Source organism: Ruegeria alba, from assembly GCF_022321465.1.
GTDB lineage: Bacteria > Pseudomonadota > Alphaproteobacteria > Rhodobacterales > Rhodobacteraceae > Ruegeria_B > Ruegeria_B alba.
Genome location: NZ_JAKOEM010000001.1, coordinates 619533 through 675496, shown reverse-complemented (window position 1 = coordinate 675496; position 55964 = coordinate 619533). Strand labels below are relative to the sequence as shown.

Genomic DNA, 55964 nt, shown 5'->3' with positions numbered 1-55964 from the left:
TACGCCCGAGGCAAGCCTCGTCACCTATGGCGCCGGTCAGCTGGCGCGGCGTCTGGGCCTGCCGTTCCGCTCGGCGGGGTCGTTCTGCGGCTCGAAACTTCCCGATGCACAGGCGGCCTATGAAACCGCCAACTCGCTCAACATGGGGTTGCTCTCGGGCGTGAACTTCATGCTGCATGCCTGCGGCTGGCTCGAAGGTGGCCTGGTGGCGGATTTCGAGAAATTCGTCATGGATGCCGATCAGTTGGGCGCATTGCACGGGTTGGCCAAGGGCGTTCCCGTCGATGCCGAGCATCAGGCGATGGGCGCAATCCGCGAGGTGGGGCCGGGCGGCCACTACCTTGGCTGTGCCCATACCCAGGCCAATTTCAAATCCGCCTTCTGGAAATCCGAACTGCTCGACTACAAGCCGTTCGAAACCTGGGAGGAAGAGGGCGCGCGCGACACCTATGCGCTGGCCTCGGGCCGGGTTGAGAAACTGCTGGGGGCTTATCAGCAGCCCGCACTCGACCCCGAGATCGCCGGTGCGCTGGCGGCCTATGTGGCCGAGAAGAAGGCCTCGATGCCCGACGCCTTCATGTAAGTTACGCGTCTTGCGGGGCGTGGCTGGTCTGCACCAGCTGCGCCTCGCCCATCATGGCGATCAGCAGGTCCACGTGCCGGGGCAGCGAATATCCCGCATCCTCTGCGCGCCGCTGCTCGTCCAGAACCCTTTCCAGCTCCAACAGCCGCATCAGCGCCGCCGCCGGGCGCGGCAGCTTGCCGTATCCAAGGATACGTTGCAGGTGGCGGTCGCGGTTGTATTCCGCCTGGCCAAAGCGTGCGGCGCGGATCAGCAGGCGCGGGCGGCGCAGTTGCGATACCATGGACATCAGGTCCTGCATGACATTTCCTTTCCCTAACGATGTTCGCCACATTTCTGCCACAACCAATGCGGGTGTTGCTTTGATTTGGAAACTACCGTGCGCTGACTTCAGAACTGTTTATTCTTTCGAAACAATGATGGGCTGGTCAGCAGATATCTTAACGAACAAGTAACCAATGCAACCATAAGGTGTGTGCGCAACTCGGGGGATAACTGCTGGATAAAAGGGTCAGTCAATTTGCCTTTGAGGGTAGGACACGATGGGTAACTGGGCAGAAAACGCCGTCCCCGGCTGGGTTCCCGAAAGCGCGCAGCGCTATCTGGCACATACCGAGGCGGGGTTCTCGATCCGGGATCTGGCACGCGGGGCGGGGTGTCATGCCTCGACCGTGCTGCGCCAGATCCGGCGGGTTGAAATGCGGCGGGACGATCCCCTGGTGGACGCGGCGCTCGAAGCATTGGCGGCCACTCATTTCCCGCCGCTGAAACTCAGCAGATCGCCGGTTTCGCGCGGTGGCGACAAGCCAGAGGATACCGCCCCGATGACGAAGCCCGCCCAACAGATCGAGGAGACCCCCGACGCCGCCACCTTTGACCTCGAGGCCACGCGTATCCTGAGGCGGCTATGCGAAAGCGGCGCGGTGCTGGCGGTGGCCGAGGATATGGACAAGGCCGTGGTGGTGCGCGACGATGGCAAGGGCGGCAATACCCGCACCGCCGTGGTCAGCTGCGCCATGGCGCAGGCGCTGGCGCTCAAGGACTGGATCGCCTGCGACAAGCCGGGCCGGATCAGCCGGTATTACCTGACCACCGCCGGGCGTGGCGCCCTGGGCCGGCTGCTGGCCGAGGCCGAGAACCGCGCCCGCGCCGCGCAGGACGGGTTCGCCGAGGCGCAAAGCCCCTTTGCGGCGCAACACCGGGTGATGGGGGAAAAAACCGTGGCGGGTGAGGCCGGTGAACGGCCGCGCCGGGTGCGCTACAACATGGCGGAAAGTCCCCTGATCGCGCTGGCCCGGCGCAAGGATCGTGATGGTCAGCCCTTTCTGGACGACATGCTGGTGCGCGCGGGCGAGCGGCTGCGCGAGGATTTCGAACTGGCGCAGATGGGTCCCAACATCGCGCAGAACTGGGACCGGTTCCTGACCGGCGGCGCGCGGGGCGGCTTTCAGCCCGACAGCGGTGTCGGTCACGGCCCCGAGGCTGCCCGCGACCGCGTGGCGCGCGCGCTATCCGAGCTTGGGCCGGGGCTGAGCGACGTGGCGCTGCGCTGCTGTTGCTACCTCGAAGGGCTGGAACTGGCCGAAAAACGCATGGGCTGGTCGGCGCGGTCCGGCAAGATCGTGCTGCGCATCGCCCTGCAACGGCTCAAGCGGCATTACGAGGAACAGAGCGGGCGCGACCGGCTGATCGGATAATCTCGGGTTGTTGCCGGGGGTGATTGCGATATGCTTCGCCTATGAGCTTCACCCTCCGGCAACTCCATTATTTCAAGGCCCTGGTCGAGCAGCGCAACTTTGGCCGTGCGGCCGAGGCCTGCCATGTCTCGCAGCCCGCGCTGTCGGTTCAGATCCGCGCCCTCGAAGAGGTTCTGGGCGGACCGCTGGTCGAGCGGCGCGCGCGTGACGTGGTGCTGACGCCGCTGGGGCGCAGCGTGCTGCCACTTGTCGATCAGGCGCTGGCCAGCGCCGACCGGCTTGACCGGTTCGCGCGGGATCAGGCGGGCGCGGCAAGCCTGTCTCTGGGCCTCATTCCCACCATGGCGCCCTATCTGCTGCCCGGCGTGTTGGCGGAACTCAGGGCGCAGAACCTGTCCTTGCGGGTGCATGTGCGCGAGGCGCGCACCGAACAACTGTTGCAGGCGCTGCACAAGGGAGAGCTGGACGCGGCGGTACTGGCCCTGCCGGTGTCGCAGGCGGGGCTGACATCGGTCGAGCTGTTTCGCGACCGGTTCCTGCTGGCCGGGTCCGAGGCCCGTCTGGCGCGTCTGGCTCAGGGGGCCGAGGCGCCGCGCCCCACCGATCTGCAACCCGCGCAGTTGATGCTGCTTGAGGATGGCCATTGCCTGACCGATCAGGCGCTCGAGGTCTGTGGCCATGACCGGGCGGCGGCCGGGATCAACATGGGCGCCTCGTCGTTGGCCACGCTGTCAAGACTGGTGGCCGAGGGATTCGGTCTCACCCTGATGCCGGAGCTGGCAGCGCGCTCGGAACTGGCCGCCGTGTCGGGGCTGAGGCTGCATCGGTTCCCGGCGCCGGAACCGGCCCGTACCGTTGGGCTGGTGCGGCGCAGCTCGACCTATCGGGCGCGCTGGTTCGACGATCTGGAGCGGATCATCAGGCAGGTGGGCGAGGGTATCGTTTCGGAAACGCGCAAGGCCCCTCCGCCGCAACCGTCGGAAGGGCTGGGTGCCGCGGGCTAGGCGCGTGTCAGCCCGTTCTTGTGCAGGATGCCAGCCAGAGCACCACCCGCCAGGGGCGCCACCAGGAACAGCCACAGCTGCGCCAATGCCGCGCCGTCGAACAGGTTGCTGGCAATGGACCGGGCCGGATTGACCGAGACACCGGTGATGGCGATGCCCGCGATATGGATCAATGTCAGGGTCAGGCCGATGGCCAGCCCGGCCACCGGGGTCGCATGCCCGTCCTGGGTCGCGCCAAGGATCACGGTCACAAAGAGGAAGGTCGCCACCACCTCGAAAATCAGTGCCGCCGCCAGGCCCTGCGGGCCGATCATGTTCTTGGCCATGGCCGGATCGCCGCTCATCGCGAGAATGACAAAGGCCGCCGCCAGCCCGCCCACGACCTGCGCCACCCAGTAGCCGATCATCTCGGGCATCGACATCCGCCCGGCCATGAAGGCGCCGATGCTGACCGCCGGGTTCAGATGCGCGCCCGAGATCGGGCCGATCCCATAGGCCATGGCCACCACCGCCAGACCAAAGGACAGGCTGATGCCCAGCGCGCCTACCTGATCGGCCATGAAGGTGATGGTCGAAAAACTCATGAAGACCAGCGTGAACGTGCCGATCACTTCTGCAATATTCTTTTTCATGTTCCCTCCCGTGGGGGTATTCCCCTGAATTGATATGCCGGCAGTTGCCGTGTCTTTTTGCCTTATGAAAAAAATCTAACTCACCAGACGGGAAAAAAGTCAAAAAAATACCCGCGCAAGTCGCGCGGGTATCGAAAAATGTGTCGGGCCAGGGGTCAGGCGGCGATTTCGCTGTTTGTCGCGACAAGCCAATTCAGCACCGTTTCAGGCGACGAGACGCCATAGGGGTCCTCGGGGCAGTTGTCCATCAGACCGGGTTCTTCGAACCAGGCCTCGATCTTGCCGTCATTGACAATGGCCGCATAGCGCCACGAGCGCATGCCGAAACCCAGATTGTCCTTGTCCACCAGCATGCCCATCTTGCGGGTGAACTCGCCCGAGCCATCGGGGATCACGGCGACGTTCTTCAGGCCCTGCGCTTCGGCCCATTTGTTCATGACAAAGCTGTCATTCACCGACATGCAATAGATCGCGTCGATGCCCTGGGCCTGGAAATCGCCAAAGCCGTTTTCGAAACCGGGCAGCTGGTAGGTCGAGCAGGTGGGGGTGAAGGCGCCGGGCAGCGAAAAGAGCACCACGCGCTTGCTCGCGAAATAGTCGGCGGTGGTCATGTCCTGCCAGCGATAGGGGTTCGGGCCGCCGACGGCCTCGTCGCGCACGCGGGTGCGGAAGGTGACATTGGGAAGGGATGCTCCGGTCTTCATCAGACGATCTCCTTGGAATTTCAATAGGTCGGGCGACGGTTAGAGCGATTCCAAACTGGCTTCAACCGGGGAAATGCTGCGTGTGCAGCATCGCGCCGCCCCGAGAATGCATGGCGGTCATGCAGCAGTGGCCTTACTTGTGACGCCGCGTTATGTTAGAGGGTGCCGCAACCGTTCCAGCCAAGGGAAACCGACCCGTGCGTGACCTGAAGATCCCCGAGCAGCGCCACCCTGAAAAGGCGCATCGCCCCGATCAGTCGCAACCCAAGAAACCGGACTGGATCCGGGTCAAGGCGCCGGGGGGCAAGGGCTATGCCGATACACGCCGGATCATGCGCGACAACAACCTGGTCACCGTGTGTGAAGAGGCCGGATGCCCCAATGTCGGCGAATGCTGGAGCCAGGGCCACGCCACCATGATGATCATGGGCGAGATCTGTACGCGCGGCTGCACCTTTTGCAACATCGCCACCGGGCGCCCCGATGCGCTGGACGCGTTCGAACCGGGCCGGGTGGCGCATGCGGTCGAGAAACTGGGCCTGAACCATGTGGTGATCACCAGCGTCGACCGCGACGACCTGGACGATGGCGGGGCCGAGCATTTTGCCCAGACCATTCGCGCCATCCGGCATCGCAGCCCCTCGACCACGATCGAGATTCTGACACCCGATTTCCTGAAATGCGCGCCCGAAGTGCTGGAGGTTGTGGTTGCGGCGAAACCGGATGTGTTCAACCACAATCTGGAAACCGTGCCGGGCCTCTACCCCGAGGTACGTCCCGGCGCGCGCTATTTCCATTCGCTGCGCCTACTCCAGCGGGTCAAGGAACTGGATCCGTCGATCTTTACCAAATCCGGCATCATGGTCGGCCTGGGAGAGACCGAACAGCAGGTGCGCCAGGTGATGGACGACATGCGCGCCGCCGATATCGATTTCCTGACCATCGGCCAGTATCTGCAACCGACGCCGAAACACCACCGGGTCGACCGTTTCGTCACGCCCGAAGAATTCGCCTCTTATGAAAAGGCCGCCTATGGCAAGGGCTTCCTGATGGTTTCGGCAACGCCGCTGACGCGCTCGTCCTATCATGCGGGTGACGATTTTGCGCGGCTGCGGGATGCGCGGCAGAAAAAGCTCGGCCTGGCCTGACATCCGATGCGCCAGTCCTGACCGGCGCGGGCGCGGTCAGTTTGCGGGTAGCGCCTTGAGATAGGCGGCAATGGCCGCACGGTCCTCGGGCGGCAGTTGTGCGGTGTTCTGGATCACATCCGCCATGGCGCCGCCGGCGCTGTCGTAATCGGGGGTAAACCCGGTTTCCAGGTAATAGGCGATGTCCTCGGCGCTCCACTTCAGCGTCCCCGGCGTCAGGTCGGGAAACCGGCCCTTGCTGCCGGGGATCGGACCGCCGGACAGCCATTTGTCGCGCTGCAATCCGCCCAGCGCATCGCGCGGGGTGTGGCATTCGCCGCAATGTCCCAGCGCCTCGACCAGATAGCGCCCGCGTGCGATCTGGTCGTCGGCGGGGTCGGTCATCACCCAGCCTTTGCCCGTGTTGAGCTGTTTCCACATCCCCAGGCCCCGCCGGATGTTGAAGGGAAAGCCCACGTCATGCGCCCGGCTGGGCGTATCCGAGACGGGCAGGGTGATCAGATAGGCATAGAGATCGGCGATATCGCCCAGTTCCGCGTTGGCGTAGGAGACGAAAGGAAAGGCGGGGTAATAATGCTGCCCCTCGGGCGAGGTGCCGTGCTTCATGGCATTGACCAGGTCCAGCAGGCTCCAGCCGCCGATCCCGTGTTCGGGTGAGGGCGAGATATTGGGTGCGTAGAACGTGCCGAAGGGGCTGGCAAAGCCTTCTCCCCCGGCCAGAACCAGCTTGGTTTCACCCTCGGCACCCGGCGCCGCATGGCACGAGGCGCAACCGGCAGCGGCAAAGACCAGCGCGCCACGCTGTGCATCGCCCGCGACACCTTCCAAACCGCCCTGAACCAGGCGTTCGGGCCGGGTGAGCAGCCAGAACACCGCAAGGCCGGCAAGCGCCAGCACCGCACCGATGCGCAAGAGCTTCATCCGCGCCTCCGTCAGAAACAAGGAACCGGTCCCAGTCTAGCCGGGACCGGCGCGCGCGTCACTCTTCGGCGCGGAAGGGCTTGTGACACCCGCCGCAAGAGGCGCCAACCGGGCCGATGGCCCCGCGCAGCGCCTCGAGGTCGGTCCCGGCGGCGGCCTGCAGGGCCGCGACCGCTTCACCCATCGCCTGCGACTTGGCGCCGATATCCGAATCGGCGGCCCAGATTGCGGGAAGGGCGCGGGTCCCCTCGACCGAGGCATTGTCAGACCCGGCGGGCCAGGCGGTGGGCATCCAGATCGACTTGGCGGCGGCCAGGTTGTTGGCGGCCTGCGCGGCGGCTTCGGCGTCGTATTCGGCTTCGCCCTTGGCCATGGCGCCAAGAATGCCCAGGTTGAAGGCATAGAGCGTCATCTGCGCCTGGCGGGCCTTGATTTCACGCGCGAATTCGCCCTGTGCGTGGCTACCGGCCAGGGCCAGCCCCCCCACGGCACACAGCGTGGCGGCGGCGATGGCGGTCTTGGTCTTTGCAAACATGTCCCGTCTCCGTTGCGAAAAAGATAATGACAACATCTCCAAGTGTACTTGTGTTAATCTTAGCGGATAGTCTGCATTTCTGGTTAAAGGGTCTTAAATCTTGCACAGATTGAACTGGGACGACCTGCAATTTGTCTTGGCGGTGGTCGAGGCGGGCAGTGTGGCGGGGGCGTCCCGGCAGATGGGGGTCAATCACGCCACCGTTCTGCGCCGGATCGCCGCCTTTGAGGAGAGTGTCGGCACCCAGGTGTTCGACCGGACCCCGCGTGGCTATGTTCTTAGACCCGATCGGTTGCGCCTGATCGCGGCAGCGCGCGAGGTAGGGCAGGCGGTGCAGTCGGTGCACCAGCTGGCGCAGGGGCTGGACGCGCCCCTGGCCGGTCACGTGCGGGTGACCTCGACCGATACGCTGTGCCAGAGCCTGCTGCCCGAGATCCTGGCCGATCTGCGCCAAAGCGCGGGGGAATTGCGGCTGTCGCTTATCTCGACCAACAGCCATCTGAACCTGTCGCGGCTCGAGGCCGAATTGACCCTGCGCCCCGCGCCGGTGCTGCCCGAGGGTTTGGTTGGCGAAAGCCCGGTCAGCATGGCCTTTGCAGCCTATGTGGCACCGGGTTGCAATAACGCGGGCTGGCTCGGCTTTGACGGAGCGATGCGGAGGTCGCGACCCTGGGCCTGGCTGGAACCGCAACTGGAACCTGGCGCGGCAATCGGATCGGCCGACAGTTTCCTGGTGCTGCGCGAGATGGTGGCGCAGGGGCTGGGCCGGGCCTTGCTGCCCTGTTTCATCGCCCGCAACGATCCCCGATTGGTACGGCTTGATGTCGGACTGCCACCCGAGACCGCAACCCCGATCTGGGTCGCCTGTCACGAGGAACTGGCCGATGTGCCGCGCCTGATCCGGGTCCGTGGCCTGCTCTGCCAGGCGCTGCGTGACCGGGCGGCGCAACTCGGCCCGTGAGCCGGGACCAAGAAAATTCGACGAATTTTCTTGGCCTGCGCCGCGCCTGATGCGCGCGGCCTCAGGCTTCGGTAAAGCGCACCTTGCCGATGAAGGGCAGGTTGCGGTTGCGTTGGGCAAAGTCGATGCCATAGCCGACGACGAATTCATCGGGTATCTCGAAGCCGATCCAGTCGGAGCGGAAATCCACCTCGCGCCGGCTGGGTTTGTCCAGCAGGGCGATGGATTTCAGGCGTTTGGGCTGACGGCTGAGCAACAGATGCGTGACATGGTTCAGCGTGTGGCCGGTATCGACGATATCCTCGACCACCAGCACGTCGCGCCCCTCGATCGGGCTGCGCAGATCCTTGAGGATGCGCACCTCGCGGCTCGATTCCATCGCGTCGCCATAAGAGGAGGCTTCGAGGAAATCGACCTCGATCGGCAGGTCCAGTTCGCGTACCAGATCGGCGATGAACACGAAACTGCCGCGCAACAGGCCCACCACGACCAGCTTGTCGGTATCGGCGAACTCGGTCTGGATCTCACGGCACAGCGCCTCGATCCGCGCCGCGATGGCCTTGGCCGAGATCATCTCGTCAATCACATAAGCGCGGTCAGTCATCGCAGCCCCCTTGATCTTTGGCGCGCAACATACGAAATCACGCGCCATTGTCACCAACAAATACCCAAGGACAGATGCCCACACATTCGGAAACACGTCGCCTGCCCTATACCGCCCAGCAGATGTACGATCTGGTTGCCGATGTGGCGAAATATCCGCAATTCCTGCCCTGGTGCGCCGCGGCCCGGATCCGAAGCATTACGCCGCAGGGTGCGGCGCAGGTGATGGAGGCCGATCTGGTGATCTCGTTCAAGGTGTTCCGCGAACGGTTCGGCAGCCGGGTGACCCTGTTTCCAAAGGATATGCGGATCGACACCGAATACCTGGACGGGCCGTTCAAATACCTGAAATCCGACTGGGCCTTTGCCGATGCACCCGAGGGGAGCTGCGACGTCTCCTTTCACGTGGATTTCGAGTTCAGGAACGCCATCCTGCAAGGGGTGATCGGTCTCGTGTTCAACGAGGCGATGCACCGGATCGTGCGCGCGTTCGAGGAACGGGCACGGGCGCTTTACGGCTGAGCGATGCCCTCTTTACGCGGGTCCGTCCGGCGCTAGACTGCGCGTCATGCCAGATTTGACACGCGCCTTTGCCGATTTCGCTACCGGTTCCATCACCACGACGCCCGCCGCCCGGCTGGTCACGTCGCTATCCGCGCTTGACTGGATCGCGGTCGGTCGGGCCGGGGTCGAGGAGCCGGTCTCGCGCATCCTGCGCGAGATGGTGCTGGATGAGGGCGGAACCGGGCGCGCGCATCTGTTCGGTGGCGGCGCGGCCCCCCTGCGCGGCGCGGCGCTGGTCAACGGCACCGTGTCCCATGCGCTGGATTACGACGACACTCATTTCGCCCATATCGGCCACCCTTCGGTGGCGGTGTTTCCCGCCGTGCTGGCCATGGCAGAGGCGCGCGATGCCGCGATCGTCGAACTGTTGGAGGCGGCGCTGGTGGGTATGGAGCTCTCGGTGCGCGTGGGACTCTGGCTGGGGCGCGGGCATTATCAGGCGGGGTTTCATCAGACCGCCACGGCGGGCGCCTTTGGTGCCGCCGCCGCCGCCGGGCGGCTGGCTGGGCTGACGCCGGAGCGGATGGCGCTGGCGCTGGGGCTGACCGCCACCCGCGCCGCCGGTCTCAAGGCGCAGTTCGGCACCATGGGTAAACCCTATAACGCGGGTCTGGCCGCCGCCGCCGGGATCGAGGCAGTGGAACTGGTGCGGCGCGGCTTTGTCGCCAATCCGCTGGCGATGGAGGGCGAATACGGCTTTGGCGCCACCCATCACGGCGCGGATGAGATGTCGGCGCTGGAGGGCCTGGGTGAAAGCTGGCTGTTCGAACAGGTCAGCCACAAGTTCCATGCTTGCTGCCACGGGCTGCATGCGGCGCTGGAAGCGGCGCGCAGCCTGGATATCGCCGCGCCCGAGGTGGCCACATTGACGGTTCGCACCCATCCGCGCTGGCTGAGCGTGTGCAACCAGCCCGCGCCCACCACCGGGCTGGGGGCCAAGTTCTCGTATGGCACGGTGCTGGCAATGCGGGCGCTGGGGCATGATACCGCGCGGCTTGACAGTTATAGCGATGCCATTTGCGCCGATCCCCGGCTGATCCAGCTGCGCGACCGGGTGGAGGTCATCGGTGACGAAAGCCTGAGCGAGACCCAGGCGCATCTGTCGCTCTTGCGCCGCGACGGTCAGCGACAGGAGGTGAGCCATGACCTGATGGCGCCACTGACGCTTGCCGAGCGCGAGGAACGCGTGCGCGCCAAGGCGGCCAAGCTGATCGGGGGCGGGGCCGCCGACGAGATCTGGGCCTTGCTGCGCACCGGCGGCGGGGCGGCTGATCTGGCGTCGCGTTTGACCGCTGGCTGAAGCGGTATCGCGCGTGCCGCGCGATGCCTCCGGCGGGGATATTTACAGCAAGAGGAAAAAGGGGGTCTTCAAGGGGAGAGGCTGAGCTACCGACCAGAGAAAAGGCGGACCCCTTCTCAGAGATCCGCCTGAGCCCTTGAAGGGCGTCGGAACAGCCGAGGTGGGCTCAGCTGCTCATGTCATAGGCCCGTTCCCCATGCACGGAGAGGTCGAGCCCGTTTGTTTCGGTCTCGGCATCTACGCGAAGCGGGGTGATGAGTGCAACCACCTTGACCAACACGATGGTGACAACTGCCGTGAAAACACCCACGATGACCAGCCCGCCCAGCTGCGCGGCCCAGCTGCCGGCGCCAAGAACGGCGATCATGAGCGTGCCAAAGATGCCGCCGACCCCGTGCACGGCAAAGACGTCGAGCGTATCGTCGATCTTGAGCGTGTTGCGCACCAGATTGACCGCCTCCTGACACAGGATCCCGGCGATGGCGCCAATGAGCAGTGCTGCGGCGGGGCCGACGAAGCCGCTGGCGGGGGTGATCGAGGCAAGACCTGCGATGGTGCCGGTGACGAGGCCGACCAGCGAGGCCTTGCCGTATTTGATCCGCTCCCACAGCGCCCAGCTGAGCGAGGCGGTGGCGGCCGAGATATGGGTGACGGTCAGCGCCATGGCGGCACCACCATCGGCGGCCAGCTGCGAACCGCCGTTGAAGCCGAACCAGCCCACCCACAGCATCGCCGCACCGATCATCACGAAACCGGGATTATGCGGCGGGGTGGTGCGGTTCCGGCGCGGCCCCAGCACGACGGCGATGATCAGGGCCGCCAGACCAGCAGTTTCGTGCACCACGATGCCGCCGGCGAAATCCTTGACGCCCGTCTCGCCAAAGATGCCGCCATCGGCCAGCATGCCGCCGCCCCAGATCCAATGCACCACCGGCGCATAACAAAGCAGCATCCAGAGGCCCGAGAAGGTGAGGACAAAGCCGAAGCCCACGCGCTCGACATAGGCGCCGACGATCAGGGCGGGGGTGATGATGGCGAATGTCATCTGGAAGGCAAAGAACAGGATCTCGGGCAGGGTGCCGCTGAGGCTGTCGGCGGTGACACCGGCCAGCATCACCTTGTCCAGCCCGCCCCAGAACCCCGATGAACCGCCGCCAAAGGCGATGGAGTAGCCCGCCACCAGCCAGAGCACGCTCATCAGACAGGCAATGGCGAAACAGTGCATGAAGACGCTCAGCACGTTGCGGGCGCGCACGAGGCCGCCATAGAACAGGGCCAGCCCCGGCAATGTCATGAAGAGGACCAGGGCCGTGGCCACGATGATCCAGGCGGTATCGGCTCCGTTCATGGGCCGCTCTCCTTTGCTGCGAATGCGAGTGGTGAGAGCGGTTGTGCGGATTTCAGGCGCGGGAAAAAGAGGCGGCCTGCCGGAAACCTGCCTGTTTTTGCCGCTTTTTTTCAAGTGATGAAAAAAGTGGCGCTTTGGCTCCGGCTTTGCCGGTTCAGGCGGCGATCATGGAAAGGCCGCGATCCAGCAACGCCAGGGCATGGTCGCGGGCGGCTGCGCGCACCTGGGCACGGCCCAACGCGCCGAACTCGACCGTTTCGCTGCTGGTGGCGATGCCATCGCCCGCCAGCGCGAAACAGACCCGACCCTCGGGCTTGAACTCGGACCCGCCGGGCCCTGCGATGCCGGTGATCGACACCGCCAGCGTGGCGCGGGAATGATCCAGCGCGCCCTCGGCCATTTCGCGCGCGACCTGTTCGGACACCGCTCCATGCGCGTCGAGCGTGGCCTTGCGCACGCCCAGCATTTCTTGCTTGGCGCTGTTGGAATAGGTGACGAACCCGCGTTCGACCACGTCGGAACTGCCGGGAATGTCGGTCAGGGCGGCGATCACCATTCCGCCGGTGCAGCTTTCGGCGGTGGCGATTCTGGTCTCCTGTTTTCGGGCACGCTCCAACAGGTCGGCAACAGTCATAGGCCCAGTACTCCATGGAAAAGCCCCGCCAGCAGCGCGGTGCCGATGGCGGCGAAAAGACCGGCGATGATATCGTCCAGCATCACCCCCGTCGGGTCGCCCCGGCGGTCGGCCCAGCCGACCGGGCCGGGTTTGGTGATGTCGAACAGGCGAAACAGGATAAAGGCCGCGATCCAGCCGGGCCAGAGCGCCGAGATGTCGAGCCCGTGCAACCACGCGGGCAGGGACAGCGCCCAAAGCGCCAGGAACTGGCCCGCCACTTCGTCGATGACGATTTCCGAGGGGTCGTGATCTGCCTGACCCTCGGTCATCACCCGCGTTGCCCAGAGCCCGGCGAAATAAGTGCCCGCGGTGGCCAGCGCCAGCAGGGGAAAGCCGCCCATCTGATGCAGGACCCAGGCCAGCGGCAGCGCGGCAAGCGACCCCCAGGTGCCCGGCGCGGGGCGCAGATAGCCGACCCCGCCGACGGTACCGATCAGCGATGCAACGCTCATGGTTTCACCAGACAGGCGGTGGCCAGCGCGGCGATCCCTTCTCCCCGGCCGGTGAAACCCAGCCGTTCGGATGTGGTGGCCTTGACCGAGATACGGGTTGCCTCCAGCCCCATGATGCGGGCCATTTCCTTTTGCATTGCAATAGCATGCGGACCGATCTTGGGGTATTCACAAACCAGCGTGCAGTCGATGTTCGAGACAGTGAAACCGCGCGCGCGCACCAGATCGACCGCGTGACGCAGAAAGATCTCGCTGGCCGCGCCCTTCCATTGCGGGTCCGAAGGCGGAAAATGGCGGCCGATATCGCCCTCGGCCAGCGCGCCATAGAGGGCGTCGGTGACCGCATGCATGCCCACATCGGCATCGGAATGGCCCTGCAAACCCCGGTCGTGCGGCACCTTGATCCCGCAAAGGATCACGTGATCGCCCGGTCCGAACCGGTGCACGTCATATCCATTGCCAAGCCTTACATCCATGTCCTGCCTCAATATCCGTTCGGCGCGGGCGAAATCCTCGGCCCGCGTGATTTTCAGGTTGTCTGGGTCGCCCGGCACGATGGCCACGGTCAACCCGGCGGCGCGCGCCACCTCGACGTCATCCGCCGCAGCGCCCGGGTGGGCGGCATGGGCCGCGACGATCGCGTCATAGCGAAAGCCCTGCGGCGTCTGCGCGGCAAACAGCCCGTCACGGTCGCGGGTGCCGGTCACCAAGCCCTCGGCCCCGGTCCAGAGCGCATCGGTCACCGCCAGTCCCGGCGCCGCGCCGGGATGGCTGTCGAGCGCGTCCAGTACGGCGCGAATGGTGTCCTTTGAAACGCAGGGCCGCGCCACGTCATGGATCAGCACTTTGGTTATGCCCAGACCGTCCAGCGCCGCCAGCCCGTTCTGAACCGAGCCCGCACGATCGTCTCCGCCCGGCGCCAGGATCAGCGGGGTCTGCGCGAATTCCTTCCACGCATCGCGGTCCTCGGGATTCAGCACCAGAACCACGTAACCGATCTGCGGGGTGGCAAAGCGTTCCAGCGTCCAGTCGGCCACCCGGCGCCCGGCCAGCGGGCGCCATTGTTTCGGCACGCCACCGCCCGCGCGGGTGCCGCGCCCGGCGGCAACGATGATGGCGGCTGTGGTCATGGCGGTCCTCGGGGCGCGGGTAGGCGGGTATTGCCCGATCTTTATGGGGTGACGCCTTCGCTGGCAATGACCCGTGGTGAAGCGATTAAAAATTAGGCAGATGCGTAATTGATGACCCTTGATTGGGTGCGATTCATTGTGCAATGGCCGTGGCTTCATTACCAAGACCTCAATTGCACAAGGATTAGGCACAGGTGACGCTGCATCTCGGAGACAAGACCCTGACCCCGCCGGTGATCCTGGCGCCGATGGCCGGAATCACCGACCGGCCCTTTCGTGACCTGGTGATGGAATTCGGCGCCGGCATGGTGGTGAGCGAGATGGTTGCCAGCCAGGAGATGGTTCAGGCCAAACCGGGCGTGCGCGAGCGGGCGGAACTGTCGGCGGATGTGGAAAACACCGCCGTGCAGCTGGCCGGGCGCGACACCCACTGGATCGCCGAGGCCGCCCGTCAGGTTGCCGACCGGGGCGCGCGGGTGATCGACATCAACATGGGGTGTCCGGCCAAGAAGGTGACCAACGGCTATTCCGGCTCGGCCCTGCTCAAGACCCCCGATCACGCATTGCGCCTGATCGAGGCGGTCGTGGGGGCCGTCGAGGTGCCGGTGACGCTCAAGACCCGGCTGGGCTGGGACGATACGCTGATGAACGCGCCTGATGTGGCGCGGCGCGCGGCGGATGCGGGGGTGCGCATGGTGACGATCCATGGCCGAACCCGCTGCCAGTTCTACAAGGGGCGCGCCGATTGGGCGGCGATTGCGGCAGTGCGCGCGACGGTCGATGTGCCGCTGATCGCCAATGGCGACATCACCTGCGCCGACACCGCCCGGCAGGCGCTGGAGCGGTCTGGCGCCGACGGGGTCATGGTGGGGCGCGGTGCGCAGGGGCGACCCTGGCTGCTGGCGCAGATTTCCCATGCGCTCTATGGCACGCCCGCGCCCGAGGTGCCGCAGGGTGCGGCGCTCGCCGACATGGTGGCGCGCCACTATCAGGCGATGCTGGATTTCTATGGGCGTGACCTGGGCCTGCGCGTGGCGCGCAAGCATCTGGGATGGTACATGGACGAGGCCGCCACCCCGGCGCCGCTGCGCAAACAGGTGCTGACGGCGCGCGATCCCGAAGCGGTTCTGCGCCTGCTGCCCGAGGCGCTGAGCGGCACGGCGGAGGCGGCGGCATGAGCGCTGAAAACGCCATCTGGGCCTCGCTGCCGGTGCCCGCCTTCCTGATCGACGCCGGCGACCGGATCGTCGACGTGAACTCTGCCGCCGAAGGGTTCCTGAACCTGTCGCGCAAGGCGGTGCTGGGCCAACCGGTCTGGGATCAGCTGGCCATTGACGCGCCGATCGAACCTGCGTTCGAGCGCGCCCGAGCCCAGGGTACACCGCTGTTCGTCAACGATATCGATGTCGGCTCGGGCAATCGGGCTCCGTTGCAATGCGCCATCCAGATCGCCCCCCTGATCGGCAGTCCCGGTGTGATGATGATGCTGCTCAGCCCGCGCGAACTGGCCGGGCGGATGACGCAGAGCCATTCGGTGAAATCGGCAGCGCAATCAGCCATCGGCATGGCCGAGATGCTGGCGCACGAGATCAAGAACCCGCTGGCGGGCATCACCGGCGCGGCGCAGCTTCTGAGCATGAACCTCGCGGCTGAAGACCTTGAACTTACGGATCTTATCGTGGCCGAAAGTCGCCGTATCGTAAAACTGCTGGAGCAGGTCGAACAATTCGGCAATCTCAGCGTGCCCGATTTCAAGCCGGTCAATATTCACGACGTGCTGGACCGGGCCCGCCGTTCAGCGCTGCTTGGCTTTGGCGCGCATATGAAGATCATCGAGGATTACGACCCCTCGCTGCCGCTGGCCTATGGCGACCCCGATCAGCTTTTGCAGGTGGTGTTGAACCTGCTGAAAAACGCCTCCGAGGCGGCGCCGGGTGGCGGCACCATCCGGCTGCATACCTATTTCGAACATTCCTTCCGTCTGCGCCGCAATGACGGCTCGGGCCATTCCCTGCCGCTCCAGGTCGAGGTGATCGACGACGGTCCGGGCCTGCCCGAAGAGATTCGCGCCGATATCTTCGATCCCTTTGTCTCTGGGCGCGAGAACGGCACCGGGCTGGGCCTGGCGCTGGTGAGCAAGATCATTTCCGACCATGACGGCTGGATCGCCGTCGATTCGGTCCCGGGCCGCACGGTGTTCCGCCTGTCGCTGCCTCGGGTGCCGAAGCAAAGCGGCGAAAAGGAGAGCAACTGATGGATGGCACGGTTCTGGTGGCCGACGACGACCGCACGATCCGCACGGTGCTGACCCAGGCGCTGACGCGGGCGGGGTGCAAGGTGCATGCGACCTCAAGCCTGACCACGCTGATGCGCTGGGTGGCCGAGGGCAAGGGCGATGTGGTGATCTCGGATGTGATCATGCCCGATGGCAACGGGCTGGAGATGCTCCCCAAGATCTCGCAGGACAGGCCCGGCCTGCCGGTGATCGTGATCTCGGCCCAGAACACGATCATGACCGCGATCCAGGCCGCCGAGGCCGAGGCCTATGACTATCTGCCCAAACCCTTTGACCTGCCCGACCTGATGAAACGCACCGCGCGTGCGCTGGAGCAGAAGCGGCGCAGCGCGCCCTCTGAGCCGCGCGACGAGGTCGCCGAGCGGCCCGACGAGTTGCCGCTGGTGGGGCGCACCCCGGCGATGCAGGCGCTCTATCGACTGGTGGCCAAGGTGATGAACACCGATCTGCCGGTTATGATCTCGGGCGAGAGCGGCACAGGCAAGTCGCTGATCGCGCGCACAATCCACGATTTCTCGGACCGCCGCACCTTGCCCTTTGTCTCGGTCACCGCCGCAGACCTGATGGAACTCGAAGGGCCGGCGCGGGTGCTAGCGCGGGTCAAGGGCGGTACGCTGCTGATCGACGAGATTGCCGATATCAGTGACGAGATTCAGGGCCGGATCGTACGGATGATGGATGCGCCCGGCGATTACGTGCCGCGGTTCATGGCCACCAGCCAGGGCGATCCGGCCCGCGCGATGGAGGCGGGCAAGCTGCGGCGCGACCTTTACTACCGGCTGTGCGGGGCGCCCATACATGTGCCCGCCCTGCGCGAGCGGGTGGACGATATTCCGCTGTTGACCGAGTATTTCATGGCCAAGGCCGAACGCGAAGGGGCGCCAAAGCGCTGGTTGGGCACTGGCGCGGCCGAACTGTTCCGCCTCTATTCCTGGCCGGGCAATGTGCGGCAGTTGGAGAACGCGGTGCGCCGCTTGTCGCTGATCAGCCGGGCCGAGGAAATCTCGCGCACCGAGGTCGAGCAGGTGCTGGGCAATCAGCCCGAACTGGAACCCGCGCTTGGCGGACGCGGCGATGCCGAAAAGCTTTCTGCCTCGGTCGCGCGGCATCTGCGGCGCTATTTTGACCTGCACGGCAGTGTTCTGCCGCCGCCGGGCCTGTACCAACGCATCCTGCGCGAAGTCGAGGCGCCGCTGATCGAAATCGCGCTCGAAGCATCGGGCGGCAATCAGGCCAAATGCGCCGATCTTCTGGGGATCAACCGGAATACGCTGCGCAAGAAGATCACCGACCTCGATATAGAGGTGACACGGCGCCGTAAGCTGATGTAATATCGCCACACAAAGCGTGGCATCCGGGCCTCAACCCGGCAGAGACCACGAGATATGGCGGTAAGCCGCTTTGGCGGCACATCAGGATGAGGCAGCAGGTGACAACCCGGTCACAGAACGGGCCGTTCATTTCGCTCAGCGAATGGCGCAAGACACGAAAAGCGCGCAATATCGGGACCTTGGGGCTGGTTGTTCTGGGCCCGGTTTTGACCGTTGCGACCTATCTGGTGACCGGACCCTTCGATCTGGGGGCTGGCTCCACCACGTTGCGACTCATCCTGCTTGCAGACCTTGTCTATATTCTGGTTCTGGCGGCGCTGGTGCTGTCGCAGGTGGGGCGGCTGGTGGCCGCCCGGCGCGAGAAATCGGCGGGATCCCGCCTGCACCTGCGCCTGATCGGGGTGTTTACCCTGTTGGCGCTTATCCCGACGATCACGGTGGCGATCTTTGCCGGGCTGACGCTCAATATCGGGCTCGAAGGCTGGTTCTCGGACCGGGTGCGCAACGTCGTGGGCAGCTCGCTCGCGGCGGCCGAGGCCTATGAGCTGGAACACCGCGAGGGGCTGACCCAGGATGCCCGCGCATTGGCCCGCTATCTGGATCAGGCGCGGACGCTGAATTTCTTCATTTCCGATGCCGAACTGCGGGGGGTATTGGCCCAGGGGCAGGGCCAGATTCAGCGCGGCCTACGCGAAGCTTACGTGGTGGACGGCGGCGGCGAGATCAGGGCGCGCGGCGACCGGTCCTATCAGTTCGATTACGAACAACCCGCGCCTGACCAGTTCCGTGCCGCCCAGACCAACGGTCATGTGATCATCCAGGATTGGGACAACAGCGAATTTCGGGCTCTGGTGATGCTTCAGGCCTATCCTGACCGGTATCTCTATGTCAGCCGAGAGGTTGATGGCGAGATCCTCAACCTGCTCGACGATACCAAGGAAACGGTGCATCTGTATCAGCAGCTCGAGAACGAGCGCGGGCGGGTATTGTTCGAATTCGGCCTGCTTTATTTGGGCTTTGCGGTGATCCTGATCCTGGCTGCGGTCTGGTTGGGCCTTTGGTTTGCCGAACGTCTGTCGCGCCCTGTCGGGCGGCTGACAACCGCGGCTCAGCGCGTCGGTGGCGGTGATCTGGGCGTGCAGGTGCCCGAGGAACAGGGCGATGACGAGATCGCCATGCTGGGGCGCTATTTCAACCAGATGACCCGCCAGTTGAAGGGGCAGCGCGACACGCTATTGGAAAACACCCATCAGATCGAACGCCGCCGACGGCTGTTCGATTCGGTGCTCAGCTCGGTCACCTCGGGTGTGGTGGGGTTGGATGCACAGGGGCGGGTGACATTCGTCAACCGCTCGGCCGAACGGCTGCTGGACTGGTCAGGCGACGAGCAGAGCCTCGATCTGGCGGTGGCCGTGCCGGAGTTCGTGCCCTTGTTCGAGAGCCTTGTCGGGACCGCGCAGGAAACCGTGCAGGCCGAGATCAAGGTGACCCGCAAGGGGCAGCTGGAAAACCTGCTGGTCCGCATGTCCACCCGGCGCGGCGAGGATGACGCGTTGGAGGGTTACGTGATTGCCTTTGACGATGTCACCGACCTGGTCAGCGCCCAGCGAATGGCGGCCTGGGGCGATGTGGCCCGGCGCATCGCACATGAGATCAAGAACCCGCTGACCCCCATCCAGCTGAGCGCCGAGCGCATCAAGCGCAAGTTCTCGCGCAAGCTGGACGAGGCCGATTGCGACAGCCTGGAATCGATGACCGATGTGATCGTGCGTCAGACCAACGACCTGCGCCGCATCGTCGACGAATTCTCGAAATTCGCCCGCATGCCCGAACCCGACCGGCATGAGGAGGATCTGACCCGCCTGGTGCGCGACGCGGTGCTGCTGCAACAAACGGGCCAGCCAGACGTGGCGGTCCAGGCGGATCTGCCCGACGCGCCTCTGATGGGCAATGTGGATGCTACCATGCTTAGTCAGGCGCTGATAAACCTGATCAAGAACGCGGGCGAAGCGATTGAAACATTGGTGAAAAAGGGTGCGCCTGAAGGGCTGAAACCGGAAATCCGGGTGACCCTGACCGGCGACGCCGAGGGCAGCCAGATCACCATTGCGGACAACGGGATCGGCCTGCCCGAGGACCGGGCGCGCCTCTTTGAACCCTATGTCACCACCCGCGACGAGGGCACCGGCCTGGGCTTGCCCATCGTCAAGAAGATCATCGAGGAACATGGCGGGACGCTGCATCTGGAGGATGCGCCCGTCTTCGACGGCCAGGACCATTTCGGCGCCATGGCTGTCATCCGACTGCCGGGCTACGACCCGGCCTCCAGATCCGCCATGCAGAGACAGGCGGCCAGAAACAAGGCGAAAGCAGGACCGACATGAGTGATATTTTGATCGTTGACGACGAGCGCGACATTCGGGAACTGGTCTCGGATATTCTTGAGGACGAAGGCTATACCACCCGTCTAGCGGGCACGTCCGACGAATGCATGGCCGAAATCAATGCCGAACCACCGGGGCTTCTTATCCTCGATATCTGGCTGAAGGACAGCCGGATGGACGGGATCGACATCCTCAAGACGGTGAAGCGTGACAACCCGGATGTGCCGGTGGTGATCATCTCTGGGCACGGCAATATCGAGATCGCGGTAGCCGCGATCAAGCAGGGCGCATACGATTTCATCGAGAAACCGTTCAACATCGACCAGTTGATGGTGGTGATCCGCCGCGCGATGGAAACCTCGCGCCTGCGTCGCGAGAATGCGCAACTGAAGCGCCGCGAAGTGACCAGCGCAGAGATGATCGGCCAGTCGACGGCATTCCGCGCCATGATCGGCCAGCTCGACAAGGTAACCAAGTCCAATGGCCGCGTGATGCTGCGCGGACCGGCAGGAGCGGGTAAGGAGATTGCCGCGCGTTATATCCATGCCCATTCCAACCGTGCCAACGCGCCTTTTGTGACCGTCAACTGTGCCGGGGTCGAGCCGGAGCGGATGGAAGAGATGCTGTTCGGTCGTGAAAGCCAGGAGCGTGGTGTCGAACCCGGTCTGCTGGAACAGGCCCATGGTGGTGTGGTGTTCTTTGACGAGGTGGCGGACATGCCGTCCGGAACCCAGTCGAAAATCCTGCGGGTGCTGGTGGATCAGCAATTCCAGCGGGTCGGCGGCACCGACAAGGTGCGGGTTGATCTGCGGGTAATCTCCTCCACCAACCGCGATCTCGAGGCCGAGATCCAGGCCGAACGCTTCCGCCAGGAGCTGTATCACCGTCTGAACGTGGTGCCGATCGCGGTGCCCTCGCTCGAGGATCGGCGCGAGGATATTCCGGTTCTGGCCGGCTATTTCATCGAACAGTGTCATCAGAGCCAGGGCCTGCCGCTGCGCGAGTTGAGTGACGAGGCGGTCGCGCTGATGCAGACCATGTCCTGGCCGGGCAATGTGCGCCAGCTCAAGAACCTGATCGAGCGGGTGCTGATCCTGGGCGAGGGTACCGGTTCAATCGAGGCGCGCGAACTGCCCAGCGACGAGGGCAAGGCCGCCGAAGAGGGCCGGGTGGTGCTGTCGGGCGCGCTGGCGACCCTGCCGTTGCGCGAGGCGCGCGAGGCGTTCGAACGCGAATACCTGCTGACCCAGATCAACCGGTTTGGCGGCAATATCAGCCGCACCGCCAGCTTTGTCGGGATGGAGCGCAGCGCGCTGCACCGCAAGCTGAAATCGCTGGGTGTGGTCACCTCCAGCAAGTCGGGTGCCCGCGTGGCGCATATGGACGAAGAGGTGGAGGCCGCCGAGTAAGGGGAGCTGTCGCGCCCCTAGCCCGCGGGCCGGGGCGTGACCACCTGATACGAGCCGTCCTGATAGGTCACCACGCAGGAATTCGGCCCCAGCGCCGGTAATTTGGCGCCGCGCACCGGCTGTACCTGGGCAGCCACCGCCTCGCTGCATCGGGGCAGTTCGACCGGAGCATAGCCCTTGGCGGCCATGCATTGCTGTTCGACACGGGCGCGCAGGCCGGAATTGGCGTCAACGGTGTAGACATTGCCCGGCACCCAGTTGCCCGGCGTGGTGTAACACTGACCGGCAGAGTTGCAGACCGTCCTTCCGGGATAGAAGATCGGCGGGCTTTGCCGGACCTGATTGGCCACCGGCGCATCGCGCAGCGCCTTGACCTCGCAATCAAGCGTATCCGACTGTTGCCGTGTAACGCTGACGCCCTCGCGGTAATAGATCGAGAGCGGGCCGCAACCCGTTAGAATCACTGTGGCGGCAAGGGGCAGGGTCCAGAGTTTCATGCATGGCAGAGTGGCACTGAATTCGGCGTCTGACAATTGAATTGACCCTGTCCCGGCCTTCTGTCATTCAAAAACCCTCAGGCAAAAGGGGCCAGGGAATGAAGGTCATCATCTGTGGGGCCGGGCAGGTCGGATGGCAGATCGCGCGGCATCTGTCGGGCGAACTGAACGACGTGACCGTGGTGGACAACAACCCCGATCTGGTGCGCCGCGCGACCGAAACGCTGGACGTGCAGGGCATTGCCGGTTTCGCCTCGTATCCCGATGTGCTGGAACGCGCGGGCGCGCGCGACGCGGACATGATCATCGCGGCCACCTATTCGGACGAGGTCAACATGGTCACCTGCCAGGTGGCCCATTCGGTGTTCGGCATCCAGCGCAAGATCGCCCGCCTGCGCTCGAAATCCTATCTCAACGCCATTTATTCCGACCTCTATCGGCGTGAGCATCTGCCCATCGACGTGGTGATCAGCCCCGAACGCGAGGTGGCCGCCGCCGCCATGCGGCGCCTGTCGGCGCCCTCGGCATTTGATACCGAAACCTTCATGGACGGTCAGGCTCAGTTGGTCGGCCTGTCGGTGGACGAGGAAAGCCCGGTCATCAATACGCCGCTGCGCCAGCTGACCGACCTGTTTTCAACCCTGCGCGCCATCGTTGTCGGGATCCGGCGCGAAGGCACGCTGTTTGCCCCCGAACCCGGAGACCAGATCTTCGCAGGCGACGAATGCTATGTCTTCTGTCATGTGGATGACGTGAACAGAACGATGGAAGTCTTTGGTAAGACATATAAAAAGCAGGATCGTGTTGTGATTGTAGGCGGCGGGAACGTGGGCCTCGAAGTGGCCCGCGCGCTGGAGGAGCACAAGACGCGCATTCATGCCAAGGTGATCGAGCGCGACCGCCGCAATGCCGAGCGCGCCGCCGAGGCGCTGGAGCGTACCATCGTGCTGCATGGCGACGGGCTGGATGCGGGCCTGTTGGCCGAGGCCGGGATCGCGCGCGCCGATGCGATGCTGGCGGTGACCGACGATGACCGCACCAACATGCTGGCCGCCGTGCGGGCCAAGGCCGAGGGCTGCCGGCTGGCGATTGCGCTGATCAACGACCCGACCCTGGTGGCGCTGATGCCGCCCCTGGGCATCGACGCCTATATCAACCCACGCGCCACCACCGTCAGCTCGATCCTGCGTCATATCCGGCACGGGCGGGTGCGGCAGGTCTATTCCATTGGTGATGCCGAGGCCGAGGTGATCGAGGCCGAGGTGCTGTCGACTTCGCCCATGGCCGGCCAACGGCTGCGTGACATCGACTTTCCCGAGGGCGTTCTGGTGGGTGCGGTGCGCAAACAGGGCAAGGTGGTGCGCCCGACCGGCGAATTGCGCATCGAAGAGGGCGATGTGATCGCCATCTTCGCCATGGCAGACGACGTCCCTGAGGTCGAGCGGCTGATGCAGGTCTCGATCGACTTCTTCTGATGACGCGCCGTAGAAAAACAGAAGAGTCGGGCCTGTTGCGGCAACTTCCGCTGGCATTGCTGATTTGGGGTCTGTTCTCGGTGATGATGTGGGTACCGGCGGCCTATGCGTTGACGTTGAACGATCACCCCACCTCGCGCTCGTTTTTCTATTCCGGCATTCTGGGGCTGGTGACCGTCACCACCATCGTGCTGGCACGGGCCGGGCGGCCGTCGCGCCATGGGGTGCTGGGGCAGTTGGCGGCATTGTTGTCCACCTTTGCGTTGTTGCCGTTGTTTCTGGCGGTGCCGTTTCACGACGCGCTGAAGACCACGAGCTTCCTGAACTCTTATTTCGAGATGGTCAGCGCGATCACCACAACCGGGGCCGAGATGTTCCCCGACCCCGGTCGCCTGAGCGCGCCGCTGCATCTGTGGCGGGCGCAGGTGGGTTGGCTTGGCGGGCTGGTGATGTGGATCGCAGCCTCTGCCATCTTGGCGCCGTTGTCGCTGGGCGGTTTCGAAGTGACGGCCCAGGGACAGCCGGGCCGGGTGCTGGTCGGGCAGGGGGAAAGCGTCGATCCCCGTGGACGGCTGATCCGCATCGCGGCGACGCTGGCGCCGGTCTATGCGGGCCTGACGCTGGTTGTTGCGCTCCTGCTGCTGGCGGCGGGCGATCCAGGTCTGGTGGCGATCTGTCATGCGATGTCGGTGATGGCGACTTCGGGCATCTCGCCGGTGGGCGGACTGTCGGGCAGCGCTTCGGGCCTGACGGGCGAAGCGATCCTGTTCCTGTTCATGTTCTTTGCGCTGTCGCGGCTCACCTTCTCATCGGACACCGCCATGCGCGGCCATGCCCGGCTGGATGAGGATCCCGAGTTTCGCATTGGCCTGCTGATCCTGCTAGGGGTTCCCGCGCTGCTCTTCCTGCGCCACTGGTCGGGCGCGTTCGAGATCGCCTCGGGCGAGAACGTGACACTGGCGCTCAGGGCCCTGTGGGGCAGCCTGTTCACGGTGATGTCCTTTCTGACCACGACAGGGTTCGAATCCACTGATTGGGCCGAGGCGCGGCAATGGTCGGGGCTGGGTACACCGGGGATGATCCTGCTGGGCCTTTCGGTGATCGGCGGCGGCGTTGCCACCACTGCCGGTGGGGTCAAGCTGTTGCGGGTTTACGCGCTTTACCTGAACGGTATGCGGGAAATGCAGCGGTTGGTTCACCCGTCGTCGGTCAGTTCCGCCACCGGGCGCAACCTTCGTATCCAACGTGACGGGGCGTTCATTGCCTGGGTGTTCTTCATGCTGTTTGCCATTTCACTGGCGGCGATTGCACTGGCGTTAGCGGCGGCGGGATCGGATTTCGAAACCGCCATGGTGCTTAGCATTGCCACGCTCAGCACCACCGGTCCGCTGATCGAGGTTGGCGCTGAGTTGCCGATCCGCCTGATCGAGATGCCAGCCGCCGCCAAGCTGATCCTGAGCGGCGCGATGATCATCGGACGGCTGGAAACGCTGGCCTTTATCGCCCTGATTACCCCCGCGCTCTGGCGGAACTGAGCGCCGGGCGCAGCCGGTGCTTTCGCAGATAACCTATATTTTCGGCTGGCATATCCCAAATTCGCGCGACATACTCCGCCTGAGGGAGCGCGCTGGTCCGCGGTGCGTTGCAAGAACAAAGGCGAGATTGAACAAAAATGGCTTCGGACAGACAAAATCTGCAGGACGCATTCCTGAATCACGTCAGAAAGACCAAGGTTCCGGTCACGATTTTCCTGATCAACGGTGTGAAATTGCAGGGTGTGATCACCTGGTTCGACAATTTCTGCGTGCTGCTGCGCCGCGACGGACAGTCGCAGCTGGTTTACAAGCATGCGATCTCGACGATCATGCCTGCCCAGCCGATCAGCCTGTATGAGGGCGAAGACGCCAATTGATGGAACATGATCGGGCGCGCACCCGGGCCTGGGTGCTGCACCCCGAACTCAAATCCGATCTTGATCGCCGTGACCCGGTTCCGGCGCTGGAAGAAGCCGTGGCTTTGGCCGCGGCCTTGCCGGATCTCGAGGTTGTCGGATCTGGCATCGTGCGATTGGCCAAGCCGCAGCCCGGACACCTGTTCGGATCGGGCAAGGTCGAGGAACTGGCCACGCTGTTGCATGACAACGAGGTCGAGCTGGTGCTGATCGACGGGCCCCTGTCGCCGGTGCAGCAGCGCAATCTGGAAAAGGCATGGAAGGTCAAGATACTCGACCGGACCGGCCTGATCCTGGAAATCTTCAGCGACCGCGCCCGCACCCGCGAAGGCGTTTTGCAGGTCGAGATGGCGGCACTCAGCTATCAGCGGACCCGGCTGGTGCGCGCCTGGACCCACCTGGAGCGTCAGCGCGGCGGTCTGGGCTTTGTCGGCGGTCCGGGGGAAACCCAGATCGAGGCCGACCGGCGCGCCATTGACGAACAGCTGGTGCGGCTCAAGCGGCAGCTCGACAAGGTGGTCAAGACCCGCGAGCTGCACCGCAAGGCGCGCGCCAAGGTGCCCTATCCGATCGTGGCGCTGGTGGGATACACCAACGCGGGCAAATCGACCCTGTTCAACCGGCTGACCGGGGCCGAGGTGATGGCCAAGGACATGCTGTTTGCCACGCTCGACCCGACCATGCGGCGGGTGGTTCTGCCCGACGGGCCCGAGGTTATCCTGAGTGACACCGTGGGGTTCATCTCGGATCTGCCGACCGAGCTGGTGGCCGCCTTCCGTGCCACGCTCGAAGAGGTTCTGGCCGCCGATCTCATTGTTCACGTGCGCGATATCAGTCATGCCGCGACCGAGGAACAGGCCCGCGATGTCGAGGCCATTCTGGCCTCGCTCGGGGTGGACGAGGGGCGGCCGAAATTCGAGGTCTGGAACAAGGTCGATCTGCTCGACCCCGACAAGCGTGCGGCGCTGCGCGAGCGGACCGCGCGCGATGCGTCGCTCTTTTCGGTGTCTGCGGTGACGGGCGAGGGGTTGGAGCCGCTGTTGTCGGCGATTGCCAGGGCCTTGGCCGAGACCCGCAGCGAGGAAGTGCTTACGCTCGGTTTTGCCGAGGGCAAGCGACGTGCCTGGTTGTTCGAGCAGGATGTGGTGCAGGCCGAGGAACAGACCGAGGACGGGTTCCGCCTGACCGTTCTTTGGACGCCCCGTCAGGCGGCGCGCTACGCTGCGCTCTGATCCCGGCTGTTGTCGACCCGGCGCAAGGCATAGGCGGCGGCCAGCGGTCCGGCCAGCTCGAACACCACCGTGGCGCCGATGGCGAGCGCGGTGATCATGTCCGCAAATTGCGGGAACAGATCGCCCGCGATCAGCGCCATGCCGATGGCAACCCCGGCCTGTGGCAACAGGGCCGGGCCATACCACGGGCGTTCGGCTTGCGCGGTTCCAGCCAGCTTCGCTCCGGCCCAGCCGCCCATTACCCGGCCCAGCACGCGCAGCGCCACATAGCCCATCAGCAGGGGACCGACCGCCCAGAGCGCGCCGAGATCCAGCGTGGCGCCTGCCAGGATGAAGAACACGATCATGAAGGGCCATTCAAAATGTTCGATCTCGCGAAAGGCCCGCTTGTGATGATGGGCGAGGTTGACGATCACCGCCCCCGCCGTCATCCCCGCGATCAGATAGGAGAGATCCAGCCAGAGCGACAGGCCCGCGGTCAGGAACACCAGCCCCAGCGCCTCGATCCTGAGCGGCTCGCCGCCTGACAGGCGCCCGGTCAGATAGGCGCCGGGCAGACCGACGGCCAGGCCCAGGGCAACCGATCCCGCGATCTCGACCAGCGCCCCACCCAACAGGCCGGGGCCGGACCCGTTCCCTTCGACCGCTCCGGCCAGTACCGCCACCAGTGCAAAGAGCAACACGCCCCAGGCGTCGTCGATGGCAACGATACCCTTGAGCCTGCGGGGGAAATCTCCGGTGGCTTGGCCCTGCCGGATCACGTCGAGCGTCGCCGCCGGATCGGTGGCGGTGGCCAACGCCCCCACGATCAGCGCCGCCGCCAGCGGCATGCCGATCAGCGCCAGCCCGGCCGAAACGGTCAGCTGCGTCACCACCACCACCATCAGCGAGATCACCACGATGGCGCGGCCATGGGCGCTGAGCGTGCGCAGCGACAGTTCTCCCCCCAAGAGGAACGCGACCATGCTGAGCGCGATGACCGACACGATGGGATAGACGGCGGCGAGGCTCTCGGGGATCAGGTCAAACCCCGCCGAACCGGCCATCAGCCCGCAGAACAACAGCAGCGTGACCCGCGGCAACCGGCTGCGCGCGCCCAGTTGATCGGCGGCCAGACCCGCCAGGAACAACAGCCCCAGCGCGATCAGATCGGCGGCATAGCCCTCCATCCTCATTCGGGCGCGGGCAGCAGCACGGTCACCCCCACTGCCGCCGCGCGTGCCAGATCGGCATCCAGCGACATCGGGATATATTCGCCGCGCCGCCACAACTGTGCCTGATCGTCATAATAGCGGGACAGGAAATGCCCCGATTGCCCGGTTGAGATGACAAAGACCGAGCTGTCGGGATCGGCGAAATCGTAGACCCCGCGATAGCCCGCGCCATGCACGTTGCGGAACGGGTCCGGGTCCTCGCCCGAAGTGCGTCCCCGTTGCAGCGTGTGGTCGCCGCCGCTGGTCGATTGCCGGATATTCACGAAATAGCGCAGCACCGGCACCTCGCCTAGGACCGGGTGATCATGGGTGGCCTGATGCGCGTCGCCCCAGCGCAGGCTTTCCAGCGCGGTGCCATACCGCTCGCCGATCCAGACCAGCGCATCGTCCAGCGCCAGCCGGGCGATCTCGGTGCAGCTTTCCCTGGGCGCGCTCTGGCGGATGTCGCACCAGACCGCTGCACCGTCGATGTCGCGGAACACCCGCTCGATGAACAGCGGCTCGACATGTTTGAATTCAGTGGCCAGCGGCCCCAGCTCGTCGGTGATCAGCCGCTTTTGCAGGGCGCGCAGCCAGGCGGCATAGATCAACGGCTCGGGCAGGTGTTCGTTCATCTCGCCGTTCCATTCGGCAAGAATGGTCAGGGCGATCTGGCGCTGGCGCTCGGGTGTGCCCTCGGGCGCGGCCTCGCCGGTGAACCACAGATCGGCGCCAATGAGCGGCAGCAGGGTGCGCGCCGCCGGGCTGACCGGGTCCTGTTGCGCCTCGATGAAACTGTCGCGGGTATGCACCTCGCGCGATTGCATGAGCCTCTGCCAGCGGGTCACCCGCTGGGTATCGCCCCACACAAACGAGACATGGTTGGGAAAGGGACGTTCCAGCAGCTTGTTGTTCGTATTGCCCAGAATGCCGCCCACTGGGCCGACGAATTCCGGGTTCGAGGCATAGGGCATCCGGCCCTGCCAGCGGTTCTCGGCCCGCCAGCCTTGTGCAGGCAGGCGGCCCTGGCTTTGATGGCGCGAGTCACGGCGCGGCACCGCGCCCACCATCTTGAGCGCCACGGTCTCGCGGTCGGCCAGCGTCAGGTTCTGCGAGGGACCGATATAGGTCTCGGTCGCGCGGATCGCCTCGTGCACCGTGCCGGCATTGACCAGCGCCAGCGCTGCCGACATTGAGGTATCGCGGGGGTTCAGCACGGTCCAGCCCAGGGACATCACATGGCCGGGCGGCGTGATGGTGTCCAGGTCGTAGACGCTGCCGGGAAGGACCGGCCCGTTTTCGGTCCAGCGCAGGGTCAGCGTGATCGGGGCGGCGCCCTTGATCTCGATGATCGAGGGACGGCTTTCAAAGGCCTTGTAGCCGTCCGGGGTCAGGTATTCCTCGGGGTTCTCGGGGTTCAGCTTTTCCACGAACAGGTCCTGATCGTCCATGTAGGACGAGGTCAGGCCCCAGCCCAACCGTTCGCTGCGTCCCAGCAGCACCGCGGGCATGCCGGGAATGGTGCCGCCGATGACGCCGCCATTGGCCAGCTCCAGCCGCGCAAGGTACCAGGTCGAGGGCGCGGCAAAGCCCAGATGCGGGTCGTTGGCCAGCAGGGTGCCACCGCTGGCTGAGCGCGAGGGCGCTGCGGCCCAGGCATTCGACGCCCCGGCCAGACCCCGGCGCGGCAAGGGCGACAGCGGATCGCGCGGCGTTTCGCGCCCGGCGGCATAGCGGGGCAGGTCCGGGAACAGTTCGGCATATTCCGGCAGCGCGGCAGTGCCGGTACCCGGTGCGTCGGGCAGGATATCAAGCAGCCGCGCGGGATCGCTCAACATCAGCGAGGTGCGCGCGCGCAGCACCTCTTCCTCCAGATGGCCCGAGAGTTGCAGACCCATCAGCTTGATGATGGCGAGGCTGTCGGCAGGTTGCCAGGGGGCGACCGGAGCGTTGAACAGGAACATCTCGGGCGCGCCACGGCCCAGCGCCTCGTCGTTGATCTCGGCCAGGCGGGCGTTGACGCCCGCCGCATAGGCCTTGAGCGCGGCTGTGGCATAGGCGTCCTGCGCGCCGACCGACTGCTGCGCCAGCCGGTAGAGGTCGAGCCGCCGCAAGAGGCGGTCGATGCCGACGGTGCGCGGGCCGAACACCTCGGACAGACGGCCCTGCACGGTGCGGCGCAGCATGGTCATCTGCCACAACCGGTCCTGCGCGTGGGCGTAGCCGAGACCAAAGAACACGTCCGGGTCGGAACTGCCAAAGATATGCGGCACATTATGGGTGTCGCGCACGATCTCGACCGGCGCGGTCAGCCCGGCAACCTCTTGGGTCTGGTTGTATTCAGGCAACGATTGACCAGCCAGATAATAGACCAGCACCACAGCCGCGACAGCAAGTGCGATCAGACCGGCGGCAAGGCGAAGTAGCCAGCGAAAGAGCAGACCCATGAGCGACCCGTGATTTCCCCGAACTCGGATTTCCCGAGCGACACTAGGGGATTGGCAGAGAAAACGAAAGGGCGGCTCGGTGGCCGCCCCTGCGATGGATCAGAGCCCGGTCGTGACCACGTCGCGCCGGTGTGAGTGCGCCGATCAGGGAATGATGCGGGTATATTTGGTGCCTTCCAAGGTCGCGCCCACGCGCAGGCCGGCCCGGCCGAACACTGCCGCCAGAATCGGCGAGCGCAGCGTATTGGTATCGGCGGCCAGAGAGTCGCCCTGGTCGCTGACCACATATTCCAGATCGGCCCCTGCCGCCCAGCCACTCGACCGCCGGAACTCGCTGAGCGCGGCCTGTGTCATGAAGAACAGGACATGGGCATATTGCTGTGCGCCCACCTGCAAGCCGGCGCTGCCCTTGACTGCCGAGTAGTAATCCACCGTCACACCGTCGATGCGCAGGGCGCCACGTCCATAGCCGCCGCCAAAGACGAAACCGGCCTCGGTCAGCAGCGGCATCACCAGCATGCCTGCCGACTTTTGCGAGATCTCGACCGTGTTGGGAAACTGGGCATACATCTCGGTCAGGGTGGCGTTGACGCGCGCGTCGATCTGCGAGGCATTGGAATTGCCGACGCCATTGCCGCAGGCGGCGGTCACGGACAAACCGGCCATGCCAAGGGCAAAGCCACGACGGGTCAGTCGGGGAGGGTGGATACTGCTCATATCTCTCGATCTCTGTATTGTTGCCTGACAAGCCGGATTTTCCCGGTCTTGGTCGCGACATTACGCCGAACCGACCCGGCTGTCACCAAACAACTGCCCTGTTTGCGCGGGATATCGCCCGTCGGGCCGGTTGCCCGCGCGGTCAGCCTTGCAGGATGCGGGCCACTTCGGGGGCGAAATAGGTCAGGATGCCGTCGCAACCGGCGCGCTTGAACGCCAACAGGCTTTCCAGCATCACCTTTTCGCCGTCGATCCAGCCGTTCTGCGCCGCCGCCCGGATCATCGCGTATTCGCCCGAGACCTGATAGGCATAGGTGGGCGCGCCAAAGCTCTGTTTCACCCGGTGGCAGATGTCCAGATAAGCCAGCCCCGGCTTGATCATCACCATATCCGCGCCCTCGGTCAGGTCGCGCTGGATCAGGCGCAGCGCCTCGTCCGTGTTACCCGGATCCATCTGATAGGTCTTCTTGTCGCCGGTCAGCGCGCCCGAGGCGCCGACCGCGTCGCGGAACGGCCCGTAAAAGGCGCTGGCATATTTGGCGGCATAGCTCAGGATCAGCACATTGCGATGCCCGGCCGACTCGAGCGCCTGCCGCATGGCGCCGATGCGCCCGTCCATCATGTCCGAGGGGCCGATGATATCGGCGCCCGCCTCGGCCTGGGCAAGCGTCATCCTGACCAGTGCCTCGACGGTTTCGTCATTGAGAATCTCACCCTCGACCACATAGCCGTCATGGCCATTGATGTTGTAGGGGTCGAGCGCCACATCGGTCATCACAGCAATGTCGGGGGCGGCGGCCTTGATCGCGCGGATGGCGCGGTTCGACAGGTTGTCGGGGCTCCAGGCCTCGGCGCAATCCTCGGTCTTCAGCGCGGCATCGGTATAGGGGAACAGGCAGATGGCCGGAATGCCCAGCGCCTGCGCCTCGGCCGCGGCCTCGGCGATCTTGTCGACCGAACGGCGCATCACCCCGGGCATCGAGGGCACCGGTTCCTCGATCCCTTCGCCCTCGCGCACGAAGACCGGCCAGATCAGATCGTCGACACCAAGGGTATTCTCGCGCACCAGCGCACGCAGCGCGGGCGATTTGCGGGCACGCCGGAAACGGGCGGCGGGAAAGGTGGCGACGGTCGGGGTCATGCATGGCTCTCCTTGCACATTTGTGCATTGGGTGGCATGGAATTGATCCGGTCACAAGGGTACCAATGGCCGCGCAGGCGGGATAGAAGGCCGCGATGACGGCCAGAGGGAAGGGCAGAGCGTTTGGATTGGTATTCCTCGATCTTCGAACTTATCGACATGCGCAGCTTTTCGAACCTGTGGTTCTGGATCGCGCTGGCGGTGGTCTGGTCCTCGGCCAGCCACTGGGTTCTGGGCGTGCCATATGACATGGTGACCCGCGCCCGTCGGGTCGGCGGGCAGGCGGCGCAGGATCTGGACGATATCGCACGGGTCAACGTGAATCGCATGCTCTATATCGTCGACACCGCCGGATTGTGGATCTTTGCCTTTTGCTGTTTCACGCTGTCGGCGCTGGCGATGCTTGGGTTCTTCTATGGAATGGAATTCGCGCAGGCAGTGTTCCTACTGGCCTTTCCCATGTCGCTGGTGGCGCTGTTGAACCTGTCGACGGCGCGACGGGTGCGGGGGCTGGCGCTGACGGGTGAGGATCTGGCGCGCGCCATCGGTCGCTGCCGGATCTATACCCAGGTCATCGGCATGGTATCGATCTTCTTCACCTCGCTCTGGGGGATGTATCAGAACCTGTCGATCGGGGTTCTGGGCTAGACAGACGGAAACGGACAGGGACACGTCACGATGAAGGCACCGAACCATGTGCTGGTGGGCGGCGCGCCCGAGGGCTTTGACGCCCGGCTTATCCTGAACGAGGTCGCCCGCGCGGGCGGCCCGGTGCTGCATGTGGCCCGCGACGACAAGCGGCTGGAGGCGATGCGGGCGGCGCTGGCCTTTTTCGCGCCCGATCTACCGGTTTTCGTGTTCCCAAGCTGGGATTGCCTGCCTTACGACCGGGTCTCGCCCAATGCCGATGTTTCGGCCGCGCGGATGGCGACGCTGGCGGCGCTGGTGCACCAGATGCCGGACCGTTTCGTGTTACTGACCACGCTCAACGCCGCGACCCAGCGGGTGCCCGCGCGCGACCTGCTGCGCGAGGCGGCGTTCAGCGCCCAGGTCGGGCGGCGGGTGGATGAACAGGCGCTGAGACAGTTCCTTGTCCGCATGGGGTTCAGCCAGAGCCCCACGGTTATGGAACCCGGCGATTACGCGATCCGGGGCGGTATCATCGACATCTATCCGCCCGGTGACAGCGGGCCGGTGCGGCTCGACTTCTTTGGCGACGTGCTGGATGGCGCCCGCCGCTTCGACCCCGCCACCCAGCGCACCACCGAGAAGCTGGACCTGATCGAACTGGCCCCGGTCAGCGAGGTCATTCTGGACGAGGCGGCGATCACCCGGTTCCGCCAGAACTATCGCATCGAGTTCGGCGCCGCCGGCAGCGACGATCCGCTCTACGAGGCGGTGAGCGCCGGGCGCAAGCATCAGGGCGTCGAACACTGGCTGCCCTTCTTTCATGAGCAGCTTGAAACCCTGTTCGACTATCTGCCCGGTGCCACGGTGACGCTGGACGATCAGGTGACGCCCACCCGTCTGGCGCGTTGGGAGAGTATCCAGGACCAGTACGAGACCCGCCGCCTGGCCATGTCGGACCGGTCCCGGATGGACAGTGTCTATAAACCCCTGCCGCCGGGGCTGCTGTATCTTGACGATGGCGATTGGTCGGCGCTCCTGGCGGATCGGCGGGTGATGCAGTTCAACCCGTTGCCGCAGGCCAGCGGCCCCGGTGTGATCGACGCGGGCGGCCGGATCGGGCGCAATTTCTCGCCCGAGCGCGCACTGGAAAACGTCAGCCTGTTCGGGGCCTTGGCCGATCACCTTAAGGCCCGTCTGGCGGATGGTCCGGTGCTGATCGCCTCCTACTCCGAAGGCGCGCGCGAGCGCCTCACCGGCCTGATCGAGGATGAGGGCCTGGCCGAGGCGATCCCGGTGGCAAACGGCACCCGCATCGGCAAGCGCGGCCTGCACCTGGCCGTCTGGGCGCTGGAACACGGGTTCGAGGCGCCCGGCCTGACCGTGATCTCGGAACAGGATGTGCTGGGCGACCGGTTGATCCGCCAGCCCAAGAAGCGCCGCAAGGCCGAGAATTTCTTGACCGAAACCCAATCGCTGACCCCCGGCGATCTGGTGGTGCATGTGGATCACGGCATCGGGCGCTATCGCGGGCTTGAGGTGATCACCGCCGCCGGTGCCGCGCATGAGTGCATCGCGCTCGACTATGCCGAGGAGGCGCGGCTGTACCTGCCGGTTGAAAATATCGAGCTCTTGTCGAAATACGGCCATGAAGAAGGGTTGCTCGACCGTCTTGGTGGCGGCGCCTGGCAGGCCAAGAAGGCCAAGCTGAAGGAACGCATTCGCGAGATGGCCGACCGGCTGATCCGGGTGGCCGCCGAACGCGCCTTGCGCAAGGCGCCGGTGATGGACCCGCCGCCGCATGCCTGGGAGGATTTCAGCGCCCGCTTTCCCTATCAGGAGACCGACGACCAGTTGCGTGCCATTGGTGACGTGATGGACGATCTGCATTCGGGCATGCCGATGGACCGTCTGATCTGCGGTGATGTCGGCTTTGGCAAGACCGAGGTGGCGATGCGCGCGGCCTTTGTCGCGGCCATGTCCGGGCTGCAAGTGGCGGTGATTGCACCCACCACGCTGCTCGCGCGCCAGCACGCGGCCAGCTTCCGCGACCGGTTCCGGGGCTTTCCGCTGGAGGTGCGGCAACTCAGTCGCTTTGTCTCGGCCAAGGAGGCGCAGCAGACCCGCGAGGGGTTGGCGCGCGGCACGGTGGATATCGTGATCGGCACCCATGCGCTGTTGGCCAAGGGCATCCGGTTCCAGAATCTCGGCCTGCTCATCATCGACGAGGAACAGCATTTCGGCGTCGGTCACAAGGAGCGGCTGAAACAGCTGCGCTCGGACGTGCATGTGCTGACGCTGACGGCAACGCCCATCCCGCGCACCCTGCAATTGAGCCTGACCGGCGTGCGGGATCTGTCGATCATCGGCACGCCGCCGATCGACCGGCTGGCGATCCGCACCTATGTCAGCGAATTCGACGCGGTCACCATCCGCGAGGCGCTGTTGCGCGAGCATTACAGGGGCGGGCAGAGCTTTTACGTGGTGCCGCGCATCACCGATCTGCCGGATATCGAGACCTTCCTGAAGGAACAGCTGCCCGAACTGAGCTATGTGGTGGCGCATGGCCAGATGGCGGCGGGTGAGCTCGACGACCGGATGAACGCGTTCTACGACGGCAAATACGATGTGCTGCTGGCGACGACCATCGTCGAAAGCGGGCTGGACATCCCCACTGCCAACACGATGGTGGTGCATCGGGCCGATATGTTCGGACTGGCGCAGCTTTACCAGATCCGGGGCCGCGTGGGACGATCCAAGGCGCGCGCCTATGCCTATCTGACCACCAAACCGAGGGTGCGCCTGACCCCTGCCGCAGAAAAGCGGCTGCGGGTGCTGGCCTCGCTGGATACGCTGGGGGCGGGGTTCTCGCTGGCGAGCCAGGATCTGGATATTCGCGGCGCGGGCAACCTGTTGGGCGAGGAACAGTCGGGCCAGATGCCCGATGTGGGCTATGAGCTTTACCAGTCGATGCTGGAAGAGGCGATCGCCAAGATCCGCAGCGGCCAGATGGAGGGGCTGAGCGAGGCCGACGACCAATGGGCGCCCCAGATCAACCTGGGCGTACCGGTGCTGATCCCCGAAGACTATGTGCCCGATCTGGACGTGCGGCTGGGCCTTTATCGGCGGCTCTCGTCGCTCACCACCAAGGTTGAACTGGAAGGGTTCGCGGCCGAACTGATCGACCGCTTCGGCAAGCTGCCCAAAGAGGTGAACACGCTGCTTCTGGTGGTGCGGATCAAGGCCATGTGCAAACGCGCTGGCATCGCAAAACTGGATGGCGGGCCAAAAGGCGCGACCATCCAGTTCCACAACGACAAGTTCGCCTCGCCAGCGGGGCTGGTCGAGTTCATTCAGGCGCAAAAGGGTCTGGCCAAGATCAAGGACAACAAGATCGTGGTGCGGCGGGACTGGCGATCGGATGCAGACAAGATCAAGGGTGCTTTTGCCGTGGCCCGGGATCTGGCCGAAAAGGTCGCGGCGGAGAAGAAGAGCAAGGCGTAGTGCGCAGATTTTCAGTTGAAAATCTGCTTACAAAATCTTCGTCGAAGATTTTGCCCCCCGCGATCAACGCCCGGTGGTGAATGTGCAAAGTTGCCAGATGCCCTCTGGTGACCGGACCAGAGCCGCGCGGGCTCCCGACATCGGTGTCAGGTAATCGCGATGCAGATAGCCGCGTGTGCTGTCTGACAGGATCACCGCGCGATACTCGGCCTCGGGGTCGAACCCGGCGGCAAGTACCACCTCGAAACTGACCCGCGTCAGGATATCCCCGCTCCGGTCCGGGGCTTGGCGCAGGTTCACGTTCTCGCCATTGACGAAAAACGCCTGTGTCGGATCGATCCTGGCGGGCAACTGGATGCGCCAGTGATAGGGCATCCAGAACTCGCCCTCGGCATCGAAATATCCCGGCGAGGCCAGTGTTTCGGCCAGCACCTGCCAGCGGTTGTCGACCGCGCTTTGGGGATTGGTGCCCGATGGGGTCAGCATCTGGCGCAATTCGTCAGGGCCGCCCGGGCCGTCGTCGCTGAGGCTGAGATCGGGGCAGGCGGCGGCGGCCAGCCCGTCCAGATCGCGTGCGGCGACTGCCGCGCGAAGCCTGTCACGCAGGGCAAGAACATCGGTATTTGCCAAGGCCTCGTCACGGGGGACAAAGCTCTGCCGCTGGGCCAGTGCGGGTTGGGCGAGAAACAGGACCAGCGGCAGGATCAGTGCTCTCATCGTCACTCGGCCGCCCGCATCGCCGCCTGGGCGCAGAAGCACGACGCGCCGACCGCCCGGTCGGCGCGTGCCAGCGCCAGATCCAGACGCTGGCGGATCTGCACGATCTCGACCGTTTCGCCACGGGCTTTCAGACAGTCGTGCAAGCCCTTGAGGCTCCACACATTGTCTGGATGTACGGCGGCGCGGCTCAACTGGCCGCCCAGGCCCAGATCAGCGCGATAGACTGCCTCGGCCTCGTCGCTATGGCCTTGCTCGAACAGCAGCGCGCCCAGGGCGTGGCGCGTGGGCTGCATCCAGCCCCAGGGCTCGTCATAAGGCAGATTGTCGTCCAATTCGACCGAGCGACGCAGATGGGCATAGGCCAGATCATAGTTACCCTTCCGGTATTCGATCTCGCCACGTAGCATTTCCTTTGCGATCTCAAGAAGATCAACGACGCGGTTATTGTGCAGCAGCCGGCTTTCGGGCACCCGTGCGGCGGCGCTCAGGAACACCTGTTCCTCGGCTTCTGCCTCGGGCACGCGCCCGGTGGCGGCAAAGGCCACGGCACGGGCGTAATGCACGGTCGCGGTCAGGCAGCGGTACAGGTCGGGATCGGCGGGCGGCTCCAGCGCGATGGCCTCGTCCCAGCGGCCGAAGCGGATCAGGATATGTGGCCCCATCGTCATGTAGCTTTCGAAATAATCCGCCATGGGCGGGCTTTCGACGCGAAGCATGTCCTCGGGCGTGGTATCCCACAGACCCTGGTTCGCCTCCAGCGCAGGTTGCATCTGGCCCAGGAACAGCGCCCCGTAGATTACGAAATGGTAATCGTGGATACGGTACCCGGTATAGATGTTGAATGCGCCTTCGCGTTCGAAGTACTTCAGATCTGCCTCGGCGGCCTTCTGGTTCCAATGGACGACATCATGATAATGTCCGCACAGGACGTCGATATGGGTCGGCATATGGACCAGGTGACCGGCATCCGGGACCAGGGTGCGCAGGGCATCACCGGCCTTGAGCGCCTTTTCAGGAAAGGGCGACATTTCCATCAGGTGCACATAAAGGTGCAAAAGCCCCGGATGCGACATGGCGGCCGGGTCGTCGCGCAACGCCGTCTCCAGCACCTCCTGCGCCTCGAGCGTCGCGGCGCCCTCGGCGGGGCGGCCCGTCTTCAGGTCCCACATCTTCCACGGGGTCAGGTTAAGCAGGCTTTCCGCATAGACCGTGCGCAGGTCGAGATGCGCTGGCTCGGTGGCAAAGGCCGTGCGCATCGCATCGGCGAAATCGTAGTCCCAGCGATGCATGTCATCGTCCAGGTCCCGCTGCGGGTAGCGCGCGGGCAGGGCACGGATCAGCGCCTGTTCGACAGGCGTGCAGCTCTCGAGCCGCGCCATTGCGGCCTGCGTCGCGTCATGGGCGGTTTGCAGGGCATTGACGCGTCCGTCGACGTCGAACAGGTCCCAGGGCATGTTGTAATTGGGGCCGGTGGAATAGGCGATGCCCCAATGCGCCATGGCGCAATCGGGGTCATGTTCCAGTGCGCGGCGAAAACAGACGGCGGCTTCTTCGTGATTGTAGCCGTATGTCCAGATGAGACCGCGGTCGAACCACAATTGCGCTTCGGGGGATGTCGTGGTGATCGGGCAGGTATGGTTGCCCAGGTCATAGCCATAATCAGTCATTGCCAACTCCCTTTGAATATCGTCGGAGCATACCGCATTTTGTATCGTGTATTAACCACAATTGCCCTGTCGCTCCGATGACGGGGCGCTGAAGGGCCTGCCATTCAGGACGCTTCGGCCCTCTGGAGGCAACACGATCTTGCGCGATACGTGCAAGGCCGGATCAGGCGATCACGCGCTCTTCGATCCGGCCCATATGCAGCATCAGGGCAAAGCCCAGCCCGCACATCAGCAGGATCCCGGTGGTGAGTGGCGCCATCGAGCCATCAAACAGCAGGCCGACAGGGGCGGCGATGGCGGCGGCCAGCACCGTGGCAACCGCTCCGATGACAGAGGCGGCCATGCCTGCAATATGACCCATAGGCTCCATCGCGATGGCGTTCAGATTGCCCAGCGTGGTGCCGGCCATGAAGAACACCGCCGTCTGCCAGGCCACGAACAGGCCGAACCGCGCGTCAGGAGACATCTCGACCCAGCCGCTGGCGATCATGCAAGCGGTGAATACGATCTGCGCGCCCAGTGACCAGGTCACCATCCGGCGCATGCCCAGCCGCACCACCAGCGCCGCGTTGAGAAGGCTGGCCGAGCCCGACATCAGCGCCACCAGCGCGAACCAGAACGGAAAGCTTTCGGCGCGGTCGTGGATCACGTCATAAACCGGCTGCACCATGGTCAGCATGGTAAACAGTGTGCCCATGCACAGCGTCTGCACCATGATCGACAGGCGCACCGTGGGATGGGCGAACATCTGGCGCACCGCATCGGCCAATAGCGGGCCGCGAAACGGGCGGCGGTTCTCGACCGTCAGCGATTCCGGCAGGCGCAGTCCCATCCACAGCACAACAATGGTAGAGAACAGGATGAACGAGAGGAATATGCCGCGCCAGCCGACCAGCGCGATCACGCCCGCGCCCAACAGCGGTGCCACCGCCGGCACCAGGGTAAAGATCAGCATCGCAATCGACACGATCCGTGCCATCTGGCGCCCGGCATAAAGGTCGCGCACCACGGCCATTGCCACCACGCGCGGCCCGGCAGCACCCAGTCCCTGGGCGACACGGGCAGCCAGCACAAGTTCGAGCGACGAACTGAACAAGGCTACCGCGCTGGCCAGGATGTAAAGCGCCGCACCGCCATAGATCACCGGCTTGCGGCCAAAGGCATCCGACAGCGGACCGGTAAAGAACGTGCCTATGCCCATGCCCAACACAAAAGAGGTCAGGATCAGCTGCGCCCGGTTCACCGCATCGGGGCTCAGTTCCTGCCCGATCTCGGGCAGGGCTGGCAGCATCGAGTCGATGGAAAAGGCGATGGTTGCGAACATCATCGCGATCAGCGCGATGAATTCGGCCTTGGACATCCGGTCTGCCATCTGGGGGTCTCCTCTGCTTTGGCGCTAACATGGGCGGACAGAGGGGACCAGTTCAGAACCGCACAGATATCTGTGCGTTCATGCGGAGGTGGTCTCGATCTGAGACATGATTTCGCGGATCACCTGTTCCCACAACTCCGGCGGCTGCGCGCCCGGAACCGCGTGCTGGTTGGCGACGATGAAGGTCGGGACCGAGCTGACCCCCATCTCGCGCGAATGGCTGTCGCGCTTGGCGATGTCGTCGCGGTCGGCATCCGATTTCAGCAGTTTCAGGACCACGGCAGCATCCATGCCAATACTGTCGGCGATATCGGCCAGCACCTCGGCGTCGCCGATATCGCGACCTTCGGTGAAATAGGCGGCAAAGAGAGCATCGACGGCCTCTGTCTGCTTGCCCTCGACCCCGGCCCAGTGAATCAGGCGATGGGCGTCCAGCGTGTTCGGGGTGCGCTGCATCGCCTCGAAGTCAATCTCCAGCCCGGCCTTTTCGGCGTGCTCCACCACCGGCGCATAGGCGCGCACCGCGCCCTCCTTGCCGTCGAACTTGCGCTCCAGATACTCGCGCCGGTCCATGCCCTCGGGGGCCATGTCGGGGTTGAGCTGGAACGGGTGCCATTCGATGACAAAGGGATGATCCGGGATCGCCGCCAGCGCCTTGTCCAGCTGGGTCTTGCCGATATAGCACCAGGGGCAGATCGGATCGGACAGGATGTCGAGCTTGACGGTCTGGGTCATGGTTGCGGGGCCTTGAAATAGGCCGGGAGTGCCCGGCGCAGGAGTTTGCCATTGCCGCCCGTGGGCAGCGCCGGAAGATGCACAAAGGCGCGCGGCTGCTTGTAGCGGGCCAGATTGGCCTCGACATAGGTGCTCAGCGCGGCCGCGTCCAGTTCGGCGGGGCCGGTATAGAAGGCGGCGATGATATAGGTGTCGGGTTTCACCTCGACGGCGGCGGCGCCGACCTGTTCGATGCCGGGAAAGCGGATCAGCGCGGCCTCGACCTCGACCGGCGAGACGCGATAGCCGCCTGCATTCATCATGTCGTCGTCGCGGCCCAGATAGGTGATCTGACCGTCGATGGCCATGGCACCCTGATCGCCGGTCAGGAACCAGTCGCCCTGCATCCGGGCGGCGGCCTCGTCGGGCGCGTTCAGATAACCCAGCATCAGGCCTGGGTCGCCCCGATGCACCGCGATTGTGCCGGGCTGGCCCTGCGGCACTGGCCCGTCGGGGCCGAGGATGGCGACACGGCGGCCCACCTGCGGCTGGCCCAGCGCGTCACCACGCGCCGGATGGGCGGGGCTGGAGGAGATGAAGGTGGAGCATTCGGACATGCCGAACGCCTCGTACAGCTCGGTCCCGGTGGCGCGGGTCCAGCTTTCGTGCAAGGCGCGCGGCAGTTTTTCGCCCGCGCACAGGCCATGGCGCAAAGCGGGCAGGTCGGGCACGCCCGCCCCGTGCAGCATCTTGCGAAACACACCGGGTGCTGCGGCAAAGAGGGTGGCGCCATGGGCGGCCAGCAGGCCGGGCAGGGCGGCGATATCGGTGCCGGGTTCGGGGATCAGCGCGGTGGCGCCGATGGCCCAGGGGTCCATCAGCCCGGTGCCAAGCGTATAGGTCCAGTTGAAGGCACCCGCATGGCACAGCCGGTCTTCGGGCGTCAGCCCATACCAGCCCTCGACCATCATCTGCCGTGCCCAGATGGCACGATGGGCATGGGCCACGGCGCGCGGCTTGCCAGAGGTGCCCGAGGTATAGACCGCATAGGCCAGCCGCTCGGGGTCGCCCAGCGCATAGTCGGCGGGCGGCAGGGCGTGCATGGCATTCAGCGCCTCGATGCCGATCTGTTTGGGATGCGGGGCACAGGCCACATCGGGCGCGCGCAGGATGGCGGCGGGCGCCAGGTCGGCGATCATGCGCGCGGTCTCGGGCTCGGTCAGTTGCGACGAGGTCGGCACCGGCACGATCCCCGCCGCGATGGCGCCCAGATAGGCGATGGGAAACTCGACCGTGTTTCCCAGCCGCATCAGCACGATGTCGCCGGGCGCCAGACCCGCCTGCAACAGCCCCGTCGCGGTGCCCAGAATGGCCTGTTCCAGGCGGGCATAGCTCCACTCTTCGGCGCCATGGGGACGCAGCACCGACAGCGCCACCTTGTCGGGCTGGCGGCGGGCGTGGCGCATTACATGGGCGGCCAGGTTGAACGGGGCGGGGCAGGGCGGCGGCGGCCCTTGGTCAAAGATCGACAGCATGGCCCTTGGCTAGCCCGACACCGCGCCCGTTGCAAGCGGGCGCGGCTGCGCCTATAGACCGGTCATGACCAAGCGCGACCCGTCATCCCTGATCCGTATCGCCCGCGAAAACGGCGCCGAGGCCGAGGCCGAACCGCTGGATCTGGGCGCGCGCGTGCGCGAGTTGCGCAAGGCGCGCGACTGGACGCTGGAACAGGCGGCCAGTCAGGCCGGTCTTGCCCGCTCGACGCTGAGCAAGATCGAGAACGGCCAGATGTCGCCCACCTATGAGGCGCTGAAGAAGCTGGCGGTGGGGCTGCAAATCTCGGTGCCCCAGCTGTTCACCCCGCCGCAAAAAGGGCAGGTGAACGGGCGCATGACGGTGACAAAATCCGGCTCCGGCTCGGGCCACGCCACCGCCACCTATGAACACGAACTGCTGGCCGACAGCCTGACCAAGAAACAGATGCTGCCCTATCGCGCCCGCGTCCGCGCCCGCACGATGGAGGAGTTCGACGGCTGGGTCCGCCATGACGGCGAAGAATTCCTGTATGTGCTGACCGGGGTGATCCGGCTTTACACCGAATTCTATGAGCCGATCGAGATGCGCCGGGGCGACAGCGCCTATTACGATGCCTCGATGGGCCATAACGTCGTGTCGGTCAGCGACGAGGACGCCACCATCCTGTGGGTCACATCGCTGACCTGAGGCAATGCCTAGTCATCAAGTTCGCGGCTGAGCGTTTCGACATAGAGAAAATCCTCCAGCTCCTCGCGCGCTTCTGACAGGGTCAGGTTGTGGCGGGCGGCCAGATAGGCTTCGAATCGGCCGCGGTCGAGCTTCAGGAACGGCATGTCACCATCATCCAGATTGGGAAACCGCCGCTTTGCACGTGCAAAGGAGCTTGCCCAATCCTGTGTCAGGTCGGTCCAGGTCAACATCGCTGAGCATTCCTTCGTGGGTGGTTGACGGAAACGCTCCTCCCCTGCCTCAGCCTAGAAATGTAACAGCTTTGCAAGCACCGGGCAAAACGCCGCACGACATTTGGGCGAATATTTGCTGGCGTCGCAGCTTTAGCGTGTTGCGAAGGTCAGTCCTGGTACCACCAGACATCCGGCATGTATTGCGGCCCGTCGCCATAGATCGGTGGATTGGGCGGAAAGCGCAGCTGCCTGATATGGGCGATGCGTCCCACATCGAAGCGCCATATCGGGATCACGTAGCGTCCGGCGGTCAATACCCGATCCAGCGCGCGGGTTGCCTCGGTCATTTCCTCCTGTGTGGTGGCCGCCAGCATGGCGTCGATCATGGCATCGATGGCGGGCGAAGCCGCGCCCATCAGGTTGCGGCTGCCCGGTTGGCCCGCGCTTTGCGAGCCCCAATAGAGCCTTTGTTCGTTACCGGGCGATAGCGACAGGTCGCGGCGAAACGGGGTCAGGTCGAAATCCAGATCGGCCACGCGGGCGGTATATTGGGCGTTGTCCACCTTTTCGATCCGCGCCGCGATGCCCAGCCGTTCCAGCGCGCGGGTATAGATCTCGAGAACCGTCTGCATGTCGCTGTCGCCCTGGCGCAGCAGAAACCGCAGCACCAGCGGGGTGCCTTCGGAATCCAGCAGCTGGCCCTGCTCGATACGGAACCCGGCCTTTTCCAGCATTTGCGCGGCACGGCGCAGATTGGCGCGGTTGCGCGCGGTGCCATCGCCCCGGGGCAGGGCATAGCCTTCGAGCGTTCCGGGCGGCAGGTCGGCGGCAAAGGGGGCCAGCAACTCGCCCTCGCGCCCGCTGGCGGGGCCAGGCCGATAGGCCAGATCGGTGCCCGAGAAATACGAGGTGATGCGCGGCATCACTCCGCCGGTCACCGTGTCGTTGATGAATTCGAAATTGAAGGCCAACAGCAGCGCCTCGCGCAGGCGCCAGTCATCGAAGGGTGCGCGCAGGGTGTTGATCACGAAACCGGTCATCCCCGAAGGCTTGCCATGGGCGATCTCGGTCTTGATCACATCGCCCCGCTGGGCGGCCGGGAAATCATAGGCGCTGTCCCATTTCTGGGCATTGAATTCGCGAATGGCGCTCAACTCGCCGGCCTTGAACGCCTCCATCAGCACCGCACCATCGCCGAAGAAGTCGATCCGCATCTCGTCGAAGTTCATGGTGCCGCGGCGAAAGCCCAGATGGGCGCCCCAATAGTCGGGATTGCGGGCAAAGCTCACGTAGCGCCCCGGCTCATAGGCCGAGACCACATAGGGACCGGTGCCGATGGGGATGTCGTGAATGCTGCCTTCGGCCAGGCTGCGCCCCTCCCATTGCGCCTTTTGCAGGATCGGGCGCAGGCCCGCCAGCATGGCCAGTTCGCGGTCGTCATCGGCGAAAGTGATGCGCACGCTGCGTGGCCCCGTCGCCTCGATACTGGCGATGCGCGACCAGAAACCGCGATAGCGCAGATGCCCCTCGGTGCCCAAAGTCCGGTAGGACCAGATCACATCCTCGACCGTGACCGGGCTGCCATCCGAGAATCGGGCCTCCTCGCGCAGGGTGAATTCGACCCAGGAGCGGTCCGGCGGCGTCTCGACCGATTCGGCCAAAAGGCCGTAAAGCGTGAACGGCTCATCCCAGGATCGGCCCATCAGGCTCTCGTAGGACCAGAACGGCATCTGCCAGGGATAGGTGCCTTTTTGGGCAAATGGATTGAGGCTGTCGAAGCCGCCGGTATTGCCGAACACGATCCGACCGCCCTTGGGCGCGTCGGGGTTGGCATAGGGCAGGGACACAAAATCCGGTGGCAGGGCGGGCTCGCCATACATAGCTATGGCGTGACGTGATTCTGCATGGGCTAAACTGGTGCCCAATAGGAAGGCGATTCCCGCCGTCAGCAGGCGGAACTGTCGGAAATAATCTAGTCGCACTTGCGCAACAATCCTGCTCGGGCCTTATTTTCTTGACCCTCACTCTAACGATGGTTTCACGTCTTTTCAAACTTTTAGCTTGGATGCGGGCGCGGAATTGCTTATAAAGGGGTCACTGCTCGATAGGTTTCTTGCCTGTATGAAACCTGCCTCAATAACTTAACGCCCGCCTTGTGCGGGCGTTTTTTTTTGGCAGCGCGGATAGCGCAGCAGCAGAAACCCGCACAGCCATGCGCGCTTCATTCCGCCCGAAATACTCCGGGGGAGGCGACAAAATTCTGCGAATTTTGTGCAGGGGGGCTGCGCTCCCTTTCTGCCAATGACCCCCGGAAATACCCGTTTTCTTTGCAGGTGCAGCATGGCAGGGTGTTGCGCGACAGAACCTGTTGCAGAGAGGGAAAGACATGTCGCTAAACGGCAAGACCGCCATCGTTACCGGATCGAATTCGGGCATCGGACTGGGCATCGCGCGCGAATTGGCCCGGGCGGGCGCCGATGTGGTTCTGAACTCCTTCACCGACCGCGACGAGGATCATGCACTGGCGACAGCGCTGGCCGACGAGTTCGGGGTGAGCGCCCGCTATATCAAGGCTGACATGTCCAGGGGAGCGGAGTGCCGGGCGCTGATCGCGCAGGCCGAGCGTTGCGATATCCTGGTCAACAATGCCGGTATCCAGCATGTGGCGCCGATCGACGAATTCCCGCAGGAGAAGTGGGATGCGATCATCGCCATCAACATGAACTCGGCCTTTCACACCATGGCCGCCGCGCTGCCGATGATGCGGGCGGCGGGCTGGGGCCGGATCGTCAACATCGCCTCGGCTCATGGTCTGACCGCCTCGCCCTTCAAGGCGGCTTATGTGGCTGCCAAGCATGGGGTGGTCGGCATGACCAAGACCGTGGCGCTGGAAACCGCGCAGGAACCGATCACCTGCAACGCCATCTGCCCCGGCTATGTGCTGACCCCGCTGGTCGAGGCGCAGATCCCCGACACGATGGAGAAATACGGGATGAGCCGCGAGGACGTGATCAAGAAGGTGATGCTGGAACGTCAGCCCTCCAAGGAATTTGCCACTGTCGAACAATTGGGCGGCACCGCTGTGTTCCTGTGTTCCGATGCGGCGGCCCAGATCACCGGCACCACGATCAGTGTCGATGGCGGCTGGACCGCACTTTGAGCCGAGGGCAGAGGGGGGGCTCTGCCCCCCGGCACAAAATTCGCAGAATTTTGTCGCCTCCCCCCGGAGTATTTGTAGCGAAATGAAGAGGGGATGGCGGTGCGTCGGATCAATCTGGCCTTGCAGGGCGGCGGTGCACATGGCGCCTTTACCTGGGGCGTGCTCGACCGCTTGCTGGACGAGGCGGATGTCGAGGTGGCGGCGATCACCGGCACGTCGGCCGGGGCGCTGAACGGGGCCGCCTTCAAGGCCGGCATGGTGGCCGGAGGGCGCGCGGGCGCTCGCGCCGCGCTGGACCGGGTCTGGCGGCGCATGGGCGCGGTCAATGACGACCGGATCAGTGGCTGGCTGGGGGCCGGGGATCCGGCGCAGCTGGCCCGGATGCTGGAATATTCCGCCCCCTTTGCCCTGGCCGAAACATGGTCGCGCCTCGTCTCGCCCTATGCCTATGGGCCATTCTACGGCAATCCCCTGCGCCCCGTGGTCGAGGCGCTGGATTTCGCCAATGTCTGCGCCCATGAGGGGCCAAAGCTCTATATCTGCGCCACAAGGGTGCGTACCGGCAAGATCCGGGTCTTTGCCGAGGAGGAGATCAGCACCGACGCCATCCTCGCCTCGGCCTGTCTGCCGACCCTGTTCCAGGCGATCGAGATCGACGACCCCGAGACCGGGCGGCGCGAAGCCTATTGGGATGGTGGCTATACCGGCAATCCGGCGCTGTTCCCGCTGTTCAACCGCGACCTGCCCGACGATGTGGTGATCGTCAACATCAACCCGCTGGAGCGTGACGCGCTGCCGGTCACGCCGCAGCAGATCCAGAACCGGATCAACGAGATCAGCTTCAACTCGTCCCTGTTGCGCGAGTTGCGGGCGATCCGCTTCGTGCAGCGGCTGTTGGAGGATGGCACGCTGGAGCGGGGACGGATGAGCCGGGTCCTGGTTCATATGATCGCCGATGACGCGCTGATGAACAGCCTGTCGGTGGCAACCAAGGTGGTTCCGGTGCCCCAGATCCTGGATCGGCTGAAACAGGCGGGCCGGGCGGCGGCGGACGGTTTTCTGAAGGCCCACAAGGACGATCTGGGTCAGCGCTCCACTGTCGATATGGAGGCGATGTTCGGCTAGGCCCCGGCCTCGATCTGGAACACATGGTTCAGTTAGGCGTTCTCGTTCAGCCGGAAATGGGTGTCGCCCACATGGGCAAAACCACGCGCGCGGTAGAACCGCAACGCACGGTCATTCTCGGAGCTGGCCATCAGCCAGGCAAGCGTGCCGGGAGCCAACCCAGCCAGCCCCGCCTGCAACAGGGCGCGGCCCAGCCCGGCGGCCTGATGGCGCGGCTGAACGTAGAGCTTGTCGATCTCGACGCGGGCCTGGCCCGCCGGGGCCGGGCTGTCATGCCTGAGATGCAGATAACCGCCGATCCCCTCGGCGCAATCGGCCACCAGCACCGTGCTGGCAGGGGCTGCGATCAGCGCCTCCATGGCGGCAGGGGTAAAGCTGGTCAGGACATAGTCGGCATAATCCGCCCGCACACCGTGTTTGACATAGGTGGCGAGCCAGACCTCGATCGAGAGCGCGGCCAGCGGGGCGGCGTCTTCGGACCGGGCGGCGCGAATGACGCTCACTCGTCGCTCTTCTGCTTGTCGTTGGGATAGACAAGGCCCGCCGAGATCACCAGCTTGGCCGCGTCCTCGACCGTCATGTCGAGGATGATCACGTCCTCTTCGGGGAAATAGAGCAGAAAGCCCGAGGTCGGGTTGGGCGTGGTGGGGACAAACACGCTCATCAACCGGCCACCGGTCTCGGCCTTGTCGGCGATCTCGCCCTTGGCGGTGGTCGAGACAAAGCCGATGGCCCAGATGCCCCGGCGCGGATACTGGATCAGGCAGGCCTGTTCGAAACTGCGTTCGGTCTGGGCAAACACCGTTTCCGAGATCTGCTTGATCCCGGAATAGACCGAGCGCACCACCGGCATCCGGTCGACCAGCCCTTCGGCATACTGGATCAGCGAGCGGCCGATGATGCCCTTGGCGATCCAGCCCACAAGGATGGTGAAGACCAGCAGGAAGATGACACCGACACCGCGCAGGTTGATGCCGATATACTGTTCCGGGCGGAACTGATGCGGCACCAGCGGCAGAACGAAGCTGTCGACCCAGCCGACCACCGACCAGAACAGCCAGATGGTCAGGCTGACCGGCGCGATCACCACGATGCCGGTCAGGAACGAGGCGCGCAGCCCGGCGAACCGGCGGGGTTTCACATGGTGGGGTTCTTCGTCAAAGGGTGTGTTCATCGGGTCCGTCCGCGCGTTTGTGGGCGAACGTAGTCATTCCGCCGCGCGCCCGCAATGGGGGGCTTGGGAAACCGCCCTCAGCCCCCCAGCGCGATCAGATCCCGGGCGATTTTCGCAGCCAGCCGCGCATTATTGCGCACCAGCGCGATATTGGCCGTCAGCGAGCGGCCCCCGGTCGCCTCGAAAATCGCCTGTAGCAGGAAGGGCGTGACCGCCTTGCCGGAAATGCCCTGCGCATCGGCCAGGGCCTGGGCGCGGGCAATGACCGGGGCCAGATCCTCGGCTGCGATCTGGTCGCTCGCCGGGATCGGGTTGGCGACCAGCTGGCCGCCCGGCAGGCCCAGCGCGCGTCGGGCGGCATGGGCGCGGGCGATGCTGGCGCTGTCATCCATCCTGAGCGGCGCGGGCAGGTCAGAGGTGGCCGACCAGAAAGCGGGGAAGCTGTCCTGCCCATAGGCGATGACCGGCACGCCCAGGGTTTCCAGCACCTCAAGGGTCTTGGGCAGGTCGAGAATGGCCTTGGCCCCGGCAGCGACCACGGTGACCGGGGTCTGGGCCAATTCGTGCAGGTCTGCCGAGATGTCAAAGCTTTGCTCGGCCCCCTTGTGCACCCCGCCTATGCCGCCGGTGGCAAATACCTCGATCCCGGCAAAGCGGGCGGCGATCATGGTGGCGGCCACGGTTGTGGCGCCGGTGCCGCCGGTGGCGATACAGGCGGCCATGTCGGCGCGCGAGAGTTTCGCCACCCCTTGCGCCTGTCCCAGCGCATCAAGCTGATCGGGTTCCAGCCCCACATGCAGCCGCCCGTTGATCACCGCGATGGTGGCGGGCACGGCGCCGGCGTCGCGGATGTCCTGTTCGACTGCGCGGGCGGTCTCGACATTCTGCGGATAGGGCATGCCATGGGTGATGATGGTGCTTTCCAGCGCCACGATGGGGGTGCCCGCGACTCGGGCGGCGTGAACCTCGGCGGACAGGTGCAGGTCGATCACAGGGGGGTCTCTCCGGATACGTAGGTTGCGGCGGCGTGCAGCGCGCGCGACAGGGCTTGGTCGCGGTCGGCGCCCTGCGCCTCGGCGGCGATATGGGCCGCCATGAATGTGTCGCCCGCGCCGGTCACACGGGTGACCAGAACGGCCGGCGGGGTCTGGGTGATCAGGCGGCCCGCATCTCCCTCGCTGGCCGAGCGTCCGCCATCGGTGACCAGCACCCGCTGGGCGCCGCGCTCCAACAGGGCCTTGGCGGCGCTGGCGGAATCGCCAAACTCGGTCTGGCAGAGCAGGCCCGCTTCCTCGAGATTGACATAAAGCGTGGCGCGGCCCTGACGCACGAAGGGCAAGAGCCGCTCGGCCTTGCCGGGCGAGGCCGGGGCCACCCGCAGGTCGGCGCGGGCAAAGGCGGGGCTGTGCGCGATCTCTTCGAGCAGCGCCAGAGTCAGGTTGCCATCCAGCGCCACCGGCCCCGCATGAGGTGCGGCGGCACTGCCCAGCGGGCCGTCCAGCACCGGGCGCAGGATCTTGGCACCCGCCGCCTCGAGTGAATGAGCGTCGGCGATGGCGGCGATCAGCCCGTTGGCGCCCTCGACCGCCATATAGCGGTCGGTCGGCAGGTCGTCCGAGCGATAGACGTGATCGGTGCACATGCCCATCTGGGCGCAGGCGCGGATCAACTCGTCGCCTTCGTCATCGCGGCCGATGGCGGTGAGCAGGGTGGGGCGCATGCCGAAGCGCACCAGGGTCATGGCGATGTTCATGGCGACGCCGCCGGGCAGGCGGGTGATCCGGCCCGGCACGTCCGAGCCTTGGCGCATATGGCTGGCCGAGCGTCCGATCACGTCCCACAGGACCGAGCCGATACAGAGGATATCCGAGGTTTGGGTCATCCTGCCCTCATGCCGCAGGGCGCGGGCGGGTGCAAGCGGGCATGCGTATCCCGCTCAGGCGGATACGAGGCCAAGCGCCGCGTCCGAGGCAGTGCCGTCGTATTTTTCGCGCGGAGGCCACGGCCGCGACCGCCAGTTCGGTTCGAAGGCGAAACTCGACACCATGCGCCCATCGACCAGCGCGCCGTTCCCGGCGCCAAGCGCGTAATCGTAGTAAAGCTTTACGATCTCTTCCTCGCTGACCTGACCGGTGGCGGGGTGTGCCATGCAGGCCGTGCGCCAGGCACGAACCCGGTCATAGGCCGGATCGTCGGGCAGCGCGAAACCCTCGTAATAATCCAGGAACCAGAACCGTTTGAAGATCGGCGTGTAAACGGCCTCGGCCAGTCCGAACGCGTCGAACAACCATGTACCAGTGGGATTGTGTTCGACAAGGAAATCGTCGAGGCCGCGATAGAGGCCCAGCAGCCTGTCCAGATGCGCCGCGCGCTGTGATCGGTCCTGGTTCATCACGTAGAGATAACCCGCGGTGACAAACGCGCCCTCTTTGGCGATCAGCATGGATTCGATCGCATGTTCCGCCGGGTCGCTGCGCCGCAACGCGCCGCCGGGCAGAACCTCGTCGAGATAGCGCAGAATGACGAGGCTTTCCTTGATGATCCTGCCGTCCGGCGTTTCCAGCACGGGCAGGGCCGTGGTTCCACGGGTCTTGGCCAACAACTCCGGATCGCGTGGCCGGGTGATGTCGACAACGCGGAACTCGACCGCATCGGTCAGACCGCGCAGCGCCAGAAGTATCTCGATCCGTTGTGAAAAGGGGCAGACTGGAATGTGGTAGATGATGAATTTGCCGGACAAGGTGTTTGCTCCTGGTTCGTGTTGTCAAAAACGGATCAGTCCAATCTCCTGATGCCAAGCATGCACAGCGACCAGAGTGGTTCAAGCTTGGAGATAGTTTCAGCGCAGGGGCACCGCAAAGCTGAGCCCGGCCCAGAGCGATTGCCAGACCGCGCGCGCGCCTTCGGGCGCGGGGCGCAGGACCACCGCATCGAGCAGATAATCATATCCCGGCAAGACGGGCAGGGTGGCGTGCCCCGTCGCATCGGTGCGGGCGAGATGCACGGTGACAGCGCCATCGGGCGCGCGCGCGAATATCTCGACCTGCGCATCCGGTCGCGGCTGACCCTGATACAGCAGCAGCACCCGCATGCCGCCGGACAGATCATCGGTATAAGGGTTTGTGAGCGCGACGAATTCGGTCTCCATCCCGGTTTCGCTGTCTTCGCCCTCTGCCGCGCCGGCCCCGATCAGTGCCTTGACGTGGCGGGTATAGGTCTCAAAGAAATCCTGCCGGGGAAGCCCGCGCGCGGCGTGCCAGGCCTCGATATCGGGAATGTCCTTGTGGGCGGCGAAATCCACGAATTTCTGCCATTCCTTGTATTTCACGCTGCTGGGGCTGGTTTCATGCACCAGCACCCACAGTCCGGGCGTGTCGGCCACCAGCCGGATCGCCGGAACATCGCCCATTCGCCCAGCATAGGCTCTGGTTTCGCCTGCGACACGGATCTCGGATCGCGGTGCGCGGTCGGGAAAGAAAACTTGCGCGGCACCCTCGAACCGCTCTCCCACGCGCAGATCGGCCACCAGTTCGGCACCGGTTTCCACTTGATATTCATGGGGTTCGATCCAAAACTCATGAGCAAGCCCTGGCGAGGCAGAAAACATGAGGCAGAGGAGCGGGACAAGGATGCGGAACATGGGCGGAGCCTTTTTGGCGGTGCTGTTCAAGCTGGCGCTTGTGGCGCTGCTGTCAAGCCCGCTGACAGGGGTGGCCAGCGCCCATGAGGTCACGCCCACGGTTGCCGATCTGCGGGTCGAAAATGAGACAGTCATCCTTGATCTGCGTCTGAACGTCGAAGCTTTTCTGGCCGGGATCGACCTGGATGGGCTGGGCGATACCGACGATTCTGATGGGTCGGACAGTTATGACCAACTGCGTGCCATGGGCGCGGCCGAGTTGGAGCCGAAGGTGCGGGATTTCGCCGTCGCCTGGAAGGAACAGCTGAGTCTCAACGCCGGTGGCGTGCCGTTGGAACTGTCCTATGAAGGTGCGCGCATTCCGGTCGTCGGCAATCCCGACCTGCCACGTGTCTCGCACCTGCTGCTCACCGCATATTTGCCCGCTGGCGCGGCCAGCCTGACACTGACCTGGCCCAGTGGAGCGGGCGCGCTGGTGTTGCGCCAACAAGGGGTCGACGATCCCTATACCGGCTACCTTCAGGGCGGTGAAAGCAGCCCGCCCATCCCGCTGGCGGGCGGTGCGGCGCTGGGACCGCTCGAGACCTTTCAGGCCTACATTCCGGTGGGCTTCACCCATATCCTGCCCAAGGGGCTGGATCATATCCTGTTCGTCTTGGGCCTGTTTTTCCTGTCGCCGCGACTACGGCCGCTGCTGTGGCAGATCAGCGCCTTTACGCTGGCCCATACGCTGACGCTGGCGCTGGGGGCGACGGGGACGGTCCGGGTCGATCCGGCGATTGTCGAGCCGCTGATCGCCGCCTCGATCACATTTGTCGCGCTGGAAAACATCCTGGTGCGCCGCCTGCATGCTTGGCGCCCGGTGCTGGTCTTCGGCTTCGGTCTGCTGCACGGGCTGGGTTTTGCCGGCGTGCTGGAGGAATTCGGCCTGCCCGCCGGTCAGTTCCTGCCGGCACTCTTGGGTTTCAACATCGGGGTCGAGCTGGGCCAGCTGGCGGTGATCGCCGCCGCGTTCCTGAGCGTCGGCCTGTGGTTTCGCAACCGGCGCTGGTACCGGGGCCGCATCGCGATCCCGGCCTCGATGCTGATCGCGATGATCGGCGCCTATTGGGTGGTGGAACGGACGCTGCTGGCCTGAACCCGCATGTCAGCCCATCGCCGCCGTCAGTGTCTTGAGCGCGGCGAGCGGATCCTCAGCGCCCCAGATCTCGTCGCCGATACCAAAGAAATCGGTCTGCGCGGCCAAACTGCGCACCATCTCGGGCGTCAGCCCGCCCTCGGCGACCACCGGAACCTCGATCACCGCCGACCACCATTCAAAGAGTTCGGGGTCGACCACACTGCCGTCATCGAGCCCATGCGCGCCCACCGGGCCAAAGGCCACGTAATCGGCCCCGGCCTCGCCCGCGTTCATCCCGTCATGCCGCGAGGTGCCGCAGAAACTGCCGACGATGGCATCGGCCCCCAGTTCCTTGCGGGCGCTGCGGACCGAGCGGGCGGCATCGGACAGATGCACCCCATCCAGCCCCAGCCGCTGGGCCAGCAGCACGTGATCGGCAATCACCAGCGCGATATCGCGCGCATGGGCAACCTCGCGGCAGGCATCCGCTGCGCGCGACAGCAGATCCTCGTCCCGGCTGGCCAGGGCCAGTCGGATGCAGGCGATCTCGGCCCCGTCGAGCACCCGCGCCAATTGGTCGGGAAAGAGGTCGAGGTCGATGCTGGGCGGGGTGATCAGGTAAAGCTGCGGCTGTTCGGGGGTTTCCATGGCGGGACCTCTGGTCTGGAGTTGCTGCCGTTTAGCCGATCGGACGGCGAATGGGAATATGGCGAAGGGGCTTCTGGTCAAGGGCTGGTTTCCGGGGGCTCCGCCCCCGGGGCGAACAAAATTCGTCGAATTTTGTTCTGTCCCCCGGAGTATTTGGTGCGGAATGAAGGGCAGGGGCGGTCTTGTCCATCAGGCCTCCGGGCGCTAGAGCGGGCACAACATTCGGAGGTGAGTCATGCCCAGCGACAAGGCGCAGCCCGCAATCGTGCTTGTGCGGCCGCAGATGGGAGAGAATATCGGCGCCGCCGCGCGGGCGATGTGGAATTTCGGCCTGGACCGGATGCGCATCGTGGCCCCGCGCGATGGCTGGCCCAACAGCCGGGCGGTCGCCATGTCCTCGGGCGCGGGGCGGCTTTTGGACGAGGCGCAGCTCCATGACGATCTGCCGGGTGCGTTGGCGGATTGCACCTATGTCTTTGCCACCACCGCGCGCCCGCGCGAGATGACCAAGCCGGTCTACAGCCCCGAACGCGCCATGCAGCTGGCCGCCGAGAAACTGGCGGCGGGCGAGAAGGTGGCGGTGCTGTTCGGGCCGGAGCGGGCCGGGCTGGAAAACGATGATATTTCGCGCGCCAATGCGATCATCACCGTGCCGGTGAACCCCGATTATGCCTCGTTGAACCTTGGTCAATGTGTATTGCTTGTGGCCTATGAGTGGATGCGTCAGACCGGGGATGTGGTGCATGAGGCCGACGCGCCCGGTCCCAAGGGCGACTGGGCCACGGGGCTCGAGATCGAGAAACTGGCCGAGCATTACGAGGCGCGGCTGGACGAGGCGGGCTTCTTCTTTCCGCCGGAAAAGGCCGAGGGCATGCAGCAGAACCTGCGCAACCTGTGGAGCCGGATGCGGCTGACCCGGGCGGATGTGCAGATGCTGCACGGGATCATGCGGCAGATGGTCCGCTGGAAGGAACGCGGCTGAGCCGGGTGCTGGACCTTGGCGCGCCCGAGGCCTAGCTTGCAGTCAAAGCGACAGGAATGAGGATGGCATGAGCGGCAAGCGCAGCATCTTTGAAGAGGTCTCGGACGGAACGCGGGCGGCGGCGGCACAGCCCGGCATGATCGACCGGGGACGGGGCGGCGCGCGCGGCGCGATCCGGGCCTGGCTGGCGGTGCTCTTTGCGCTGGTGGTGGCGATGATCGTGGTGGGCGGGCTGACCCGGCTGACCGACAGCGGTCTCTCGATCACCGAATGGCGCCCGGTCACGGGGGCGGTCCCGCCGCTCAGCGAGGCCGACTGGCAGGCGGAATTCGACAAGTACAAGCAGATCGACCAGTGGCGCTTGCAGAACCAGTGGATGGAGCTTGCGGATTTCAAGTCGATCTATTGGTGGGAATGGGGCCACCGCCAGCTGGGCCGGGTGATCGGGCTGGTCTGGGCGCTGGGGTTCTTCGGCTTTCTGATCGCGCGGAAGATTCCCGCTGGCTGGACCGGACGGCTGATCCTGCCCGGCCTGCTGGGCGGGGTGCAGGGCGCGGTCGGCTGGTGGATGGTCGCCTCGGGCGTGACCCAGGGCGAGGGCATGACCTCGGTCGCGTCCTACCGGCTGGCCACGCATCTGGGCCTGGCCTTTGTCATTCTGGGCCTATTGACCTGGTACATCCTGCAACTGGGGCGCAGCGAGCGCGACCTGATGCAGGCCCGCCGCGCCAAGGAGGCGCGG

The 55964-nt window shown here is 64.9% G+C and carries 53 protein-coding genes (2 of these 53 cut by a window edge); 24 read left to right on the top strand and 29 right to left on the bottom strand.

Annotated features, from left to right (window positions below; translation table 11 throughout):
* A protein-coding gene (locus MB818_RS03235) for a trimethylamine methyltransferase family protein (protein WP_234136895.1) crosses the window boundary here: on the top strand, nt 1-583 show its end. 962 nt of this gene lie to the left of the window's left edge; the window shows 583 of its 1545 coding nt (coding positions 963-1545); the start codon falls outside the window, past its left edge; its stop codon occupies nt 581-583.
* A 1-nt stretch (nt 584) separates the two neighbouring features.
* Here MB818_RS03235 and MB818_RS03230 read toward each other — a convergent pair whose 3' ends face one another.
* Nucleotides 585-884, bottom strand: coding sequence for a DUF6477 family protein (locus tag MB818_RS03230; RefSeq protein WP_234136894.1), 300 nt, complete (start codon nt 882-884; stop codon nt 585-587).
* 241 nt (nt 885-1125) lie between these two features.
* Between MB818_RS03230 and MB818_RS03225 the strand changes: the two genes are divergently transcribed.
* The gene (locus tag MB818_RS03225; RefSeq protein WP_238903922.1) at nt 1126-2280 is read left to right on the top strand and encodes a DUF6456 domain-containing protein; all 1155 of its coding nucleotides are present in this window, start codon (nt 1126-1128) and stop codon (nt 2278-2280) included.
* A gap of 41 nt (nt 2281-2321) precedes the next feature.
* Nucleotides 2322-3284, top strand: a complete 963-nt coding sequence (locus MB818_RS03220) for a hydrogen peroxide-inducible genes activator (protein WP_238903920.1) — start codon at nt 2322-2324, stop codon at nt 3282-3284.
* Here MB818_RS03220 and MB818_RS03215 read toward each other — a convergent pair.
* Both MB818_RS03215 and MB818_RS03210 read right to left on the bottom strand, forming a co-directional pair.
* The gene (locus MB818_RS03215; protein ID WP_234136890.1) at nt 3281-3916 is read right to left on the bottom strand and encodes an aquaporin; all 636 of its coding nucleotides are present in this window, start codon (nt 3914-3916) and stop codon (nt 3281-3283) included. The genes MB818_RS03220 and MB818_RS03215 overlap by 4 nt on opposite strands.
* A gap of 155 nt (nt 3917-4071) precedes the next feature.
* Nucleotides 4072-4620 (bottom strand): peroxiredoxin, encoded by a 549-nt coding sequence (locus tag MB818_RS03210; RefSeq protein ID WP_238903918.1) that lies wholly within the window; start codon nt 4618-4620, stop codon nt 4072-4074.
* Between the two features lie 197 nt (nt 4621-4817).
* Here MB818_RS03210 and lipA point away from each other — a divergent pair, with 197 nt between their 5' ends.
* Entirely contained in the window at nt 4818-5768 is a 951-nt protein-coding gene (gene lipA / locus MB818_RS03205; RefSeq protein ID WP_234136888.1) for a lipoyl synthase, read from the top strand.
* A gap of 36 nt (nt 5769-5804) precedes the next feature.
* On the opposite strand, the gene MB818_RS03200 is transcribed toward lipA, so the two are convergent.
* Both MB818_RS03200 and MB818_RS03195 read right to left on the bottom strand, forming a co-directional pair.
* Nucleotides 5805-6689 carry a c-type cytochrome gene (locus tag MB818_RS03200; protein WP_234215567.1) on the bottom strand — a complete coding sequence of 295 codons (885 nt, stop codon included), beginning with the start codon at nt 6687-6689 and terminating at the stop codon, nt 5805-5807.
* Nucleotides 6690-6747: 58 nt separating this feature from the next.
* A complete protein-coding gene (locus MB818_RS03195; protein WP_234136886.1) occupies nt 6748-7224 on the bottom strand; it encodes a c-type cytochrome in 477 nt (158 codons plus the stop codon).
* A 109-nt stretch (nt 7225-7333) separates the two neighbouring features.
* Here MB818_RS03195 and MB818_RS03190 point away from each other — a divergent pair, with 109 nt between their 5' ends.
* Nucleotides 7334-8185 carry a LysR family transcriptional regulator gene (locus tag MB818_RS03190; protein ID WP_234136885.1) on the top strand — a complete coding sequence of 284 codons (852 nt, stop codon included), beginning with the start codon at nt 7334-7336 and terminating at the stop codon, nt 8183-8185.
* A gap of 61 nt (nt 8186-8246) precedes the next feature.
* Here MB818_RS03190 and hpt read toward each other — a convergent pair whose 3' ends face one another.
* Complete coding sequence (gene hpt / locus MB818_RS03185; protein ID WP_234215569.1) at nt 8247-8789, bottom strand: hypoxanthine phosphoribosyltransferase; 543 nt, start codon at nt 8787-8789, stop codon at nt 8247-8249.
* A 74-nt stretch (nt 8790-8863) separates the two neighbouring features.
* Here hpt and MB818_RS03180 point away from each other — a divergent pair, with 74 nt between their 5' ends.
* Both MB818_RS03180 and MB818_RS03175 read left to right on the top strand, forming a co-directional pair.
* Nucleotides 8864-9310 (top strand): type II toxin-antitoxin system RatA family toxin, encoded by a 447-nt coding sequence (locus MB818_RS03180; RefSeq protein WP_238903916.1) that lies wholly within the window; start codon nt 8864-8866, stop codon nt 9308-9310.
* A gap of 46 nt (nt 9311-9356) precedes the next feature.
* A complete protein-coding gene (locus tag MB818_RS03175; protein WP_238903913.1) occupies nt 9357-10652 on the top strand; it encodes an MmgE/PrpD family protein in 1296 nt (431 codons plus the stop codon).
* A gap of 166 nt (nt 10653-10818) precedes the next feature.
* Here MB818_RS03175 and MB818_RS03170 read toward each other — a convergent pair whose 3' ends face one another.
* From MB818_RS03170 to MB818_RS03155, 4 genes are all read right to left on the bottom strand, one after another.
* Nucleotides 10819-12000 (bottom strand): ammonium transporter, encoded by a 1182-nt coding sequence (locus MB818_RS03170; protein WP_238903911.1) that lies wholly within the window; start codon nt 11998-12000, stop codon nt 10819-10821.
* Nucleotides 12001-12154: 154 nt separating this feature from the next.
* Nucleotides 12155-12634 (bottom strand): CinA family protein, encoded by a 480-nt coding sequence (locus tag MB818_RS03165; protein WP_234145558.1) that lies wholly within the window; start codon nt 12632-12634, stop codon nt 12155-12157.
* The gene (locus MB818_RS03160) at nt 12631-13128 is read right to left on the bottom strand and encodes a phosphatidylglycerophosphatase A family protein (RefSeq protein WP_238903909.1); all 498 of its coding nucleotides are present in this window, start codon (nt 13126-13128) and stop codon (nt 12631-12633) included. Before MB818_RS03160 ends, MB818_RS03165 begins: the two co-directional genes overlap by 4 nt.
* Nucleotides 13125-14258 carry a bifunctional 2-C-methyl-D-erythritol 4-phosphate cytidylyltransferase/2-C-methyl-D-erythritol 2,4-cyclodiphosphate synthase gene (locus MB818_RS03155; protein ID WP_238903907.1) on the bottom strand — a complete coding sequence of 378 codons (1134 nt, stop codon included), beginning with the start codon at nt 14256-14258 and terminating at the stop codon, nt 13125-13127. The genes MB818_RS03160 and MB818_RS03155 overlap by 4 nt, the downstream gene beginning before the upstream one ends.
* Before the next feature lie 194 nt (nt 14259-14452).
* Here MB818_RS03155 and dusB point away from each other — a divergent pair, with 194 nt between their 5' ends.
* From dusB to ntrX, 5 genes are all read left to right on the top strand, one after another.
* Entirely contained in the window at nt 14453-15436 is a 984-nt protein-coding gene (gene dusB / locus MB818_RS03150) for a tRNA dihydrouridine synthase DusB (RefSeq protein ID WP_238903905.1), read from the top strand.
* Entirely contained in the window at nt 15433-16512 is a 1080-nt protein-coding gene (locus MB818_RS03145; RefSeq protein WP_234145562.1) for a two-component system sensor histidine kinase NtrB, read from the top strand. Before dusB ends, MB818_RS03145 begins: the two co-directional genes overlap by 4 nt.
* Nucleotides 16512-17885 carry a response regulator gene (locus tag MB818_RS03140; RefSeq protein WP_234136875.1) on the top strand — a complete coding sequence of 458 codons (1374 nt, stop codon included), beginning with the start codon at nt 16512-16514 and terminating at the stop codon, nt 17883-17885. Before MB818_RS03145 ends, MB818_RS03140 begins: the two co-directional genes overlap by 1 nt.
* 86 nt (nt 17886-17971) lie before the next feature.
* Entirely contained in the window at nt 17972-20269 is a 2298-nt protein-coding gene (locus MB818_RS03135; protein WP_238903903.1) for a sensor histidine kinase NtrY-like, read from the top strand.
* Nucleotides 20266-21678 carry a nitrogen assimilation response regulator NtrX gene (gene ntrX, locus MB818_RS03130; protein WP_234136873.1) on the top strand — a complete coding sequence of 471 codons (1413 nt, stop codon included), beginning with the start codon at nt 20266-20268 and terminating at the stop codon, nt 21676-21678. Before MB818_RS03135 ends, ntrX begins: the two co-directional genes overlap by 4 nt.
* A 17-nt stretch (nt 21679-21695) precedes the next feature.
* Here ntrX and MB818_RS03125 read toward each other — a convergent pair whose 3' ends face one another.
* Nucleotides 21696-22175, bottom strand: a complete 480-nt coding sequence (locus MB818_RS03125; RefSeq protein ID WP_234166471.1) for a hypothetical protein — start codon at nt 22173-22175, stop codon at nt 21696-21698.
* Nucleotides 22176-22273: 98 nt separating this feature from the next.
* Here MB818_RS03125 and trkA point away from each other — a divergent pair, with 98 nt between their 5' ends.
* From trkA to hflX, 4 genes are all read left to right on the top strand, one after another.
* Entirely contained in the window at nt 22274-23650 is a 1377-nt protein-coding gene (gene trkA, locus MB818_RS03120; protein WP_234162611.1) for a Trk system potassium transporter TrkA, read from the top strand.
* Nucleotides 23650-25185, top strand: coding sequence for a TrkH family potassium uptake protein (locus MB818_RS03115; protein ID WP_238903901.1), 1536 nt, complete (start codon nt 23650-23652; stop codon nt 25183-25185). The genes trkA and MB818_RS03115 overlap by 1 nt, the downstream gene beginning before the upstream one ends.
* A 137-nt stretch (nt 25186-25322) precedes the next feature.
* Nucleotides 25323-25562 (top strand): RNA chaperone Hfq, encoded by a 240-nt coding sequence (gene hfq / locus MB818_RS03110; RefSeq protein WP_011047807.1) that lies wholly within the window; start codon nt 25323-25325, stop codon nt 25560-25562.
* On the top strand, nt 25562-26833 hold the full coding sequence (hflX, locus tag MB818_RS03105) for a GTPase HflX (protein WP_238903899.1): 1272 nt from the start codon (nt 25562-25564) through the stop codon (nt 26831-26833). The genes hfq and hflX overlap by 1 nt, the downstream gene beginning before the upstream one ends.
* Here hflX and MB818_RS03100 read toward each other — a convergent pair.
* The 4 genes from MB818_RS03100 to hemB all read right to left on the bottom strand — a co-directional run bounded on the left by MB818_RS03100 (nt 26818) and on the right by hemB (nt 32331).
* Nucleotides 26818-28008, bottom strand: coding sequence for a cation:proton antiporter (locus MB818_RS03100; RefSeq protein WP_238903897.1), 1191 nt, complete (start codon nt 28006-28008; stop codon nt 26818-26820). The two genes, hflX and MB818_RS03100, sit on opposite strands and share 16 nt — an antisense overlap.
* A complete protein-coding gene (locus MB818_RS03095) occupies nt 28005-30473 on the bottom strand; it encodes a penicillin acylase family protein (RefSeq protein ID WP_238903895.1) in 2469 nt (822 codons plus the stop codon). The genes MB818_RS03100 and MB818_RS03095 overlap by 4 nt, the downstream gene beginning before the upstream one ends.
* Before the next feature lie 144 nt (nt 30474-30617).
* Entirely contained in the window at nt 30618-31190 is a 573-nt protein-coding gene (locus MB818_RS03090) for a lipid-binding SYLF domain-containing protein (protein ID WP_234136866.1), read from the bottom strand.
* A gap of 142 nt (nt 31191-31332) precedes the next feature.
* Nucleotides 31333-32331, bottom strand: coding sequence for a porphobilinogen synthase (gene hemB / locus MB818_RS03085; RefSeq protein WP_238903893.1), 999 nt, complete (start codon nt 32329-32331; stop codon nt 31333-31335).
* Nucleotides 32332-32454: 123 nt separating this feature from the next.
* On the opposite strand from hemB, the gene MB818_RS03080 reads away from it, so the two are divergent.
* Complete coding sequence (locus tag MB818_RS03080; protein WP_234136864.1) at nt 32455-32979, top strand: component of SufBCD complex; 525 nt, start codon at nt 32455-32457, stop codon at nt 32977-32979.
* Between the two features lie 30 nt (nt 32980-33009).
* A complete protein-coding gene (mfd, locus tag MB818_RS03075; RefSeq protein WP_238903892.1) occupies nt 33010-36462 on the top strand; it encodes a transcription-repair coupling factor in 3453 nt (1150 codons plus the stop codon).
* A 63-nt stretch (nt 36463-36525) separates the two neighbouring features.
* Here mfd and MB818_RS03070 read toward each other — a convergent pair whose 3' ends face one another.
* The 5 genes from MB818_RS03070 to MB818_RS03050 all read right to left on the bottom strand — a co-directional run bounded on the left by MB818_RS03070 (nt 36526) and on the right by MB818_RS03050 (nt 42470).
* Nucleotides 36526-37179 carry an SH3 domain-containing protein gene (locus MB818_RS03070; protein ID WP_238903890.1) on the bottom strand — a complete coding sequence of 218 codons (654 nt, stop codon included), beginning with the start codon at nt 37177-37179 and terminating at the stop codon, nt 36526-36528.
* A gap of 2 nt (nt 37180-37181) precedes the next feature.
* A complete protein-coding gene (locus MB818_RS03065; protein WP_238903889.1) occupies nt 37182-38849 on the bottom strand; it encodes a hypothetical protein in 1668 nt (555 codons plus the stop codon).
* Nucleotides 38850-39012: 163 nt separating this feature from the next.
* Nucleotides 39013-40221: a multidrug effflux MFS transporter gene (locus MB818_RS03060; protein WP_238903887.1), complete on the bottom strand. Its 1209-nt coding sequence runs from the start codon at nt 40219-40221 to the stop codon at nt 39013-39015.
* A 78-nt stretch (nt 40222-40299) separates the two neighbouring features.
* Nucleotides 40300-40956, bottom strand: coding sequence for a DsbA family oxidoreductase (locus tag MB818_RS03055; RefSeq protein WP_238903885.1), 657 nt, complete (start codon nt 40954-40956; stop codon nt 40300-40302).
* Nucleotides 40953-42470: a class I adenylate-forming enzyme family protein gene (locus MB818_RS03050; protein WP_238903883.1), complete on the bottom strand. Its 1518-nt coding sequence runs from the start codon at nt 42468-42470 to the stop codon at nt 40953-40955. The genes MB818_RS03055 and MB818_RS03050 overlap by 4 nt, the downstream gene beginning before the upstream one ends.
* Before the next feature lie 64 nt (nt 42471-42534).
* Between MB818_RS03050 and MB818_RS03045 the strand changes: the two genes are divergently transcribed.
* Nucleotides 42535-43158 (top strand): helix-turn-helix domain-containing protein, encoded by a 624-nt coding sequence (locus MB818_RS03045; RefSeq protein WP_234136858.1) that lies wholly within the window; start codon nt 42535-42537, stop codon nt 43156-43158.
* An 8-nt stretch (nt 43159-43166) separates the two neighbouring features.
* On the opposite strand, the gene MB818_RS03040 is transcribed toward MB818_RS03045, so the two are convergent.
* Complete coding sequence (locus MB818_RS03040) at nt 43167-43391, bottom strand: hypothetical protein (protein ID WP_234136857.1); 225 nt, start codon at nt 43389-43391, stop codon at nt 43167-43169.
* A 149-nt stretch (nt 43392-43540) separates the two neighbouring features.
* The gene (locus tag MB818_RS03035; RefSeq protein WP_439653268.1) at nt 43541-45355 is read right to left on the bottom strand and encodes an extracellular solute-binding protein; all 1815 of its coding nucleotides are present in this window, start codon (nt 45353-45355) and stop codon (nt 43541-43543) included.
* A 404-nt stretch (nt 45356-45759) separates the two neighbouring features.
* Here MB818_RS03035 and MB818_RS03030 point away from each other — a divergent pair, with 404 nt between their 5' ends.
* Together MB818_RS03030 and MB818_RS03025 are read left to right on the top strand one after the other, a co-directional pair.
* A complete protein-coding gene (locus tag MB818_RS03030) occupies nt 45760-46533 on the top strand; it encodes a 3-hydroxybutyrate dehydrogenase (RefSeq protein WP_234215605.1) in 774 nt (257 codons plus the stop codon).
* 93 nt (nt 46534-46626) lie between these two features.
* Nucleotides 46627-47658: a patatin-like phospholipase family protein gene (locus MB818_RS03025; protein WP_238903879.1), complete on the top strand. Its 1032-nt coding sequence runs from the start codon at nt 46627-46629 to the stop codon at nt 47656-47658.
* Nucleotides 47659-47690: 32 nt separating this feature from the next.
* Here the strand turns inward: MB818_RS03025 and MB818_RS03020 are convergent, their stop codons facing one another.
* From MB818_RS03020 to MB818_RS02995, 6 genes are all read right to left on the bottom strand, one after another.
* Nucleotides 47691-48161, bottom strand: a complete 471-nt coding sequence (locus MB818_RS03020; protein ID WP_238903877.1) for a GNAT family N-acetyltransferase — start codon at nt 48159-48161, stop codon at nt 47691-47693.
* Complete coding sequence (locus MB818_RS03015; protein ID WP_234175626.1) at nt 48158-48832, bottom strand: DUF502 domain-containing protein; 675 nt, start codon at nt 48830-48832, stop codon at nt 48158-48160. Before MB818_RS03015 ends, MB818_RS03020 begins: the two co-directional genes overlap by 4 nt.
* Before the next feature lie 77 nt (nt 48833-48909).
* The gene (locus MB818_RS03010; protein WP_238903875.1) at nt 48910-49824 is read right to left on the bottom strand and encodes a pseudouridine-5'-phosphate glycosidase; all 915 of its coding nucleotides are present in this window, start codon (nt 49822-49824) and stop codon (nt 48910-48912) included.
* Entirely contained in the window at nt 49821-50714 is an 894-nt protein-coding gene (locus MB818_RS03005; RefSeq protein WP_238903873.1) for a PfkB family carbohydrate kinase, read from the bottom strand. The genes MB818_RS03010 and MB818_RS03005 overlap by 4 nt, the downstream gene beginning before the upstream one ends.
* 54 nt (nt 50715-50768) lie before the next feature.
* Complete coding sequence (locus MB818_RS03000; RefSeq protein ID WP_238903872.1) at nt 50769-51572, bottom strand: glutathione S-transferase family protein; 804 nt, start codon at nt 51570-51572, stop codon at nt 50769-50771.
* 99 nt (nt 51573-51671) lie between these two features.
* Nucleotides 51672-52472, bottom strand: a complete 801-nt coding sequence (locus MB818_RS02995) for a DUF4198 domain-containing protein (RefSeq protein WP_238903870.1) — start codon at nt 52470-52472, stop codon at nt 51672-51674.
* Here MB818_RS02995 and MB818_RS02990 point away from each other — a divergent pair.
* Nucleotides 52471-53610 carry a HupE/UreJ family protein gene (locus tag MB818_RS02990; RefSeq protein ID WP_234175633.1) on the top strand — a complete coding sequence of 380 codons (1140 nt, stop codon included), beginning with the start codon at nt 52471-52473 and terminating at the stop codon, nt 53608-53610. The two genes, MB818_RS02995 and MB818_RS02990, sit on opposite strands and share 2 nt — an antisense overlap.
* 9 nt (nt 53611-53619) lie before the next feature.
* Here MB818_RS02990 and MB818_RS02985 read toward each other — a convergent pair whose 3' ends face one another.
* Nucleotides 53620-54240: a thiamine phosphate synthase gene (locus MB818_RS02985; RefSeq protein WP_234136846.1), complete on the bottom strand. Its 621-nt coding sequence runs from the start codon at nt 54238-54240 to the stop codon at nt 53620-53622.
* A 235-nt stretch (nt 54241-54475) separates the two neighbouring features.
* On the opposite strand from MB818_RS02985, the gene MB818_RS02980 reads away from it, so the two are divergent.
* Entirely contained in the window at nt 54476-55222 is a 747-nt protein-coding gene (locus MB818_RS02980; protein ID WP_234145589.1) for an RNA methyltransferase, read from the top strand.
* A 67-nt stretch (nt 55223-55289) separates the two neighbouring features.
* Nucleotides 55290-55964, top strand: the 5' portion of a protein-coding gene (gene ctaA / locus MB818_RS02975) for a heme A synthase (RefSeq protein ID WP_238903868.1). 468 nt of this gene lie beyond the right edge of the window; 675 of the gene's 1143 nt are visible here — the first part of the coding sequence; it begins with the start codon at nt 55290-55292; its stop codon lies beyond the right edge, outside the window.

What these genes read in the sequence shown, in the direction of transcription:
- MB818_RS03070 (WP_238903890.1), bottom strand. Translation starts at nt 37,179, where the DNA reads ATGAGAGCACTGATCCTGCCGCTGGTCCTGTTTCTCGCCCAACCCGCA.
- MB818_RS03180 (WP_238903916.1), top strand. Translation starts at nt 8,864, where the DNA reads ATGCCCACACATTCGGAAACACGTCGCCTGCCCTATACCGCCCAGCAG.
- MB818_RS03170 (WP_238903911.1), bottom strand. Translation starts at nt 12,000, where the DNA reads ATGAACGGAGCCGATACCGCCTGGATCATCGTGGCCACGGCCCTGGTC.
- MB818_RS03095 (WP_238903895.1), bottom strand. Translation starts at nt 30,473, where the DNA reads ATGGGTCTGCTCTTTCGCTGGCTACTTCGCCTTGCCGCCGGTCTGATC.
- MB818_RS03195 (WP_234136886.1), bottom strand. Translation starts at nt 7,224, where the DNA reads ATGTTTGCAAAGACCAAGACCGCCATCGCCGCCGCCACGCTGTGTGCC.
- MB818_RS03225 (WP_238903922.1), top strand. Translation starts at nt 1,126, where the DNA reads ATGGGTAACTGGGCAGAAAACGCCGTCCCCGGCTGGGTTCCCGAAAGC.
- MB818_RS03230 (WP_234136894.1), bottom strand. Translation starts at nt 884, where the DNA reads ATGCAGGACCTGATGTCCATGGTATCGCAACTGCGCCGCCCGCGCCTG.
- hfq (WP_011047807.1), top strand. Translation starts at nt 25,323, where the DNA reads ATGGCTTCGGACAGACAAAATCTGCAGGACGCATTCCTGAATCACGTC.
- MB818_RS02995 (WP_238903870.1), bottom strand. Translation starts at nt 52,472, where the DNA reads ATGTTCCGCATCCTTGTCCCGCTCCTCTGCCTCATGTTTTCTGCCTCG.
- MB818_RS03055 (WP_238903885.1), bottom strand. Translation starts at nt 40,956, where the DNA reads ATGACCCAGACCGTCAAGCTCGACATCCTGTCCGATCCGATCTGCCCC.
- MB818_RS03030 (WP_234215605.1), top strand. Translation starts at nt 45,760, where the DNA reads ATGTCGCTAAACGGCAAGACCGCCATCGTTACCGGATCGAATTCGGGC.
- MB818_RS03045 (WP_234136858.1), top strand. Translation starts at nt 42,535, where the DNA reads ATGACCAAGCGCGACCCGTCATCCCTGATCCGTATCGCCCGCGAAAAC.
- MB818_RS03125 (WP_234166471.1), bottom strand. Translation starts at nt 22,175, where the DNA reads ATGAAACTCTGGACCCTGCCCCTTGCCGCCACAGTGATTCTAACGGGT.
- MB818_RS03160 (WP_238903909.1), bottom strand. Translation starts at nt 13,128, where the DNA reads ATGAGCGTTGCATCGCTGATCGGTACCGTCGGCGGGGTCGGCTATCTG.
- hpt (WP_234215569.1), bottom strand. Translation starts at nt 8,789, where the DNA reads ATGACTGACCGCGCTTATGTGATTGACGAGATGATCTCGGCCAAGGCC.
- mfd (WP_238903892.1), top strand. Translation starts at nt 33,010, where the DNA reads ATGAAGGCACCGAACCATGTGCTGGTGGGCGGCGCGCCCGAGGGCTTT.
- MB818_RS03145 (WP_234145562.1), top strand. Translation starts at nt 15,433, where the DNA reads ATGAGCGCTGAAAACGCCATCTGGGCCTCGCTGCCGGTGCCCGCCTTC.
- hflX (WP_238903899.1), top strand. Translation starts at nt 25,562, where the DNA reads ATGGAACATGATCGGGCGCGCACCCGGGCCTGGGTGCTGCACCCCGAA.
- MB818_RS02980 (WP_234145589.1), top strand. Translation starts at nt 54,476, where the DNA reads ATGCCCAGCGACAAGGCGCAGCCCGCAATCGTGCTTGTGCGGCCGCAG.
- MB818_RS02985 (WP_234136846.1), bottom strand. Translation starts at nt 54,240, where the DNA reads ATGGAAACCCCCGAACAGCCGCAGCTTTACCTGATCACCCCGCCCAGC.
- MB818_RS03175 (WP_238903913.1), top strand. Translation starts at nt 9,357, where the DNA reads ATGCCAGATTTGACACGCGCCTTTGCCGATTTCGCTACCGGTTCCATC.
- MB818_RS03165 (WP_234145558.1), bottom strand. Translation starts at nt 12,634, where the DNA reads ATGACTGTTGCCGACCTGTTGGAGCGTGCCCGAAAACAGGAGACCAGA.
- MB818_RS03215 (WP_234136890.1), bottom strand. Translation starts at nt 3,916, where the DNA reads ATGAAAAAGAATATTGCAGAAGTGATCGGCACGTTCACGCTGGTCTTC.
- MB818_RS03025 (WP_238903879.1), top strand. Translation starts at nt 46,627, where the DNA reads ATGGCGGTGCGTCGGATCAATCTGGCCTTGCAGGGCGGCGGTGCACAT.
- MB818_RS03140 (WP_234136875.1), top strand. Translation starts at nt 16,512, where the DNA reads ATGGATGGCACGGTTCTGGTGGCCGACGACGACCGCACGATCCGCACG.
- MB818_RS03220 (WP_238903920.1), top strand. Translation starts at nt 2,322, where the DNA reads ATGAGCTTCACCCTCCGGCAACTCCATTATTTCAAGGCCCTGGTCGAG.
- hemB (WP_238903893.1), bottom strand. Translation starts at nt 32,331, where the DNA reads ATGACCCCGACCGTCGCCACCTTTCCCGCCGCCCGTTTCCGGCGTGCC.
- MB818_RS03155 (WP_238903907.1), bottom strand. Translation starts at nt 14,258, where the DNA reads ATGACCACAGCCGCCATCATCGTTGCCGCCGGGCGCGGCACCCGCGCG.
- MB818_RS03100 (WP_238903897.1), bottom strand. Translation starts at nt 28,008, where the DNA reads ATGAGGATGGAGGGCTATGCCGCCGATCTGATCGCGCTGGGGCTGTTG.
- trkA (WP_234162611.1), top strand. Translation starts at nt 22,274, where the DNA reads ATGAAGGTCATCATCTGTGGGGCCGGGCAGGTCGGATGGCAGATCGCG.
- MB818_RS03050 (WP_238903883.1), bottom strand. Translation starts at nt 42,470, where the DNA reads ATGCTGTCGATCTTTGACCAAGGGCCGCCGCCGCCCTGCCCCGCCCCG.
- MB818_RS03115 (WP_238903901.1), top strand. Translation starts at nt 23,650, where the DNA reads ATGACGCGCCGTAGAAAAACAGAAGAGTCGGGCCTGTTGCGGCAACTT.
- MB818_RS03015 (WP_234175626.1), bottom strand. Translation starts at nt 48,832, where the DNA reads ATGAACACACCCTTTGACGAAGAACCCCACCATGTGAAACCCCGCCGG.
- MB818_RS03040 (WP_234136857.1), bottom strand. Translation starts at nt 43,391, where the DNA reads ATGTTGACCTGGACCGACCTGACACAGGATTGGGCAAGCTCCTTTGCA.
- MB818_RS03210 (WP_238903918.1), bottom strand. Translation starts at nt 4,620, where the DNA reads ATGAAGACCGGAGCATCCCTTCCCAATGTCACCTTCCGCACCCGCGTG.
- ntrX (WP_234136873.1), top strand. Translation starts at nt 20,266, where the DNA reads ATGAGTGATATTTTGATCGTTGACGACGAGCGCGACATTCGGGAACTG.
- MB818_RS03005 (WP_238903873.1), bottom strand. Translation starts at nt 50,714, where the DNA reads ATGACCCAAACCTCGGATATCCTCTGTATCGGCTCGGTCCTGTGGGAC.
- MB818_RS02990 (WP_234175633.1), top strand. Translation starts at nt 52,471, where the DNA reads ATGGGCGGAGCCTTTTTGGCGGTGCTGTTCAAGCTGGCGCTTGTGGCG.
- MB818_RS03065 (WP_238903889.1), bottom strand. Translation starts at nt 38,849, where the DNA reads ATGACTGATTATGGCTATGACCTGGGCAACCATACCTGCCCGATCACC.
- MB818_RS03135 (WP_238903903.1), top strand. Translation starts at nt 17,972, where the DNA reads ATGAGGCAGCAGGTGACAACCCGGTCACAGAACGGGCCGTTCATTTCG.
- MB818_RS03090 (WP_234136866.1), bottom strand. Translation starts at nt 31,190, where the DNA reads ATGAGCAGTATCCACCCTCCCCGACTGACCCGTCGTGGCTTTGCCCTT.
- MB818_RS03060 (WP_238903887.1), bottom strand. Translation starts at nt 40,221, where the DNA reads ATGGCAGACCGGATGTCCAAGGCCGAATTCATCGCGCTGATCGCGATG.
- MB818_RS03200 (WP_234215567.1), bottom strand. Translation starts at nt 6,689, where the DNA reads ATGAAGCTCTTGCGCATCGGTGCGGTGCTGGCGCTTGCCGGCCTTGCG.